Here is a 57,671-nt window from a genome sequence, read left to right as displayed (position 1 = left end):
CGAACAATGATGCGTGATTACTGATCCTGAGGTCGTCAGTACAAAACTTGGTACCTAAACGGGATGGAAGCGGCATCCCCCGATTCTTCATCGGGGATATAGCGAACAGCCCGACAGAACCTAACCGCTGAAATGCTACAGCACCTTTCCAATCCTAAATGCACTTATTCCCTACTTCATTCATTTATTACGATAACATGTTAATTTATGCAACTGCTTTCTTGTTAAGATAAAAACAACATCCTAACTTAGCTGCCGACCAACTTATTTCATCAATAACCATGAGCCATTTTAATGATTTTAATAATGCGCAGGTAGCTAAATTGCCCAATCATTTAAAGCAATTTATTGTTGCACAAAATTACGAAAAATATACACCTATAGACCAGGCCGTATGGCGGTACGTGATGCGCCAGAATTACAGTTATCTTAAAAATGTAGCTTATTACCCTTATATAAAAGGCTTACAACGGGCTGGTTTGAGCATAGAATACATTCCCGACCTGCAAACCATGAATGATAACCTGGGTAAGATTGGTTGGGGCGCCGTAACGGTTGATGGCTTTATTCCGCCTGCAGCTTTTATGGAATATCAGGCCTATCGCGTATTGGTAATTGCTGCCGATATCCGCCAGATTAACCACATCGAATACACCCCTGCGCCAGATATTATACACGAAAGTGCCGGCCATGCACCAATTATAGCAGATACCGATTATAATAATTACTTGAGTTATTTTGGCTCAATTGGTGCAAAAGCTATGTTTTCGGCAAAAGATTTTGAGCTTTACGAGGCCATCAGAAAATTATCGATTCTGAAAGAAGCTGTAGATACTGACGAATTGCAGATTGCCCAGGCAGAAAAGGAACTGCGCTACATCAGTGAGAATATGGGCGAACCTTCTGAAATGGCATTACTTGGTCGTTTACATTGGTGGACAGTAGAATATGGCCTGATCGGCACTTTAGAAAACCCCAAAATTTATGGTGCCGGCTTACTCTCTTCTATTGGCGAAAGTGCAACCTGCATGCAAAAAGATGTAGAGAAACTTTGGTACAACATTGATACCATTAATTATGCCTACGATATTACCAAGCCACAACCGCAGCTTTTTGTAACCGAAACATTTCAAAACCTAATTGATGTTTTAGAAACCTTTGCCAATACTATGGCCTTTAGAAAAGGTGGGGCTGAAAGTATCATGAAAGCCATTGCCTGTAAAAATGTTGCCACCGCTGTTTATAGCTCTGGCTTGCAGGTTAGCGGTATTTTCACTGATATGGGCATTGCTCCAAATGATGAGGTAACTTTCATTAAAACTACAGGACCTTCTGCCCTGGCCTTTAACAATACACAACTGGCTGGACATGACAGAAATTACCATGCAGATGGCTTTTCGTCACCTGTGGGACGCTTAAATGGAGCAGATAAACCATTTGAGGACTACAGTCTATCAGAGTTACAATCTTTAAACATTATCCAAGGCAGGAAAACCGTACTAACGTTTGAAAGCGGTATTAATGTAACCGGTACAGTTAAGGATATAATGATAGCACACGGTAAACTCCTTTTAATTGCCTTTAACGATTGTACAGTTAGCGAAAGTAACGGAAATATACTGTTTAAACCTGAATGGGGTACTTACGACATGGCTGTTGGAGAAAAAATTGTATCTGTTTTTAATGGTGCTGCAGACAAAGATGCTTATGAGGAAATTACTTTAATCAGTAACGAAAAAACGCATCAAATTAGTTATGATGATAAAACTTTAAAACTGCACGGTTTATATCAAAAAGTTAGGGCGATTAGGGAAAGTGGCGAGAACCTGGATCAGCTTGGCGAAATCTTCTTACAACTAAAAACAAACCATAGGCAAGATTGGCTCTGTGCCTTAGAAATTCTGGAGATTATTTATCATAATGAAGTTTATCATCAGCTGGAAAAGGAAATTCAGGTTTATCTCGAAATTAAGGCCGGTAAAGAATTAGATCATACTAAATTGATTAATGATGGCTTACATGTAATTAAAAACCCGGTAAGTCAGCTGCTTGTGGAGGATTGATTTATCACTTTAAATTCGTTAACTTTACGTTATGACAACTATCACAGTACAAGTAGATAACGAACAAAATGCTGCGCTTCTTGAAAAGATGCTTAAGGCATTATCTTTTGTAGAAGACGTTGATATCAAAACCCATCAGCCCAATATGGTTGAGGAGCCCAGGGGATCTTATCAGAAATTAAAAAAAGCAATTGATAATACAGAAGGCAACTTAATGTTTAAGGATATTAAAGATCCATCTAATGGCAAAGTGATTTAAGAGATCAATGGGAACTAAATTAAAATAAAATGATAATTGAAATTAAGCAACCGGTTACTAAAGAAAAAGTTCTTGCGGCAATTCAGAAAGTATCTACAAGTGTTGTAAAAAAGACCTTACGTAAACACTTTGGCAAACTACAAAGAAATCTAGATAGTGTAGATTACCAAAAAGGTTAAGGGATGAGTTCATTTAGTTTTGTTGCTGATACAAATTTTCTTATCGATGTACATCAGGGACTAGAAAAAACTGAATCATTTCTTGATGGTACTGCAATTGTATCTGTTATTTCTGAAATAGAATTATTAGGTTGGCATTTATTATCATATTGCTGCTACTTCAAAGTTTCTTCAAATACCGTTAGTTACATCTGATAAAGGTTTCAAATCAATCCCCGATATTGAATTAATCTTGATTTGAAATCAATTCCCAGATCTTAAGCTTTTTAACCTTACAAAAACTTTTAACATTTTTAATGAACATTATAATTACAGGTGCCAGTAGCGGAATCGGTTTCGAAACGGCTTTAGAGTTTAGCTTACAAAAAGAAAACAAAATTGTTGCCATTGCCCGTTCGGCAGATAAGCTGCGTAAACTCTTGGAAATTGCTAAAGGCATTAATCCCGACTGTACACTTTTACCGGTCGAATTTGACATTGTAAACGATGATTATGCTGCGCTGATCCCTTTTTTAAAAGAACGTTTAGGCACGGTAGACATCCTGATCAACAATGCGGGTGCTTTAATTAACAAGCCGTTTTTAGAAACTACAGAAATTGATCTGGGAGAGATGTTACAAAGCAATGTGATTTCACATTTCAGAATGATACAGCATGTTTTGCCTTTAATGCAAAGCGGAAGTCACATCGTTAATATTGGTAGCATGGGTGGCTTTCAGGGAAGTGTTAAATTCCCCGGACTTTCTGCTTACTCAGCAAGTAAAGCAGCCTTGCACACACTAACAGAATGTTTGGCTTTTGAATTGGCGGAAACGGGAGTTAAAATTAATTGCCTTGCTTTAGGATCGGCACAGACAGAAATGCTGGAAGCAGCTTTTCCGGGATACCAAAGTCCGGTTATGGCTTTCGAAATGGGGAAATATGTAGCCGATTTTGCTAAAACCGGACATAAATTTTTTAATGGAAAAATTTTACCTGTAGCGGTTACTACACCGTAATCTGATATTTTTTAGTAATTTGCACATCGAAAACTAAAAAAAATCTATGGAAACAAATTCTCCTTTTAAAACAGCCGACAGTGGAAAAAATGCTGCCGTTGTGAGTTACATCTTTCTAATTGGCTGGCTGATATCGTACTTTGCCATGTACAAAGACAATAAAACAGCGCTTTCCAGTTATCATTTAAGGCAATCTTTATTGCTTCATCTGGCTATAATCGTGCTAAATGTGGCAGTAACCATATTAGTGATGATTATACCAACTGCAGTATTTGGTTACTTAAGTTATGTGGTTTACATTGCTTACCTTATTTTAATTATTATAGGTGCTATAAGTGCAAATAATAGCGAACTAAAACCGCTTCCATTAATTGGCGACAAGGCTCAAACCATGTTTCCAAGTATTTAATCGAAGCTAAACTATGCTAATTTAAGTCTGGGTAATTACCCGGACTTTTTTGTTTTAACTGGTTTTCAACATTTTAATACACTTTATATATTTTTCATATCTTTGACGCCAACATATGAAGAAAATAATAGTCCCGATTTTGTTTTTCATTTTGTCTGCCACGGCAGGAAAAGCCCAAACAATCTTACCCGCACAATACCAGGAACTGGTAAAAAAATTAGTGGCCAACCTTCCCAAAAATGCCACGATTACAGAAAACAGTTCTGCAACCAATTCTACAACCCTTATCGATTTTGCCAAAAGTATGTTAGGTATCCCCTATCGTTACGCTACAAGCAACCCAAAAGTTGGTTTCGATTGTTCTGGCTTTGTGAGCTATGTATTCAGTAATTTCGGTTTCAAAGTTCCACGTTCTTCGAGAGAATTTAGTTCTGCGGGCAAAGAAACCAGTTTAGAAAATGCAAAAGTGGGCGATGTGTTGATTTTTACAGGTACTAATTCCAGAATAAGAAGGATCGGTCACGTAGGGATTGTTTATTCCATTGATGAAAACGGGATCAAATTTATTCATGCCTCGTCTGGTAAAGCCCACCAGGTAACCATTACCGATCTTAACGGCCATTACAAAGACCGTTTTATGAAAATTGTAAGTATTCTTTAATTACTTTTTATACTTCCACATTCTTGTTTTGCTTTCTGCAAGCCATAACAAGGTAGTTTCCAATCTTTTTAATCTGGTAGCCTCTGTTTTGGCTTCTTCAAGCCACAAAATATAATCTTTTTTATTGGAAGGACTAAAATTCTGGAATACCGCTAACGCTGCGGGATCTTCCTGTAAAGCCTCCATAAAATATTGCGGTACAATAATTTCTTTTTTCTCTGTAGATTTTGGTTTTGAAGGCCGCTTTATATTATCCTCATTTAACTGAATAGCCTGCTGAATGTAAGCGATCAGGATTTCATCTGAAGGCAGGTCGTCAAAAGATTTTATCTTGCCCAATAAACCCATGGATTCAGACCGTTCTTTAAAAATACCGTACTCATCATTTATTAAAGCTCCTTTCCAGAAACCAAAGGCGCAATGATGTTTGAATGAAGCCATGTGACAAACCGTACCTTTATAATCAAAGAACGGCATCCCCCATTTAATTTTTTCTTCAATCCGGGCATCTGCTTTATGTACCAGATTCCTTAAATGATCTAAAATGGGAATAGCAAATTCTACCGAATTGATAATGTATTGATCTACTTGAACAATTGTGTGCATAGCCGAAAAATCACCAAATAATGTTTTCTGTACTCTTTAATTTTATAAGATTAATCTTTGCCTCTTTATTTAAAATATTAATTACTTTTTTAAAGACCCCTATCCTAAAATTGACTTTATACTCCTTTAGCCTATTTTGATCACTTTCGAACAACATAATCAGATCATAACACCTTCTTAAAAAGCCAAAATAGCCTAATCTTCTATCATCAAATGGATCATAAAAACCTCTTGCATAGTCAAAACTTTTAACAATAAACAGATTTATACTAAAATTCCTATTCCAAGGAAAAAAATAATATACTTTCATTTCGAAAGAATTATTTATTTCAACCCTAGCAGCATACCGTGAGAAAAATGTATAAAATATAATGAGGAAAATCGGCAAATAGATTATCAATGCAAAAAAATTAGCCTTGTAAAAAATTGTAAGTAAAATACCTATAATAGGTAGAAAAATAAGCAAATAAATGCTAATAGGGTAATTAGATTTATAAATTATAGGTTGTATGGACGGCTCTTTTGACATAATTTGGAAATTTCATCTATTGTAGACTGAATTATTTTATCTTCGTCAATTATGGAAGGTGATCCTGCGCTTAAAATATCATAATAAATAAAGGCAGTACCTAATAAATCCAATGCTATACCTGATTTCTTCATTACTTTGCCTGAAAATTTTGCTATTTTAGAAATTGCAGTTCCTTTACGGATATAACTTACAGTTCTTAACAATTTATCAGGCCGGTTATTCAGTTTGTTAAGGTATTTAGCCCATTCCATTTTAACACCAATCTCTGCACCGACCGAAAACCCTATAGAACCAAAACTTTTTAAAATAAAAGGTTTAAATTCATCTATTGTATAATTTATACCTGACTTCACCATTTTTAGCAATATTCCAGGTTCATTAGTTTTTGGATTTACCAGGTAAGTAACAATTTCTGCGCCTATCCTATCAGTATGTATATATCTACTTATAACCGAAAAAATAAGTCTTACTTCCCCATCTGGACGTCTTTCTGGTGACCATGATGCAATTTCATTTGTACTTGGAATCTGTCGACGTATTTTCTTATAGATAATAGAAATATACTTTTCCTTTAGTGAAAAACTCTCCATACGACTATAATTTAGTACCAATATAGCAAAATACTAAGTCATATTTAAACTTTTAAACCAAAACAACCTTTAAAGCAAGATTCACATCCCCTGTATGCAGAAATTTCTTCGCCAGTTCATGCAATTCCCTTTCGCGGTTGGTGCTGTCGCCAATAGTAGCATCAAGTATTTCTTTTACTTCCGGATTTGTGCTGATCAAATCAATTTCTTCATCAGTAGGTATTTGCTCAACATTGCCGAGCATACCCAAATCATTTCCTGTTAACACTTTCGAAAAGCGGACTGATTGTGGTAAACGGTCTACACCAATACCCAATTTAGCTAATGGTTTTGCTACTTTAAACAAATTATCGCTGGTAACCCGGCAATACCAATCGCCACCCAAACGTGCAACAAGATCCATTTTATGCTGATCGATCTTACCATTTTCATCTAAAACCGCTTCATTAATATGAATCACTTTTATTTCAGCCAGTACCAGATTTCCGGCACCGTGGTTATCACCTAAAGCAATCACCTCATTCACCACACACTCAAACTGCACTGGCGCTTCTGCAACTCTTGGTGGCCGAACCAAATCCGATTTTAACATCGTAAATCCCGCCTTCTCGAACTCATTTACGCCTTTGGCATATTCAGTACTGGCCAAACTCATCTGCTGCACCATATCGTAGTTTACAATATTAATCACACATTCTTTAACCTGCAGTACATTTTCCAGGCTATGTTTAGTGGTATTATCGCGCACTCTCCTCGATGGCGAAAAAATACAGATCGGTGGATTGGTGCTGAACATATTAAAGAAACTGAAAGGGCTTAAATTTATATTTCCTTCAGAATCAATAGTGGAGGCAAAGCAGATCGGTCGCGGAGCGATAGCATATTGCAGGTAGTTTTGCAGTTCTACCGAGGTTAAATCGGAAGTGTTTAGCGTTAGCACAAGTAGTTAAGTTTACTTTTTGGATGGATTAAACAGAGACTAAACTTTAAAAAATCGTCATCTCGACTGAAGCGCAGTCCCGAACGTTCGGGAGAGAGATCTCTCTAAATAGATTTCTCGACTTCGTTGCACTCCGTTCGAAATGACGAATTTCCAGAAGATTTAATTAAAAAATCAGGAGTTCTTTACTTCTTCAAAGCCAGGATCGAAAAATCCGTATCAGCTTTCATAATGGTATTGGTTAATGCACCTAAGCCCGTTATTTCCATCTCCACTACATCACCAGGCTGCAGCCATTGTACTTTATAATTTGGATCGTTAAGTAAGCCTGTACCGTTTAATTCTAAGAAACAACCTGTACCCACTGTGCCTGAACCGATTACATCACCCGGAAGAATATCTACTCCGTAAGCACAACGTTCTATAATTTCGGCAAAAGTCCAGTCCATATCAGCAGCATTTCCTTTCGAAACTTCGATACCGTTTACTCTGCAGGTCATTTTAAGATCGTAAGCATTCCCGATATGTCCTTCTTTAGGTGCAACTTTGTACTGCAACAATTCATCAGGTGTGACCAGCCATGGACCAATTACGGTAGAAAAATCTTTTCCTTTTGCAGGACCTAAATTCAACAGCATCTCTTCCATCTGCAAAGTACGGGCACTCATATCGTTCATTACCATATAACCTGCAATGTATTCATCAGCTTCGGCAGCTTTAATGTTTCTACCTTTTTTACCAATAACAATGGAAAGCTCCAGTTCGAAATCCAGCTTATCAAAATGATCTGGCATACATTCAATTTCTCCGGTTCCCTGAATAGCATTATGATTAGTGAAATAAAAGATTGGATACTCATCAAATTGAGGGATCATATCTACCTTTCTGTTTCTACGTGCCGCAGCAACATGCTGCCTGAAAGCGTAACCATCACGACAACTGGTAGGATGTGGAACAGGAGCCAAAATTTCGTAAAAAATCTCTTCTTTAGCGGCTAAACTACCCTCTTTTATTTGATCGTCTATCCTTTTTGCTCTTTCCATTAACACTTCGCCACCCTGCAAAAACATACTCATATTATCCGGAAGCAATTTATCGCAACTATTTAAGTTATAAATATGTCCGTCGATAAATATGCCAAGGTGCTCCCTGTCTTCGGTCTTATAAGATACTAGTTTCATATATGATTTGGTTAAATACGCGGTAAAGCTAAGAAATTAGCCCATTCAAAATAAAACTTGAGCGTTATTATTTTAATGCACCAAACTTTTGAAGATGTAATTAAAGATAATTAAAATTTTAACTTTTAAATAAAATACTTACCTTGGTACCATTAAAACCATGATCTTAAAAGCATTACATATTAATCTGGTAAACGACGCTATTGCAGCCCGTCGCTATAAGATGCTATCCAAACTGATCATGGCTCAATATTCTCTATAATTTTCGTTCACCCTTCTTTTTAAATTTAAACGCATCGTCGTTTTAATTGTTAATTCATTAGGATTTTTTCTTTCTAACCATAACACCATTTAATTATGCCTGTTTATCATAAATTGGGGCAGATTCCAGCTAAACGCCACACGGTTTTTCGTAAACCTGATGGAAATCTTTATGCCGAAGAATTGGTATCAACCGAAGGTTTTTCTAGTTTATATTCATTGGTTTATCACTGCCACCCGCCAACCATCGTAAAACATTTAGGTGAGCCTTACAGCGTTGAACCTAAAATAGCACGCGAAAAACATCTGAAACACACCAGTTTAATCGGTTTCAACATTAAACTGGAAGATGATTTTCTAAAAAGTAGAAAAGCCATTCTGGTAAATAGCGACCTACATATTGTTCTGGCTGCGCCAAGAAAATCGATGACCGACTATTTCTACAAAAATAGTCAGGCCGATGAGATGATCTTCGTACATGAAGGCTCTGGAAAGCTGAAAACAGGGTTCGGAGAAATTAAGTTCGCTTATGGCGATTATCTGATTATCCCAAGGGGAACCATTTATCAGATCGAATTTGATACGGAACAAAACAGATTGTTCATTGTAGAAAGTTTTAGTCCTTTAAGGGCGCCAAAAAGATATTTAAATCAATATGGACAGTTGATGGAGCATGCACCTTATTGTGAGCGCGACTTAAGGCTACCAGAAAACCTGCAAACACATGATGAGTATGGTGATTTTAAAGTGCTCATTAAAAAGCAGGGTTTAATTTATCCCTACACCTATGGTACACACCCATTTGATTATGTAGGCTGGGACGGTTATCATTATCCATATGCTTTCTCTATACACGATTTTGAGCCGATAACAGGCCGATTACATCAACCACCTCCGGTTCACCAAACTTTCGAGGGCCACAATTTTGTGGTTTGCTCGTTTGTTCCCCGCAAATACGATTACCACCCTGATTCGATTCCTGCGCCATACAACCACAGCAATGTAGATAGCGACGAGGTACTTTATTATGTAGATGGTGATTTTATGAGCCGCAAAAGCGTGGTTAAAGGACAGATTACCCTGCATCCCGGGGGTATTCCACACGGACCACATCCAGGTACTGTAGAAAAATCGATTGGGAAAGAAAAAACGGACGAGTTGGCGGTAATGATCGATCCTTTTAAGCCTTTAATGCTTACTCAGGATGCATTAGATATTGAGGACGAAAATTACCATAAAAGCTGGCAGGGGGGATAGTTGGGAGTCTTGAGTCTTGAGTCGGAAGTCTTGAGTCGGAAGTCCGGAGACCGGGGTCAGAAGATAAAGTGCAGAAAAATAGTCGGAAGTCTGGAGACCGAGGTCCGAAGATAAAGGGCATAGAAATAGTCAGAAGCCGGGAAGACCGAATTCCGAGGATAAAGTGCAGAAAAAATAAGCGATAAATAATAATCAGCCTTAATAAATATTTTAACAACAAATATATCCTATCCGACTTTGGACCTCCGACTTCGGACTTAAATAACAAACAAATGGAAACACAGACATTCGCAGAAAAAATATCAAAAGCTCCAGATTTTCTGCCTATTAACGGAACAGATTATATCGAATTTTACGTGGGCAACGCCAAGCAGGCTGCTCATTATTATAAAACGGCTTTTGGTTTTCAAAGTTTAGCCTACGCCGGACCAGAAACTGGCGTGCGCGATCGTGCATCTTATGTATTGCAACAGGGTAAGATCAGGCTGATCTTAACTACGGCACTAAAATCTGATCATCCAATATCAGAACATGTTAAAAAACATGGCGACGGGGTAAAAGTATTAGCCCTTTGGGTAGATGATGCTTATAGTGCCTATGAAGAAACTACAAAACGTGGTGCTAAGCCATACATGGAGCCTAAAACCGTAACAGATGAACATGGCGAAGTTAAAATGAGCGGTATTTACACTTATGGCGAAACCGTACACATGTTCATTGAGCGTAAAAATTACAATGGCACTTTTATGCCAGGGTACCGTGTCTGGGAAAGCGATTATCAACCTGCTGATGCCGGCCTTTTATATATTGATCATTGTGTGGGTAATGTGGGCTGGAATCGCATGAACGAAGCCGTACAATGGTATGAAGACGTAATGGGTTTTGTAAATATTCTATCTTTTGATGATAAGCAAATCAACACCGAATATTCGGCTTTAATGAGTAAAGTGATGAGTAATGGTAACGGTTTTTCAAAATTCCCGATCAATGAGCCTGCAGAAGGCAAAAAGAAATCGCAGATTGAAGAGTACCTGGAATATTATGAGGGTGAAGGCGTTCAGCATATTGCTGTAGCCACAAAAGACATTGTTAAAACGGTTAAAGAATTAAAATCACGCGGTGTAGAATTTTTAAGTGCGCCACCAGAAGCGTATTACGATATGATGCCACAACGTGTAGGCAAAATTGATGAAGAAATAGCCTTATTGGAGAGCCTGGGTATTTTAGTTGATTGTGATGAGGAAGGTTATCTTTTACAGATTTTTACCAAGCCAGTTGAAGACCGCCCCACCCTTTTCTTCGAGATTATTCAACGTAAAGGTGCACAAAGCTTTGGCGCAGGTAACTTTAAAGCATTGTTTGAATCGTTAGAGCGCGAACAGGAATTGAGAGGTAATTTATAGTAATTCCGTCATCTCGAGCGGAGTGCAACGTAGTCGAGAGATCTGCTTAGATAGATCTCTCCATTCCGCTTCGCTTCAGTCGAGATGACGTTTTTTATGGAATTCTATGTACTGGTCAAGGGATAGATTTTACGTTACAACACCTCTCCCAAATGCTTATAATTCGATTTTATCGTATCCAAAACTTCACCCATTTTCCCACCAAGCATTAATTTTGCCATCGATTCTGTCATTCCTTTTATTTGTTCCCATTCTATTTTTGGCGGCATTGCTAAAGCATTTGGATTGGTCATGATATTCAACAAGACAGGACCATTTTCATTCAATGCATAACTAATCGCTGTTTCCACTTCTTCAGGTTCGGTTACCGTCATTCCTTTGAATCCCATGGCCTGTGCTACCAATGCAAAATCAGGATTGATCATATCTGTTTCATTGTCAGGCAACCCATCAACTTCCATTTCCAGTTTCACCATACCTAAAGCCCTGTTGTTAAATACAATCAGTTTTACAGGCAGGTTATATTGTTTGATAGTAGCCAAATCGCCTAAGAGCATCGATAGGCCACCATCACCACAGAGCGCAATTACTTGTTGTTCCGGATGTGCCAATGCTGCACCAATAGCCATCGGCATCGCATTCGCCATAGAACCATGGTTAAAAGAGCCCAGCATTTTGCGTTTGCCGGTTCCATCTATAAAACGTGCCCCCCAAACGCAGCACATTCCCGTGTCTACCGTAAAAATCGCATCATCAGCCGCTAAACGGTTAATGGTTTCGGCTACAAATTCCGGTTGGATTTTATTTTCTTCACCCTGATCTTTAACATAAACCTGCTGACTTTCCTTAACTTTCTGATAAAATTCTAATTGAGATTTTAAGAAATCTTCGTCTTTCTTTTCAGTAAGCAGCGGCAATAATGCTTTTATCGAATCGCTGATGCTCCCGCATAAACCCATGGTAAGTTTAGCTCTTCTGCCCAAACGCTCGGGTTTTTCATCAATCTGTACAATTTTGTTCTTAACAGGCATGAAATTTACATAAGGAAAATCGGTCCCCAGTAAAAGTACTACATCAGCCTCGTGCATCGCATGGTAACCCGATGGCTGGCCCAAAAGTCCTGTCATCCCCACTTCATAAGGATTATTGTATTGTATGCCCATTTTCCCTCTGAAAGAAAACCCTACAGGTGCTTTTAATTTAGCTGCTAATTCTACCACTTCATCATGCGCTTCGGAAGCACCGATGCCGCAGTAAATCATAATTTTCTTTTCACCATTAAGCAGGTCTGATAGACCTTTCAACTCCTGTTCAGAAGGGCGGATCACAGGCTTATTGGTGAATAACTGCATAGACGTTACACTTTCCACCGCATTCAGTTGCGCAACATCGCCAGGCAAACCAAAAACGGCAACACCTTTTTTATGAATGGCATGCTGAACAGCCGTTTGAAACATCCTCGGCACCTGCTCGGCAGTGGTGGCTATCTGGTTATAGTAACTACAATCGTCAAATAACTTTATGGTATTTGTTTCCTGAAAAAAGTCCATCCCAAATTCGCCTGTCGGAATGGTTGATGCAATGGCAATTACCGGAACATGGCTACGGTGTGCATCGTAGAGGCCGTTAATCAGGTGCACATGGCCCGGACCACAACTACCCGCACAACAAGCAATCCCGTCAAGTTCTGCTTCGGCTGCCGCTGCAAAAGCACCAACTTCTTCATTACGTACGTGGATCCACTTTATCTTACCATTTCTTCTTACTGCGTCGTTAAAATAATTTAAACTGTCTCCAGTAACGGCATAAACTCTTTTTACGCCGACCTCAACCAGCATTTCAACCAGCTGTTCTGCAACATTTTTACCCATGAAAATATTTTTTAATAATGGATTTGATATAGCTAATAAATAGCAGAAGCTGATGTATTGTTTTAGGCAAAAAGCAAAAAGGACCAATCTGACCTTGAAAAGACTTTATATCAAATGTAACATCAGTATAGCTGTAATAGTTGGATGAAGTTTCTTCACTAAAACTTCATAAATGAAGTGCACCTTTGATATAACAAAACACGAAGCGATTTCAATTTTGTTAAATTCTAAAAACTCATAATTAGTTTTTTAGTTTTCCGGTTACCCTTATCTGATACCTCATGTATTGCAAAATACATGAGGTTTTTTTATTTAAATTTTGCAAAGCAATACACCTGCAATCGCTTTATCTCTAAAAAAGCCATAACTTACAGTTAATATTAACATAGTTAAATTATGCTCACCAAAGTATTAGGAATATTTATAATCGGCTGTTGCGGAGCTTTAAAAATGCCGCTTAAGGAAATAAGCAAAGCGGAAATGCAAACTAAAACCAATTTTGTTCAAAGGCCACAATCATCAAAACCGATGTTAAATGATACCACCAACAGGCGAAACACAGTTTACGTAAAAGATATTAAATATACACGCGATGGCGATTTGGGAACATTTGCCAAAATCACTTTCAAAAACACAACCAAAAGAACAATAACCGATATTTCATTTCTCTTGGATGGTAATGTGCCTAAAGGTTGTAATAAGTCTTACGAAATAAAGCAAAAAATTAACCTTAAACCTAATCAATCACTTACCATGTCCCAGCGTTTAGCCACAGATGATTGTGAGGCTCATGTGATTAAAAACATTCGAATCAGATATACTATAAATGTTAATTTTACGCTCGATTAAAAAGGCCTGCTTTATAAAATATTAAGTTTTTATATGAACAATTGATGCTACCTTACATCTTTTATCTTATTCAGCGCTTTCTTTAAGCATTTGGTAAAGATCTGATGCACCGCCATCGAATTTGGTTCCGTTTACATAAAATGAAGGGGTTCCGTTTACCCCACTCCTAACGCCGCTATCAAAATCATCTTCTATTTTTCGTTTGATCTCTTCTGCAGCACTGTCTTGTTGAAACTGTTCTAAATCTAAACCAATCGTTTCGGCCAATTCGTCAAACAGCTCACCATTTAGCCGGTATTGATTTTCGTAAAGTGCATCGTGCATTTCCCAAAACTTACCTTGTAAACCCGCAGCTTCTGCAGCAATAGCGGCAGGAAAAGCAAATTCATGTGCATTTGCCAAAGGAAAATGGCGGAAAACAAATCTGATCTGATGGCCAAACGTTTCCTCAATTTCTTTCATAATCGGGTAGGCATCTCCGCAATATGGGCACTGATAATCGCCAAATTCAACAATGGCAATACTTGCTGCATCATCTCCTTGAATATGATCCACACTATTTATTTCAGGTTTTAATGTACTCATATCTTTATTTCTTGCTTAATTCTTCCAGTGCATCCAAAATACCATCCGCACCAGGGTTAACGGCTACAGGTGATAAATAACTCCATGCAATTTTACCTTCTTTATCAATAACAAACAGTGCCCTTTTACTTTCGCCAACTTCATCATCATATACACCATAAGCTTTAGATATAGCGCCCTTTGGTTCAAAATCAGCCAGTAGTGGAAAATGTAGTTTTCTATTTTCTTCAAAGGCGAGGTGGCACCAAACGCTATCAACAGAAACACCAAAAATCTGTGCGTCATATTTGTTAAAATATTTTAGCATTTCGTTATAGAGTGCCATCTGGTCGCTGCATACAGGGCTCCAGTCTGCAGGATAAAAAGCCAGGATAACATTTTTGCCTTTAAAATCCTTAAGCTTTATTTTCTGATCGGGTGTAGCATTTAATTCGAAATCTGGTGCAGTATCGCCTTTTTGTAACATAATGGGAAGCTTAAAATTTAAATCATTTATAAAACAGTGTTTAAATCGTCTTGTTTGTAAAAAAATTAACCCAATTTTTGCCTTTTAATTAAATACGACTGGAGGATTGAATGAAAACCCCCGTTCATATCGGCATCAATTAAGTCGATTTTATATTGAGCACATTTTAGCGCAATCTCTTGCCGGTAAGTAGAAACTGCTGTTATATAATTCTCCTTTACCTGATTGGTGTGTACTTTAATGGCTTCTCCGGTTTCCATATCAATAAACTGGTACGGACGGTTTTCAAAATTAAAATCCACCTCTTTTGTTTTATCAACCACATTAAAAACCACTACCTCATGCTTATTGAATTTCAGGTGCTGCAATGCGTCAAAAAACTGATCGGTTTTACCGATATTGGCCTGGGTGTTAAACAGGTCGCTAAAGATAATAACCAAAGAACGCTTATGGATCAGTTCTGCCACCTGGTGCAGCGCCTCGCTTAAATTGGTCTGTGCATTTACCTTAGGTTTCTGCAACAGCTCTTCCAGTTGGGTAAATAAATATTTCTGATGTACCGTTGTCGATTTTGCAGGAGAATTGAACAAGATCTCATCGGTAAATAAACTCAGTCCAAAAGCATCACGTTGTTTCTTTAACAGGTACATTAAAGATACCGCAGCCTGTATAGAGAATACTAATTTGTTATTTTTAGGCTCGGGAAAGTACATGGATGAAGAAACATCTATTACAAACTGACAACGCAAATTGGTTTCTTCTTCAAAACGTTTGCTGTAAAGTTTATCGGTTTTGGCGTATAATTTCCAGTCAATATTTTTAACGTTATCTCCATTATTGTACTGCCGGTGCTCCGCAAACTCAACTGAAAAGCCATGAAACGGACTTTTATGTAGGCCGGTAATAAAGCCCTCTACCACTTGCCGGGCAAGCAATTCTAAATTACCATAACTTGTTTCGTTCTCGTAGTTTACAGCCTGCATATCGTAAAACTAATAAAAGATTTAGACAATACTTGTAAAACTGATCAGGTTTTGATGGCGAAAATATATTTTATTAATGAGCATCATGCTGAGGTGCATTAATATTTTTTAGGTAGTTTGGAAAGCAATTGCAGTACTTATAGGCTCCCGTAGTCCCGCCCCCCTCCTGCCCATCGGCATCTCGCTACGGTCGGGTTTAGGTTGCAAAGATGCTGCTACTATCCGTGGTAAATAAACCCGATGGGAGTGGTAGCTGCCAGCCTCGCGCGGGCACTGCAAACGGACAGCGGGACTAAAAGCCGCCATGAAAAACCGAGCCTACATTTCCTAAAAACAAAAAAAATATTTAAAACATAGAATCTCCAATGTATAGTTTATTATTCACGCTGAATTTATCTAAGTATCTTTTTAACAAGAAAGACCCTGAAATAAATCTGATAGCTAGCTATCGGATCAGGGTGGCGACGACTTTAATGACCATTAAATCCTACCTATGATGTTTCGAAATATAATAAAAAGACCTCGCAGCTTTGTGAAGCTGCGAGGTCTAAATAACCGATTAAAATTAATTACTTCTTTGCTATCTTGTATAAATGTCCGTTATCGGTTACCGAATAAAGTGCTCCGTCTTTTCCTTCTGCCATATCACGGAAACGTTCGCCTTTACCTTCCAGTAATCTTTCCTCGCCAACAATTTTATCATTTTTTATTACCAATCGGATAATATGCGAACCGCCTAAACCGCCTACAAATAAATTGCCTTTCCACTCGGCTATGCTGTTACTGTCATAAAAAGCGATACAACCGGGCGAGATACTTGGGTTCCAATAATAAACCGGTTGTTCCATTCCTTCTTTTTGTTGAATGCCATCACCAACTTTTTTTCCACTGTATTCTGTTCCGTAGGTAATAATCGGCCAGCCATAATTTTTCCCTGGTTTAATGATGTTCACTTCATCACCACCCTTAGGCCCAAATTCCGCCTCCCATAAATCACCGGTTTGTGGATTAATGGCTAAGCCGTCAGGATTACGTAATCCATAAGCATAAATTTCAGGTCGGGCATCGGCTTTACCTGCGAACGGACCATTTGCAACCGCTTTTCCCTCTGGGGTAAGGTGTAAAATTTTTCCCAATGACGAATTTAAGTATTGTGCCTGTATTCTGATATCGTTACCAGAACGTTCACCTGTACTTACAAATAAATTCCCGTTTTTATCGAAAACAATTCTCGATCCGTACTGAAGTTTGCCGGAGTATGCTGGTGTAGCGCGGTAAATAATGGTCTGGTTTTCGATCGAAGTTTCGTTTGCAGCCAATTTACCTTTGGCAATGGCCAATAAAACGCCTTTATCTTGTGGCTCAGCGTAAGCCCAATAAATCATTCTGTTTTTTGCAAAGTTCGGATCTATGGTTACATCCAATAAACCACCCTGACCAGACGGATCTACCTTTGGTAAACCAGTAATCTTTTTGCTTAGTTCCCCGTTGGCTTTTAAAATTACCATGGTACCTTGTTTTTGGGTAATTAAAAACCGGCCATCAGGAAGTACCGAAATTGCCCATGGATTTTCCAATTTCTCATTAATGACCGTAATATCTAATGGGGTTTTGGTTTTTACACCTGCAATCCTGGTCTGCCCGGTAAAAGCTGGCTTATAATCGGCAGATGGCGCATTGGTTTCAACCGGGTTTTGAGCCGATACACTAGCAATATTTGCACAGTTTGTGGCGAGGCCAGCCAATAAAATGGCTAAAGTTTTATTATTAAATAATTGAATAGACATGATGGTTAGTTTTTTAATTAAAGAAACAAAATTATGCTCGCAATAAAAAACCCAAATCCTTCATATGAACTTGGGTTTTAAATATGTTACAAGCCTCTCGGCATTGATCTATCTGCTTTAACTTAAATTAAGCCAATTGCTTGTTTAATTTCTCTGCTAATACCGATTTTGGAACAGCGCCAACTTGTTTGTCAACCACTTCGCCACCTTTAAAGTATAATAAAGCAGGAATATTACGGATACCAAACTGCATTGAAATTTGAGGGTTGTTATCAACGTTTACTTTTCCAACTACCGCTTTACCATCATATTCTTTAGCGATCTCTTCTACAACTGGACCCACCATGCGACAAGGGCCACACCATTCTGCCCAAAAATCTACTAATACGGGTTTATCTGATTTTAATACAAGCTCCTCGAAGTTTGCATCTGTGATTTCTAATGCCATAATTATTTTTTTTATGTTCAAATATATGTATTCAATTGTAATGCCACCAATTCTGTAATGCCAATTTGACATTATTTTGAGGTAGCAGCAGCGTGCAGAGCGTTTGGCGCATAACATACAAAGCCGTAAAATAAAACTTTCTATCCTTTGAACGCCGTGTCCTATGTTTAATTAAGCTTATAATTTACAACATTCATTCCCATTAATTGTTCTAAGAACTTATTGTTTGGGTTTATTTTTAAATTTTTAGAAGGCAAATCGAGCATAATCTGCTTTTCGCTATCAAAAACAGCAAAGTTAAGTTGACAGTTTTGCTGTTCAGAGTTTGCCTTATTGTCTGCTAATATGGCCTCAATTTCTCTCATTAACTGATCGTTAACGCGCTCAATAGGCACCTGAATCGTTAAACTCTTCGCTAATTTATCACGCAGTTCGGACATGAGGTTAATTGCCGTGATTTTAAATTCCCAATCGCCGGCTTTTCCGAAACGCTCGCCTACCCTACCCCTGATCTGCAAGAAATATCCTTCGGTTAAAAATGATTTAAACTTTAAAAAATCTTCACCAAACAAAGCCATTTCGCAGGCATCATCATAATCTTCAAAAACAAACGTTCCGAAAGGTTTACCTGTTTTGGTAATCCGTTGCGATGCCGTTACCACCAGGCCGCCTACGCAAAGCTCGCGGTTTTTCAGTTTTTCGAATTCGGCCAAAACCTCTTCGTTGCTATCGCCCATACGTACCTTATTGATGATACTGAGCTGCCGGACACTATTGGTACAAAATTTATCAAGTTCGAGTTTATAGTTATCCAAAGGGTGACCGGAAAGAAAAATCCCGATTGCATCTTTTTCATATTTCAACCGGTCCATCAAGGCCCACTCTGGTGAAACAGGCAAACTTGGCTCTAAAATAAGATCGGCTTTTGAGCCACCGAAGAGCGAAGCCTGCGACGTACTTTCATTATTCTGGAAATCGTTGGCATATTTAATAATTTTTTCAATGCCATTCATTTTGTCATTTGGACCAATATAAAAATACTGTGCCCTATGTCCACCAAATGCATCGAAAGCACCACTGTACACGAAACTCTCGTACGCTTTTTTATTCACAATACGCGTATTAGAACGCTTGGCAAAATCGTAAACACTGGCATAAGGTCCGTTGGCTGAACGTTCTTCGATAATACTTTCTACGGCCTTCTCACCTACTCCTTTAACTGCCGACATCCCAAAACGGACTTCGCCTTTGGCATTTACCGAGAATTTAAGATCAGATTCGTTTACATCGGGGCCTAATACGGTAACACTCATCTGGCGACACTCTTCCATAAAAAATGCCACCTGCTTAATATCGCTCATGTTATTGGATAGTACCGCAGCCATATATTCAGCCGGATAATGTGCTTTCAAATAAGCCGTTTGATAAGCAATCCATGCGTAACAGGTAGAGTGCGATTTGTTGAAGGCATAGGATGCAAACGCCTCCCAATCCTTCCAGATTTTCTCTAAAACAGTAGCGTCATGGCCTTTTTCCGAAGCTTGTTTCACAAACTTTGGTTTCATTTTATCCAAAACGTCTTTTTGTTTCTTACCCATAGCCTTCCGCAAAACGTCGGCCTCACCTTTGGTAAATCCAGCCAATTTTTGCGATAAAAGCATTACCTGCTCCTGATAAACCGTAATTCCGTAAGTTTCCTTTAAATATTCCTCGCAGGCATCCAGATCGTACTTAATATCTTCCTCTCCATTTTTACGGCGAACGAAACTCGGAATGTACTCCATTGGTCCCGGGCGGTATAAGGCATTCATGGCAATTAAATCGTCGAAAACCGTAGGTTTAAGCTCTTTCATGTATTTCTGCATACCCGGACTCTCGTACTGGAAAATACCAATGGTTTCACCACGCTGGAAAAGCTCATAGGTCATCACATCATCAATCGGGAAATTATCGGGATTGAGGTCGATGCCGTGCCTTTTCTTAACCAGTTTCACGGTATCCTTAATCAGGGTTAAGGTTTTTAACCCCAGGAAGTCCATTTTCAATAAACCGGCGCTTTCTACAACCGAGTTATCAAACTGGGTAACATATAAATCAGAATCTTTGGCTACCGATACGGGAACGAAATTGGTAATATCGCTCGGTGTAATAATCACACCACAGGCGTGGATTCCGGTATTCCGCAACGAGCCTTCTAAAACCTGTGCCTGCTGAATTGTTTCGGCACTCAGATCTTTCAGGCTGCCCAGGTTTTTCAGTTCTACTACCTTTTCATACTCATCAGGGCGTAAAGCATCCTTTAAACTTTTCTCGTCGAGGGTAAAGATTTTAGCCAGCTTCATGTTCGGGATCAGCTTGGCAATTTTATCGGCCTCAAATAATGGCAAGTCCAATACGCGCGCTGTATCGCGGATAGATGATTTAGCGGCCATGGTACCATAAGTAATAATCTGCGCTACCTGGTTGGCGCCATACTTATTAATTACATAATCCATTACACGGCCACGCCCCTCGTCATCAAAATCGATATCGATATCGGGCATGGATACACGATCGGGATTCAGGAAACGCTCAAAAAGGAGATCGTATTTAATCGGGTCGATATTGGTAATCCCCAGGCAATAAGCCACCGCTGAACCTGCAGCTGAACCCCTGCCCGGCCCCACCGATACATCAAGGTTACGTGCCTCGGCAATAAAATCCTGTACAATCAGGAAATAACCCGGATAACCCGTTTTTTCTATCGTTGCCAGCTCGAAATCCAAACGTTCCGTAATATCATCGGTTAGAGTTCCATAGCGGCGTTTCGCACCTTCGTACGTTAAATGCCTTAAAAACTTATTCTCCCCGCGTTTTCCACCATCGGCTTCATCTTCGGCAACCAAAAATTCTTCAGGAATATCGAATTTTGGTAAAAGTACCTCGCGTGCAAGTTTATAAATTTCAATTTTATCAAGAATTTCCTGAATATTTAAAATCGCTTCCGGCAGATCAGCAAAAAGTGCCTTCATTTCATCAGCCGATTTAAAATAGTATTCCTGGTTTGGCAATCCATAACGGTAACCACGGCCACGGCCTATTGGTGTGGCCTGCTTTTCACCATCTTTTACGCAGAGTAAAATATCGTGCGCGTTGGCATCTTTCTTATTTACATAATAAGTATTGTTGGTTGCTACCAGTTTTACGGCATGTTTACGGGCAAAAGCAATTAATGTTTCGTTTACACGGTCTTCATCTTCCTGTTTATGGCGCATCACCTCCAGGTAGAAATCATCACCAAACATTTCCTTCCACCAGATCAATGCTTCTTCTGCCTGGCTTTCGCCCATGTTTAAGATCTTATTGGAAATCTCACCACCCAGGTTACCCGATAAAACAATAATATCTTCTTTATATTGTTCTATAACCTGCCTGTCTATACGGGGCACATAATAGAAACCTTTGGTATAAGCTATCGACGACATTTTGGCGAGGTTATGATAGCCCTTTTTGTTTTTAGCCAGCAATACCATCTGGTAGCCATTGTCTTTTGCAGTACGGTCTAAATGGTTTGCACATACGAAAAACTCTACCCCCACTATGGGTGTCATCACCACCTCGTTAGGGCGTTCGCCGGCTTCTATTGCTGCAGCATTTTTGGCTTCTGCAGCTTTATTATGATTAAGTACATTGTTAACAAAGTGGAAAGCACCCATCATGTTGGCATGATCGGTCATGGCTACCGCGGGCATTTTCTGTGCAGCAGCGGCTTTTACCAGATCAGGAATGCTAATGGTACTCTGTAATACCGAAAACTGCGTGTGGTTGTGTAAGTGTACAAAGGTTGCGGCGGCAAGTTCTTGTTTGTTATCGGCAAGTTCCTGTTTAGAAATACCACCACCTTCGGTTTTTTGATGGCGTTTGCGGATTTCATCAGATGCAGCCTTTAAATTGATGTGTTTTAACCCAATGCCTTCAATTAGGCCATGGTTTACTTCCCTAAATCGAGGGAAATATTCTACATCAACCAGCAGTTCTTCTTTTTTAAAAACCTCTCTCTTAATCAGCTCCAGAAAACAACGCGTAGTTGCCTCCACATCGGCGGTAGCATTGTGGGCTTCATTAAAGGGTTCACCAAATAAATAGGAATGTAATTCGGTTAAGGTTGGTAGCTTAAATTTACCGCCCCTACCTCCGGGCAATTGCAAAAGCTGTGCGGTAACTTCGGTACAGGTATCTAAAACAGGCATTTCGGCCAGGCGGTTGGCTACACCGAAACGGTGGAACTCACAGCCCATAATATTCACATCGAAACCAACATTTTGCCCAACAATAAATTTGGCTTTATTTAAAACTTCGTTAAACTTGGCCAACATTTCGTCGAAACCGATACCTTGTTCCACTGCCAGATCCGTAGAGATCCCATGGATACGTTCGGCATCGTAAGGTATGTTAAAGCCCTCTGGTTTAACCAGATAATCCTGATGTTCAACCAATCTCCCCATCTCATCGTGCAGCTGCCAGGCAATTTGTATACAACGCGGCCAGTTATCCGTATCGGTAATCGGAGCATTGTAATTGCGGGGCAGACCCGTGGTTTCAGTATCAAAAATTAAGTACATATTGTGCAGCAAAGAATTAACCGTTGTAAAACAATAACGGTTCTTCAAAAATAAGGAATTCGAGGGTTGAAGTTGTCAGTAAATTATCAACAAAATGCGATAAACAAAGCTAGAAAATCGTCATCTCGACTGAAGTGCAACGGAATGCCTGCCCGTACAGGCGGGGAGAGATCTATCCAATCAGATTTCTTCTTTTTTTTGGAAATGTTGGGTTCGGTTTTTCATAGCGGTTTCCAGTCCCGCTTTTCGTTTTATTCCGATGAAGGATCGGAATGTTCACTGCAATCGGGTTTATTTATTATGTATAGTAGCATAGTCGGTGCCCCCTAAACCCGACAGCAGCGGCAGCGCCCGATTCTTCATCGGGCCTATAGCGAATGGCGGGACTGCATAAACCCAAACGCTTCCACAATTGCTTTCCATAACAAATTGATAAATCTTTAGCACTTAAAAAACAATGAAAAGATTCTTCGCTGCGCTCAGAATGACAAACACTTCATCATTATACAACGATAAACTGAAAACCGCCAATTGCCGACTTATCAAAAATGCTCCTGGCTCACCAACTCACTTACCTCGTATCCCTTTTGCCTGCACCTTTCTATAATATGCACTAATAAATCGGCTTCCATTTTTGGTTCACGGGCCATAATAAAAAGGTATTTTTCATCAGGATGCCCCACCACTACATAACTGTAATCATCAGCCAGCTCTATAATCCAATAACCGATTTTAAAAGGCCATAAAAACTGGGCTTTCATATCGCCATCAGCTTTTTCTTCGTCAAAAAACAGTTTTGATTTGATCGATTTTTCTTCAGGTTTTCCATCCTTATAATAAGTGGTATATACATCGAAATGATCATTGTCTGCCAAGGTGTAAGTTTCGGTAGTCTGTTTCCAATGTTTATCCATTAGGGTTGGAATAGAATATAAAGAATACCATTTTCCCTCAAAGGCTTTATAATTGATATTTGAAATGGGTTTGTTTTCCATAATTTGTTAGCACAAAATTTGCTGTTTAGTGCCTAATAAGTAAACTCCGATTAAATTATAAAGTTTTGAAATGCATTTTTAAACCTTATATTTATCTCTACCTTCGATAGGTATTTAACGAAAGCGAACCAAAAAACATAATTATATGAAAGTAACGGTTGTTGGCGCAGGCGCAGTTGGTGCCACTTGTGCAGATCATATTGCCCGCAAAGAATTGGCAAACGAACTTGTATTATTGGATATTAAAGAAGGTTTTGCCGAAGGTAAGGCAATCGACATGATGCAAACTGCAACCCTTTTGGGCTTCGATACCAAGATTACAGGGGTAACGAATGACTATAGTAAAACTGCGGATTCTGATGTAGTGGTAATTACTTCGGGGCTACCACGTAAACCCGGAATGACCCGCGAAGAACTAATTGGCATTAATGCAGGGATTGTTAAAGGTGTTGCCGAAAATATTTTAAAATTCTCTCCAGAGGCCATCTTTATTGTGATCAGTAATCCAATGGATACGATGACCTATCTGGCCTTAAAATCGTTGGGTCTACCCAAAAACCGCATTATTGGTATGGGTGGAACGTTAGACAGTTCACGCTTTAAATTCTACTTATCACAAGCGCTAAATTGTAGTCCGAATGATTTGCAAGGATTTGTAATTGGTGGCCATGGCGATACTACCATGATTCCATTGACCCGTTTAGCCACTTACCAAAGTTTACCAGTAAGCAATTTATTAGATAAAGCTACACTCGATCAGGTCGCTTCAGATACCATGGTTGGAGGCGCTACTTTGACAGGTTTAATCGGAACATCGGCATGGTATGCACCAGGTGCTGCAGGTGCGGCATTGGTTGAAGCCATTTTACGCGATGAAAAAAAACTGTTTACCTGCTGTGTTTCGCTGGAAGGCGAATACGGACAGGAAGATATCTGTTTAGGTGTACCGGTAATTATCGGCCGTAATGGCTGGGAAAAAATCATCGATTTTAAACTAACCGAAGATGAACAGGCGGCATTTAACAAAAGCGCTGATGCGGTAAGAAATATGAACAGTGTATTGGCAGAAATGAAGTTGGTTTAACCATCTATCTTTAATGATATCGTCACCCTGAACTTGTTTCAGGGTCTTTTAGTCAAGATAGATTTCTCCTCGCCTGTACCGGCAGTCCTGTCCGCACAAGGGGCATCCTGCATTGCTCCAATCGCGATGAAGATTATTTTCAAAACATTAAAAGAAGATTAGTCATTGAAAATCAGAGATGTAAACAACATACCGGCTGATCCACACAACATCAGTACCTATCATAAAATTCCGATTTTGGATGGTTTAGAGTTGTTAAACGCTAAAAAACATACCCTTGATTTTCCCTTCCACACACACAACAACTTTAATATTACGCTGATCTTAAATCAGACTTTTTATACTAAACTAAACGATAAATTTTTACAGGCACCGATCGGTACAATTTCAATTACCAATCCGAACGAAGTACATGCAACCCCCTGCGACAACAAGCTGGGCAACTCATTTTTTACGTTTTACGTTGCGCCTGATGTGCTCAAAACCTTAAACAAAGGCCATGATGTTTTTTTTGAAGATAAAATAATTTATGATCATGACCTGGTAAACCGCTTTCATTATTTGTCTGAACACTTTAACAATCCAGCACTCGATCTGGAAAAAGAGTTACTACATGTTCTGGAAAAATTGGTTGCCCGTTATGCCTCCAGTATGTATTTCAGTGATCAGAAAACAGTCTTGTTTCAAGATTTTATCAGCGAAAACCTAATGGAAAAATTTTCATTAGCAGACACCGCAAAACGTTTCGGATTGGATAAATATAAATTCCTGCGTTTGTTTAAACACGAAACCGGCTTAACGCCAAACAACTACATCCTTTTACATCGGATAGAAAAATGCAAAAAGCTCCTCGCTAAAGAAACAGATTTAATGGAGGTGGCTATCGAAACCGGCTTTTATGATGTGGCGCACCTATCAAGGCATTTCAAGAGATTTACCGGCGTAACACCATCCGAGTATAAAAGGGCTTAAATCCAGTTGCAATATCGTACAACGGATCAAGGTATTTAAGCTTTAATTTTGCTATCATATCTCACAAAAAATGAAAAAAGACAGCCTTACCATCCTTTTTAGTTTATTTTTCAGCCTCGCAGTACGTGCGCAGGTAAGTCAAAACCTTATTCCAATAAAAATAGATAAAACTACTGCCGATTTAAACATCAAACAGGGCGAAGAAACTTCGTTTAGCTTCCAGTTAAAAAAAGATTTTTACTATTCGATCACTGTTGAGCAAAAAGGAATAGATGTTACGGTAGCATTAAAAAATCATAATGGCAAAACCTTACAGGATGTAGATTCGCCAAATGGCCGGTTCGGCAGCGAAAAAATTGTCTTCTCACCAGATAGTACCGGCTATTTTATCCTTACGGTTAAACCGTTATCGGAAAGCACCAATTCAAAAGAGGGCAATTATTCAGTCGTAGTGCAAAATCCGCCAAAAAAATTAAAACAACTGAGCTACAAAGCCCTCGAACAGGATTTCAATATTCTGAAAAATGCTTTCATGGAAACACACATTGGTTTGTGGTACAATACCTACTCGCAATTCGATAGCCTATGTAATGTGCAAAAAAGCAAGATAAAAGATCAAATGAACGCTTTGGATTTTTATCAGATTGTTGCGCCTGTGGTTACCTATACCAAAGAAGGCCATTGCGCAATCCAGCCATCCGAAGAAACGAGTAATTACATCAGGCAACATGGCAGGTACTTCCCTTTTTTAGTCAAGATTTTGGATAAAAAAGTTTATATCCTAAACGATCTCGACAATTACCCAAGCAAAGGAATGTTGATTTCTAAAATTAATGGAAATAGCATTGAAAGCATTATGAAGAAGCTTTTAACAATTGAACCAGCCGATGGTTACAATACCACAAGCAAATACCGTTGGATAGAAACTGCATTTTCTAAATATTACCTGCGTTTCTTTGAACAACAGCCCAATGTCTTTGATATTGAACTAATTAACCCAAAAACCACTGAAAAGATTAACTATAACGGGATACAAGCTTTAAGTTTTAAGCAATACGGAAAATTCGCATCAAAAGAAACAAAATCTCTCCCAAATTACAACTATAAAGAACCAGCTACGTTGAAGATAGATACATTGAACAGCACGGCAACACTAACCGTTAATACCTTTTCTACCAGCAATTACACCGATGGCAGAAAAGGTTTTAAAGAATTTTTAGCGAAGAGTTTTCAGAACATTACCGATCGTAAAATAAAACATCTGATTATTGATATCAGGAAAAATGAGGGTGGTGCGCAAGCCATGGAAGATCACCTGATGTCGTACCTGGTAGACAAAGAATATCCAAAATATAAATATGCTGAAATTCCATCCTTTACCTATTCGTTTTTGGATTATACAGCCTATCGGGATAAAGAATCGCGCGATGATTTTGAAAAAGAGTTAAAAGAAGAATTTTATCGCAGTAACGATGGGCGTTACCTGGATCTCCCCGGAAAATATAAAAGTGACACCCCTCAAAACAACCATTTTAAAGGCGATTTGCATATCCTCATCAGTGGTTTATCATTTTCAGGAGGTTCTGAATTTGCCGCTTTAGCCAAAAACTATACCAACGCCCGTTTTGTCGGCGAAGAAACAGGTGGAGGCTATTATGGCAATACCAGCGGCTTTTTTATTAATTATACCCTGCCAAATTCTAAATTAACCGGCCGGATCCCACTCATCAAATTTGTTGTTGAAGAAAAACAAAATGGTATTCCTTTTGGTCGCGGTGTAATGCCTGATCATGAAATACAACCCAAAATTGAAGAATATTTAAGCGGCTATGATACAGAAATGGAATACGTAAAAACCATAATCAAAAACAAATAACGAACTCCTGACATGGTTTTAAGGTTAATTAGCCTAATTTAGGCTTCTAAATATTTATGATGAAAGCCATTTCCATTCCCTTAAAACTAATAAACTTACAAGACGATGGCTTCCACCTTTTAGTGGAAGTTGTTGTTTTTAAGGAAAGATATTTTGCCGTATTAGATACCGGTGCATCGCGGAGTGTTTTCGATAAATCATTGATCGAAAAACATGTATCAGAAACGCTTCAGGTAACTGATGAAATTAATGCCGCTACCCTTTTTACCACTACAACCACTATCCAGGCCACTATCCCCCAACTAAAAATCGGCGCCTTGAAAATCAATAATTACGAAACAGTAGCTTTTGATTTGCAATCGGTTAGCGAAACTTACCAACAGTTTGGCCACCCATCTATTATGGGTATTATTGGTGGAGATATCCTAATGCAATACAAAGCAGTTATCAATTACCAGAAAATGATGCTTAGGCTTTATAGATAGATATAATTTTCGTTTATGACGTCGATCATTTTTACTAAATCATTTTAAGTGATATTTGACCAGATGAAAAAGTTAATTGCAATTTTTTGTATTATTTTTTGGGCAGGATTAATGGGCGGAATTAGTTTTTTGGAAGCCCCATTAAAATTTCAGGCACCAGGAATTACCATCCCACTGGGTTTAGGTATAGGGCAATTGGTTTTTCAGGCATTGAATAAAATAGAGATTGTATTGCTCCTGATCATTTTAGCCTGCTCCTTACCGGCACCATTAAAAAACATAAGCAGTATTTTACTTTTCTCGATAACCATTCTATTAATGGCAGATACTTTTTGGTTATTGCCATTACTCGATGAAAGGGCAAAACTGGTTTTGGCTGGCCATGCTCCGATGAAAAGTTATCATCATATTTTGTATATCATTGTCGATACGATCAAATTCCTGTTATTGATTGCATTAGGTTTCTTAAATTTAAAATCACTGTACCATGAAAAAGGATATTCATAATAGGGCAGATATTATCGTTTTAGTGGATGCGTTTTACAAAAATGTTACGCTCAACCCCCAGATTGGCCCCATTTTTACCGATGTTGCCCAGGTAGATTGGGCACACCACCTACCTAAAATGTACGATTTTTGGGAAAGTATTCTTTTCGGAAAAGCCATTTATAAGGGGAACCCCATGCTTACCCATTTTGCGCTTAACGAACAAACGCCATTACAGTACGAGCAATTTGAGATATGGAAAAATCTCTTTTTCCAAAACGTCGACGATTTGTTTACAGGCCCCAATGCAACACTCATTAAACAAAAAGCTCAATCTATTGCCGATTTAATGCATTTTAAAATCAATTCTCCCTCATCGAAGATTAAAATTGTTTAGTTTTAATTGCTTTGAATTCAATTGCTTTCTTTATAAATTTAGTTAACCAAACTAAATTTATGTATGAAATTTTTCAAAATCTTTTTCAGCATTATTGCCGTACTGGCAGTAATTATTATTGGGGGTAGTTTTTTTCTGCCAAAAAGCTATTCTGTGAACCGGACTATAGCCATTCTTGCCCCAGACAGTATCATTTATAAGAACATCGCCGATTATCATGAATTCTACAAGTGGAATGCCTGGTCGAAAATGGATCCAAAAGCCAAAATAACCATTACCGGCACTGTTGCTCAGCCTGGCCACTTGTACCAATGGAGTGGAGAAAAAAGTGGTACCGGACAAATGCTGATCAATAAAGTAGAGGTAAATAAGATGGTTGATATGGAACTAAAGTTCATCAAACCTATGGAAAGCATAGCAGATACCCGTTTCGATATAGAAAAAGACGGAAACGGAAATAAAGTAACCTGGACCATGAGCGGAGAAAGCAAAGGAATAATTAATAAGTGGTTTGGCTTATTTATGGATAAAATGATTGGAAAAGATTTTGAAGATGGATTGAAATCACTGAAAGAGAAATCAGAGAAGGAGATTTAATTGCATTGACGACCATTCTACTGGAGTCTGTCAGTATTAGCTTGGTCGAAGACTTCTGAGTCAAATACTCTTTTTTTAGCCGCAGAAGCATGGAAAAGACGAAGTATTTTTGAAAAAATAGTTGTTCTGCTGATTGAATACCAAGTAAAGGCTTAACTTTATCTGATAGCTATCCGATCGGGATAACGTTCGCCCTGTAAACTTTGCATCATCAGTGCCTTAACTCCGTGATCTTTTGTGGTTAAAAAAAGCAATTAATGTTTGTAGGCTCCTGAAAAGAGCCTTTTCTATTCTTTTGAAGAACCCGGTCAAACAATTATCTCGGCTTTGGGTTAAAAAAGTATTAAAAGTCGCCTAACCATCAATTAATATTTTGTAATTTCCTACTTTTTAGATTACTTGCCGGCAAATGAATTTATTACTTGTAGAAGATGAACCAAGCGTTGTATCTGTAATTTCGAGAGGTTTAGCAGACGAGGGATTTACCGTAAGTATTTCTCCTGATGGTTTAATCGGAAAACAGATGGCCTTAGAAAATCAGTTCGACCTGATTATTCTTGATATCATGCTACCTGGAATAAACGGATTGGAACTCTGCAAAATTATTAAGGAACAAAAGCCAAATACACCTATTATTATGCTTACGGCTTTGGGCACTACCGAAAATGTGGTAAACGGGTTGGATAACGGCGCAGATGATTATTTAATAAAGCCATTTAAATTTGCTGAACTTTTTGCAAGGATCAGAATGCTTTTAAGGCGATACCATGGCGCAGTTTCTCAAGATCAGATTATTTCTATAGGCGACCTGCAGCTAAATTTAAGTGCAAAAACCGTAAAACGAAACCAGCAGGAAATTGTACTGACGGCAACCGAGTATCGGCTATTGGAGTACATGGCCAAAAACAAATCTAAAATTTTATCACGGATAGACATTTTAGAAAACGTTTGGGACATTGATTTTAACCTGGGCACCAATGTGGTTGATGTTTACGTCAACTATCTTCGCAAAAAAATAGATAAAAATGCTGATCAAAAGCTTATCCATACCGCGGTAGGTTTAGGTTACATCTTAAAGGAAAAATAAATGGAGATAGCCAAGAAAATCACTTTACTCTTTGCCATTTTATCGGCAGTTATTATCTCCCTATTAAGTGGTTTTGTCTGGTATTTCTCTAACAAATTCGCCTTCGAAGATTTTTATAAACGTTTAGAAGCCAGGGTTAATATTGCGGCTCAGATTAAACTTTACGAAGACGATAACAATAAGGTTTATGCGAAAATGCGCAACAGATACCTGGAGCGCTTGCCATCTGAAAAAGAGTACATCATTGAAGCAGGCAAACCAACCAATAAATTAGACCGCGAATTACCCGAAAGTTTTTTTAACCGGATACGTGCAGGTTACGTAGCCCGCTATCGTACGGAGAATCACTTTTATGCCGGCAAATTCTTTAAAAATTCGAATGCAGGATATATCGTCATCGTTTCTGCAAATGATCCTGTTGGCTTCCGCGAACTAAAAGACCTGCAAAGAATTTTGGTTATTGGCTTTTTTCTATCTGTAATACTGTCATTTGTGGTGGGGTGGAAATTTTCCAATTACATGTTAATGCCCCTTCGAAATATCATTAAAAGTGTAAAAAGAATAAAAGCTGAAAATTTACATTTAAGGTTAGATGTTAAAAAAGGAAATGATGAAATGTCGCAATTGGCCCAAACCTTTAATAACATGCTCAACCGTTTAGAAACGGCTTTCGAGACGCAGAATAATTTTATCAGCAACGCCTCTCATGAATTGAGAACACCTTTAACCATTATTAGCGGTGAGGTTGAACTGGCCATGAAAGACATAGCGGATACGACCAAACAGGAAAAAGCATTATCAAAAATTAAAGATGAAGCAGATAGATTAGAACATATCTTAACCAGTTTATTGGGTTTGGCACAATCGGGTTTCAATGGAAAAAACCAACCATGGGAGGAAGTCCGGATGGATGAATTGTTATGGGAAATTAAAGATTCAGTAAACCAGGTACATCCCAACAGTAAAATAGAGATCGATTTCAGTAAACTTCCAGATGATGATGAACTGCTTTCGCTGCGCGTAAATAAAAATCTGATAAAACTGGCTATTAGTAACATTGTAAACAATGCCTGCAAATATTCCAACGAGAATTTGGTAAGCATTAGTATAGAAAGTAATGCCAATATGCTTTCCATCTCGGTAACCGATCGCGGTATCGGCATTCCACAAACCGATATCCAACATATATTTGAGCCTTTCTACAGGGCATCGAACACCAATGATTTTAAAGGATATGGGGTTGGTTTGCCACTTTCCCTAAACATTATCCGTTTGCACAGGGGTAGTATTGCTATTAAATCGCAAGAAGGCGTTGGGACAGAAATTAAAGTTTTGTTACCGGTATCAGGTTAATTGTTTAAATCTTTTAAACTGGTTAATTGTAAATTAGCCTTAACAATAGCACAAATCTCAACAACATAACAATTCATCAAGCAGTTTAAATCATACCCTTGGCTTCCGTACAAATGAACTAATGCCTGATGAACTACGCAACTATTCTAAAAAGGAGTGCATTCTAATCTCGTTCTAATCTCGCTCTTATTTCGCTATAATAACATCAGGCTAAACTTGTATAAATAATATTTCATTCATTTAAACAAGATATAAAGATGAAAACAGTATTAATCCCCACAGACTTTAAATTAGAAAGTATTAAAATTATTGATGCGCTTGTTCAACATCAGAAAAATGAAATATTAAATATCATTTTTGTACATGCTTTTAAATTATCTGATTCCATAACTGATATGTTAATGTTGAGTCGCCGCAGCCGCGATTATGAAAATGTTAGCGACGAATTCTACCAGCAAATCAATCAGGCTAAGGCAAAGTATCCTACTCAGATCAATACCATTGGGATCGAATATTTTTATGGGAGTACAGTAGCGGCTTTTAAAAATTTTATCGAAGCTTTTGATGTAACATGTATTGCCTACTTAAAGGGATACAACTTTACACCCATCAACAAATATAGCATTGACCCTAAAGTATTGACAGAACGTGCAGGCTGTGAAGTAATTCTACTAAATACTTTGACCGTTCATACCAATGAAAATTTAATCGACACAAAAATACACGAAACGCAGTTGCAAGAAGCAAATTCTTAATTATCAAATTTTATATTATGCTATTACGAAATAATATTCCGCTCACTTATATATTCGGAAAGATCAAAAAAGAACTTCTGTTTGTTATTGGTTACTCCATAGGTATTGTGATATTGTACGAGAACTTTCATGTTACCCGTATTTCTATTCCTGTTGCAGTACCCGCCCTATTAGGAACAATCATTTCCCTTTTACTGGCATTTCGTTCTAACCAGGCCTATGATAGATGGTGGGAAGCGAGGATTCTTTGGGGTGCTATTGTTAACGATTCGAGAACACTGTCGCGCCAGATTTTATCTTTCGTAGAAAACCCTTATGGATTAGATGAAATTGAAGAATTTAAGGCCAAATTTATTAGACGTCAAATTGCCTGGTGTTATGCCTTGAGCCAGGCATTGCGAGGTTTTAATCCACGAAAAGGCCTGGAAGAATACCTTTCAGCAGAAGAATTCGAGTTCATCAAAAAACGTAAAAATGTAACGGCAACCATCTTAGAGTTGCATGCTATGGATTTAAAAAAGGCATTACTGGAAGGCTGGATCAATAAATACCAGCAGATAGAAATAGACAAAACAATAACGGGCTTATGTAACCATATGGGCGGATCGGAAAGGATTAAAAACACCGTTTTCCCGGTAACCTATAGCAAGTATATTAACATGTCTATCCATTTATTCATTGTATTGTTACCTTTTGGGTTAATCGAATACTTTGGTTACATGGAAATTCCATTGGTGGTTGCCATAGCAGCATTCTTTTTATTGGTAGAGAAAATGGCCGTTCATCTTCAGGATCCTTTTGAGAATAAGCCTACAGATACCCCAACTACAACCATCTGCAGAACTATTGAACGCGATCTTTGCCAGATGTTAGACGATAATAAAATCTACGAGGACAAGCCTCAAACAGAATTGGCGCAAGTGGGATCGTATTACATTTTGTAAGTCCTACAAAGCCTAAAAATAAGTCTCTTTACTGAGATGGTTAGTTAAGCGCAATGGCTTGCTCTTTGGATAAAGTGTGACCATTTGCCATAGTGTATAATATAGAGCCATTCATTTGAATGGCTTTGTTTTTATATAGTCAGATGTTACCATCTAACGTACTATTAACCTGAACTCGATTAAAAATCCAGTTTTAAATGGTCCCTGTAAAATATCTTCAATTCAGAGCCGTCACCTGGAATTTATTTCCGGGTCTTTCATGCTAAAAAGTTGCTGACCACGAAGTAGCTATTAGACCTTTTAACTAATGAAAACTGCTAATAAAATAAATCCGATAGCTTATCGGATCGGCATGACGAATAGAGCGAAATCAATCGACTTTAAAGCACTGTTTTTAACAAATAATTATCGAATTCAGGTTATTAATGTGAAAAATCCGATGTAGTTTAAGCTATAAATTTTATACCACCATCACCTCCAGCCTCAGTTAGAGAAACTAACGCCACAAAGAACAAAACCCTCCCCAAGTTTAACTTGAAGAGGGTTGGTATATTAAAGTTACCTAAAAGAGATTTAGGAGTTAAGCATCAATTTTAGCATATTTCGCATTACGCTCGATAAATTCTCTACGTGGAGCAACTTCATCACCCATTAACATAGAGAAAGTATGATCACATTCTGCTGCACTTTCGATTGTAGCCTGCATTAGGGTACGTGTAGCGGGATTTAATGTGGTATCCCAAAGTTGCTCGGCGTTCATCTCACCCAAACCTTTGTAACGTTGGATGTGTACACTATCTTCTTTACCAGCACCTTTTAAACGTTGTACAGCTGCATCGCGCTGTATGTCATTCCAGCAATATTCGAACTCTTTACCTTTCTTAACCTGATAAAGTGGTGGAGATGCAATATAAACATAACCAGCTTCAATTAAGGCCCTCATATAACGGTAAAAGAAGGTTAAAATCAACGTGGTAATGTGCGACCCATCAATATCAGCATCCGTCATGATCACAATTTTGTGGTAACGGAGTTTGGTTAAATTTAAAGCTTTGTTATCTTCTGGTGTACCAATACTTACCCCAATGGCGGTAAACATATTTTTAATCTCGTCGTTTTCGTAGATCTTATGCTCCATTGCTTTCTCCACGTTCAAAATCTTACCTTTTAAAGGCAAAATAGCTTGAATGTTACGATCACGACCTTGTTTAGCGGTACCACCCGCAGAATCACCTTCAACCAGGAAAATCTCACATCTTTCAGGATCACTATCAGAGCAATCGGCTAGTTTACCAGGTAAACCTGATCCACCCATTACACTTTTACGTTGTACCATCTCACGTGCTTTACGTGCCGCAGCACGGGCAGTGGCCGCTAAGATTACCTTATTGATAATCATTTTGGCTTCTTTTGGGTTTTCTTCAAGATAATTACCTAAAGCCTCTCCTACCGCAACATCAACCGATCCCATTACCTCGCTGTTTCCGAGTTTGGTTTTGGTCTGTCCTTCAAATTGTGGTTCCTGTACTTTTACCGAAACAACTGCGGTTAAACCTTCTCTAAAGTCATCACCGGTAATTTCCATTTTTACGTTCTTTAACAAACCTTCCTTATCGGCATAGTTTTTTAAAGTACGGGTTAATCCCCTACGGAAACCAGCGATGTGCGTACCGCCCTCGTGGGTATTAATGTTATTTACGTAAGAGTGAACATTTTCTGCATAACTGTCATTGTACTGGAAAGCCAGTTCAACAGGAACACCATTTTTAATCCCTTCAATATAAATTGGCTCAGCCAGAATAGAGGTACGTGTATCATCTAAAAAAGCGACAAACTCTTTTAAACCACCTTCTGAATGGAAAGTTTCTGAAAAGAAAGTACCATCTTCCAGTTGCTCACGCTCATCAGTAAGCGTTAATTTAATCCCTTTATTTAAAAAAGATAACTCACGCAAACGGCCGGCTAAAGTATCGTATTTGTATTCGGTAGTTTGGGTAAAAATGGTAGCATCCGGAGTGAATGTTACAATCGTACCGCGTTTATCAGTAGTTCCAACTTCCTTAACATCATACTGCGGAACACCAATTTTATACTCCTGCATCCAGATTTTACCTTCGCGGTGCACTTCTGCTTTTAAATCTGTAGACAAGGCGTTAACGCAACTTACCCCTACACCGTGCAAACCTCCGGATACTTTGTAGGTATCTTTATCAAATTTACCACCTGCGTGTAAAACCGTCATTACGATTTCAAGCGCAGATTTATTTTCTTTTGTATTAATTCCGGTCGGAATACCACGACCATTATCTTCAACCCTGATGGAGTTGCCTTCTAAAATGCGAACATCAATGGTATCTGCATGACCGGCTAAAGCCTCATCAATAGAGTTATCTACAACCTCATAAACCAAGTGGTGCAAACCTTTTACACCAGTATCACCTATATACATTGAAGGACGCTTACGCACCGCTTCTAAACCTTCTAAAACCTGTATATTATCTGCCGAATAATTTGACTTTAAATCCTGTTCTTCGCTCATATTTTAATTAAAAACAATAAGTATCAAAAATACGGAAATTTTGCCACTTAAACTAATATGTGGATAATTTTCGGACTGTTAAGCGATTGAGGCAAAAGCCTCTGCCGTTGGATTAAAAGGGGTTTGAAAAGCAAAATCAGCATTCCAATCCATGTCTCCTCCCGCTTTCCATTATAAGTCCCGCTGAAGAAGCGGAAGCTTTCCATTTCAATCGGGTTTAGGGGGCCAAATTGGTGGTGCAGTTGAATGGATTATCCACAAAACGTTCCCATGGAACGAAGTTTTGACGGGCATGCGTCTCAATAGGACTTTTTTTTCACAATAGCAAAAATCGCCCTGCCAATGAGGCTAGTGATGATGAAAGGGTTTTAATCAGGGATAAGCCAGATCTGCATTGCATCATTTTTATATCTGGTTAAAAAATGATGTTACCTGCGCAAAGGACTTAATTAATAACATGCCACAGTATTTTTTAAAAAATAATACTTGCCTGCCGTCCCGTTAGGGACGACTCATAGGTAGCCAATTGTTTAATTGGCGTTTTCATTCCGTAGGAACGTTTGGTGTTTTAAAATTTGCTATAGCTGCCCTGCAACCCCAAATAGTAGCACATGCTGCGCCACCTAAACCTGATGGAAGCGGACATGCAATAAAGCGGACAGCGGGACAAGCAACCGTTTGAAACACAACCATTGCTTTTCAAATCAATGCCATCCAGATTGAGGGATTGGCGTTAGGCGCTTAGCGATGAGTAAATTAAACGCTTTACGCCCCGCGCCAAACGCAAAACACCCTTCTATAATAATAGGCCTTTCTTTAAATTGCATATCAAAACTAATTTATATAAGTTTGCTAAAATTTATTAAACAAGAATGGAAAGAAGAACCTTTAAAACCTTTGGTTTACTTGCAACGGCAACTTTGATAACTGCTTTCTCTGCATGCCAGAACAAAGACACTAAAACTACTGAAACTAAAAAAACAGAGGGTACTACTGCACCGGTTTCTCCAACTGAGAAAATTGTGTATGTAAACTCCGACTCGTTACTTACAAAATATGAATACTTCAAAGCTCTTAAAGTGAAATTTGAAGGTAAAAGCAAAAGCGCTCAGGCAGACATGCAGGCTAAAGGTCAGGCTTTTCAAAGAGAGGTGGCACAATACCAGCAATCGGCACAAACCTTATCGGCCGATCAACGTAAAAGTACTGAAGAGCGCTTAGCCCGTAAACAACAAGAGTTACAAACTTACCAACAAAATGCTGGTGGTGCTTTACAGAATGAGCAAGCTGCTGAAAATGAAAAACTTTATGATAAAGTAGCGGATTACCTGAAAGGTTATGCGAAAGAAAAAGGTTATAAAATGGTATTAACTTACTCTAAAGGTAACAGTTCTATTTTATTTGCCGACGAAAGTTTAGATGTTACTTCTGAAGTAATTAAAGGCTTAAATGCTGAATATAGTAAAAAATAGACTTATAGATATTTAAATCTGAATGCCCCGACAAAATCGGGGCATTTTTTTTGTGCTCTAATTTCAGACAATCAGGGGAGCTATTAATCCAAATAGAATAAACATGGAAAAACAACACCAGGAGTATATGCAAATGGCCATTAACCTATCGGTACAAAATGTAAGCGAGTGCATTGGCGGGCCATTTGGTGCGGTAATAGTAAAAGATGGTAAACTGATTGCCAAATCGGCTAATAAGGTAACCTCAACCAACGATCCAACGGCACATGCAGAGGTTTCGGCCATCAGACTGGCTTGTACGGAATTAAATACTTTTGATTTAAGCGGCTGTGTAATTTATACCAGTTGCGAACCCTGCCCGATGTGCTTAGGTGCCATTTACTGGGCAAAAATTGACACCATTTATTATGCAAATACCAGAGCCGATGCTGAAGATATTGGTTTCAGTGATAAATTCATATATGAAGAGCTTGATAAGCCAATGGAAAACAGAAGCCTGCCAGTGATTCAGCTGATGCGCGATGAAGCTTTAACAGCCTTTAAATTATGGGAAACATCGCCAATGCGGATAGCGTATTAGATAAGAAAAGGTGCCGGTAATCCAGCACCTTTGGTTGTTAAATTGAGGCGTTTATTTACTCGATTCTTTAGGCGCCAACAAACTGATCATCGAATCTATTTCTTTTACCACACCATCATCAGAACCCGAGAAACCCACGGCTTTAAACCTGATGTTACCCGCTCCATCTATTATAAACTTGGTAGGGATTCCATCAACTTTATAAGCACTTACGACATCAAATTTTGAGGGGTCTTTAGCGTTTTTGGTATCGTAAAGCACGTTAAAATTATATTTCTTCTCGGCAATAAAATCGGTAACCACTTTTTCCCGGTTTTCCTCATTTTGCCAGGTGTTTACAAATAAGAATACCACATTGGGGTTAGCAGAATATTTCGCCATGGCTTTTTGCATCCCCGGAAAAGAAGCTACACAAGGGCCGCACCAGGTTGCCCAGTAATCTAAAATCACTATTTTGCCCTTTAAGCTGGCTAAGCTAACTTTTTCGCCTTTAAGATTAGTTAAAGAAAATGCAGGTGCAGGAATATTGATCATTTTTTTCGTCCACTCTGCTCTTTCTTTTTCTAACGCTACTTTTTCCAGGCTGGCGATATAGGTTTCGTAAGTTCCTTCTTTCTTTAATGAAGTATAAAGCATTTTGAAGATTGTTTTCAAAGAATCAGTAGCTTTCCCTTCTTTTATGATCTTTTCGGCTTCAGCATAGGCTTTATCTTTATTACCCGTTAAATTTAAATACATGATGTACCGTTCGTTTCCATCAGCGTCATTATAGGCTTTAGCTTTTTCCTGATAAGCTAAAGCTTCTTTGTTATTACCCTGATGATGAAGCAATAGTGCATATGTATCAGCATACATGGCGTAAGACCGATCAAGCGATTTTATGTACTCATCTTTTGAAGAAAAATTAGCCGGTACCTCACCATTTTTAGCTTCTTCTATCAGGCTTAGTGATTGTTTTGAAAGTTTTGCAGCTATATCTACATTTTCTTTTTTCTCTGCTGATGACCAGGCGAAAGAATTGTACAAATTTGCCCTGGTTTGTTTATTGGTCACTTTATTGGCATAAAGCTCAAATTTTTCGGTATTTTTCGCCTTTATACTTGCGTTTGCCAAAATACCGTATATTGCATCTAACTTATCTGCATCCGCTTTTTTGTTGGCATCAAATTTAAATTTGGCAATCATGTCTGTAGCTTTCTTTTCCTGTTCCGCTAGATCTTTGGTGCCATAAAGTGCATTCATCCCATCATTCCAGGCATAATTTCCGGTTGGATATTTTTTAAGCACGATGCTTTTAATTGAATCGGCCTCTGTTTTTTTCTTTAACAGCGAATACAGCCCGATAACAGTACTAAAATCTTCTTCTTTAGGCTCTTTTAATTTAGATAAAGCCGAAATGTTCTCGTTGATGAGCTTTGTTCCTTTATCTTTATCTGCTTTATACTCAAGAGAAAGGTACTGTTGCAGGTTTTTCTTTTTCAACGCTGGCTTTAAGGCAAATGCCTGATTATATAATTTGACTGCTTTTTCAGGATCGATGGTAAGCCCGAGATAATAATTCCCTGCCAATCCGTATAAGAAGGCTTCGTTAAGATAGGCCTCTGCAGGTACTTTTCCACCTTTGGTAAATTCCAGAACGTAACCCGCAGGCGCTTCATCTTTCTGATCTCCAACGGAAAAAGTAAGTCCAACCAGAGTAACGCTATCTGGTGTAGAAATTTCACCTTTATAAGTCGCGCCATCTTTTACCAGTTCAATTTTTTTGTTTTTTGGATTAGTTGTCGTAAAAAATGTATAACCGGTACATTCTATATCAGCGAGGTTTTCCAGATTGGTTCCTTTTGGATCGTAGGTAAATTTAACGGTACTTCCTGCCACAGGTTGATTGACAGAAAATTTCACCCCTTGAGCATGAGCCGCTCCAGCAGCCAACAGCAGTAAACAGAATAATTTTAAGGTTTTCATCATGAAGGATTAAGTTTTAATTAGACAAACTAAATATATAGTTTATTTATCGCATTTCATTGTTATTTTATGTTAAATTTTTAAGGAATAATTATTGCAGGATAATGAGCATGACCTACGAACAAAAAATACAGGGAGAACTGGATTTCTGGAAGTTTAAAACTTTACAGAAACCATCTCTTTTAAATAAGGTGACCGATAAAGTTCAGAAGAAAATAAACAGCTACATACCGGATAAGGTTCATGATGCCATAACCGCTGCCATAAAACAAATGGTTAAGGCTGTGTTATTTGGTTCAACATTTACCACTTCGAAACCCGTTACCGATTTAACGATGATGCACCGTGAAGCATTAATTAAGCAAAAGATTGAAAATTATAAAAAAACCGGGGCTGCAGAAGGTGGAATTACAGGTGCCGGTGGTTTTTTAATGAGTCTGGCAGATTTCCCGTTATTACTGGGCATAAAAATGAAAATGCTTTTTGATATAGCCGCCGTTTACGGGTATGATGTGAAAGATTACCGTGAACGTTTATATATTTTACACGTCTTCCAACTGACCTTTTCAAGTAAAGAAGAAAGCCAGAACGTTTTTATTAAAATGCAGGCTTGGGATGATAAAGCACATCAACTACCGACTGATATTGATGAATTTGACTGGCTTACCTTCCAGCAGCAATACCGCGATTATATAGATTTAGCCAAACTTGCCCAGATGCTTCCCTTTGTGGGCGCAGCAGTTGGTGCCATTGCCAATTATAAATTGATCGAAAAACTGGGCAAAACAGCTATGATGAGTTACCGGATGAGGCATACCAGTTTGCAGTACGCAGTTGCCAGTTCACAAGAAACTGAAAACCGTAAACTGAAAACTGGAAACTAACTACTCTTCCTCAAACATTCCACCCAATAAATCATCTGTTTCGCGGCGATCTTTCTTCGTAGGTCGGCCCGTACCTCTATCTCTTTTTAGATTTGGAGAATGAAACATCGATTTAAAAGCATGGGTTTCTTCTACAGGCGTTAAATCTTTGTATTTGGTTAAAGCCGTCGGCGAGTCTGTTCTGTTATACGAAAGCTCTACCACTTCGATAACTTTCTTTTCAATACCTTTTGATACCTGGTAAACATCGCCAACTTTCACTATGGCCGAAGGTTTAATATTCTGTCCCTTAAGCTTTACTCTACCCGCTTTACAGGCATCTGTAGCCAGGCTCCTTGTTTTAAACAGCCTGATTGCCCATAAATATTTATCTATCCGAAGTTTTTCTGTCTCTGCCATAAAGATACAAAAATACGCATTTTGGTTAACTGTTTAAACTGCTTAAGCGGTATGTTGGCTAATTGTATAAACTGGTTAATTGTAGATAGGGCTTTCAACAGTTAACCGATTTAAGCAATTAACCGTTTACCCAGGAACAAAACAATTTATACAATAAACCCTTTAATAAACAAAAATTGATTTATTTTGCGTAAAATTTAAAAACATCATGTATTCAGATTTAAAGAAATTAATTGAAGCCGCTTGGGAAGACAGAACACTTTTACAATATAGCAACTATTGCGAAGCCATTGAAACCGTAATTCAAGGTTTGGATAAAGGCGAAATCCGCGTAGCTGAACCAGTTTTAAACTCTTGGGGCATTAATGAATGGGTAAAAAAGGCAGTAATTTTGTATTTCCCGATCCGCGAGATGAAGGAAATTAAAAGCGGTCCTTTTGTTTACCATGATAAAATGGAATTAAAAACCGATTACAAAACAACTGGTGTTCGTGTAGTACCTATGGCAAGCGCACGTTATGGTTCGTTTTTGGCAAAAGGTGTAATCATGATGCCATCGTACGTAAACATTGGCGCTTATGTTGATGAAGGTACCATGGTTGATACCTGGGCCACTGTTGGCTCTTGTGCACAAATTGGTAAACGCGTTCATTTAAGTGGTGGCGTAGGTATTGGTGGTGTTTTAGAGCCTGTACAAGCTGCTCCGGTTATTATCGAAGATGATGCCTTTTTAGGTTCAAGGGCTATTGTTGTAGAGGGTGTTAAAGTAGAAAGAGAAGCAGTTCTTGGTGCCAATGTAGTTTTAACAGCATCGACAAAAATTATTGATGTTACCGGCCCAACTCCTGTTGAATATAAAGGTATCGTTCCTGCACGTTCGGTTGTCATACCAGGTAGCTATACCAAAACATTCCCTGCTGGTGAATTTCAGGTACCTTGTGCTTTAATTATTGGTAAGCGTAAAGAAAGTACAGATAAGAAAACTTCACTTAACGATGCGTTGAGAGAAAATAATGTAGCCGTTTAAGTTTAAAGTAAAACGGTGAAAGCTGAAAGCAAAATCCAAACTCGAAAAGCCGAAAGTACCGAACTTGAGCAATCAGGCTTTAGTCTTTCGGCTTTAACCTTTTCGCTTATAATCGGATACGATGGCAAGCGTGCTGCCAATAACTTAACCGGACTTGGCAATTACAGCCGCTCTTTAATTGAGCATCTGGCAAATCAGTTTCCTGAACATGAGTATTTGGTTTATGCCCCAAAAGTAAAATCAGCCAAACAAATAGATACTTTTTTTGAAAAAGACAATATCGAACTGAAGCTTCCTAAAAATGGCGCTTTTTTATGGAGAACGTTAAATATCCTTAAAGATTTAACCAACGATGGCTGTCAGATTTTTCATGGCCTGAGTCATGAAATTCCATTAGCCATACAGCATACCAGGATTAAATCAATTGTGACCATACATGATTTGATTTTTCTTCGCTATCCGCAGTATTACAAATTTATCGACCGGAAATTATACGAATGGAAAAGTAAATCTGCTTGCAAACGCGCCAATAAGATTATCGCGATCAGCCAAAAAACTAAAGAAGATATTATCGATTTATATGGAATTAACCCAGAAAAAATTGACGTAATTTACCAGAGCTGTGATGATAGTTTTAAAACACCATCCCCTAAAGAAACTTTAAGCAGGATTAAGGCAACCTATAAACTGCCAGATAAATATATACTGAACGTTGGCACTATTGAAGAACGTAAAAATCTAAAATTGGCTATCCAGGCACTAAAAGAAGTAAACGAAGAATATAAATTGGTCGTGATAGGTAAACAAACTGCCTATTTTACGAGTGTTGAGAAAGAAATAGAAAAGCTTGGCCTTAAAAACAGGATCTTATTCTTAAAAAATATTCCTTTTACCGATTTGCCTGGCATTTACCAAATGGCAAGTGTTTTTGTTTATCCTTCCTTTTACGAGGGCTTTGGCATCCCTATTATTGAAGCTTTATATTCGGGTGTTCCGGTGGTTGCAGCAACAGGCTCTTGCCTGGAGGAAGCTGGTGGTCCTAATAGTCTATACATATCTCCAAATGACGCTACCGGACTAGCAAAAGCTATTAATCAAGTTTTAGGAAGCCCTCAGCTTCAAAAAGAAATGAAGGAAAAAGGGCTGCAATTTGTTCAAAAATTCAATAGTTCTGTAGTTACAAAGCAATTGATGGATTGTTATATAGCACTTTAATACATAATCTTCAGTTAGATCAGTAAGACTTTAATTAAGCTTAATTCCGTTTTATATACATTTTAAATTCCTTTATAGATATTTCAACCTGTAGTCGTCACCCTGAATTCATTTTAGGGTCTTTTCTGCAAAATAAGATGCTGAAATAAATTCGCTAGCTATCGTTCAGCATGACGAATCTATCTAGGAACATTTACAAAACAGATTTTTCACTAATAATGATCAAACTCAAGTTAAGAGAATTAACACCTCGTTAAAAGAAAAAAGGGCTGGAATTATTAAATTCAACAGCCCTCTTCTTGTAAGATTGATCTTATTGCTTATTTGGCGGCAACACCATTTGATGGATATTGTGCCAATATTTCTTTTACACCGGTATGCAAACGTTGTTCTCTTTTATTGAAGTTATCAAGGTTAAAACCTGATCCTTGTCCGTGCCAAAATAAAATCTTTTTGGCAGGATCTAAGAAATCGATGATAATGGTACCGTCAATATACTGGTTCACATAGGTTCCACCACCGCCCCAGAAAGGATTTCCCCAGCCGCCACGCCAGCCCCATCCCCAGCCACCGTAGTAACCTGGACCATATACATCGGTTTTTTCACGTGCAACCACTACCAGGTTAACCAATAAATCAGGTCGATCTGATTTTGTAAAGCCTTTCGTATTCATTTCAGATTCAACCGCAGCCATTAACCTGCGCTTGTCTAAATTATTCAACTTAATCCTTGCGATACCTTTATCGTAAAAATTGTAAGTTTTATAACCGCTTAAATCAACATCTTTATCATAATCTGATGCGGTGCGGAGTGTTGTACATCCTGCTAATGCCAATACCACTGTAAAAAGCATTAATAATTTTTGTGCTGTTCTCATTTTGTGCTTTGTTGTATAAATAACCCGACATAAATATAACGATCTTGCAAACCAAAAAGGAATCATTTAACATTTTTTTACAATCAGATTTTTATCTATAAAACGATTTCTACTTAATTATGTTTTGACGTTATATCACTAAGACTAAATATTTTACAATTGGATTAAATGGGTCAAATCAATAAGTCGGAGGATATTCCGATAAGATCTGTTTAACAGCCAGATTTATCTTGTTTTCTCTATTTGCATAATCGTCAAAATTAAAACCTGACCCTACCCCATGCCACATAATTGCCTTGGTTTCAGGATTCAAAAAATCAATAATGATGGTACCACTTTGATATGGTTTGCTTGTACTGAGGGGGCCAAATTGCGAATCTCTCCATTGGTATGAAGATGAATTTGCATCCCATTGATAACCACCTCCGCTATAACCCCAATCTGCCCTGGTTTTAATATTGCTTAAAACCACTATATTAACTAAAAAATCTGGCTGGTGAGATTTATTAAAGCCTTTTTTGATCAACGCAGTTTCCAGAGAATCTAACATCCTGGGCTTGTCAAGGTTGTTTAATTCCAAATGCTCAATTCCTTTTTTGTAATAAGCAAAGGATTTCAACTTGAAAAAATCGATTCTTTTGTCGTAATCTGATGCGGTAAGCACAGAGATGCAACTGGTAAATGCCATTACAATAGTAAACAGCATACCCCATTTAAGTGTATGTTTCATTTTGATGTTTATTTAATAACCTATTACTAAAATACTAGTTTATTAGGTTAAAACCCATCAATTGAAATAAATAATATGTTACGATCGTGAGATTACTTTGTCAATATTTAGGAGTGTCAGATAGAATATCTGACAGCATAGAAATACACATTAACATTATTTAACTTCCGCTTTATCAATTACCTTTGCAAAATGCTAAAAGATGAGATTAACAAAGCTTTAGAAGTATTAAAATCTGGCGGGGTGATCCTCTATCCTACCGATACCATTTGGGGGATCGGCTGCGATGCCACAAATCCGGAAGCGGTTGATAAAGTACTTAAAATAAAAAATCGTCCGGCAGAAAAGAGCTTAATTGTTTTATTGGATGTAGACAGCAAACTGCAAAGTTATGTTACCGAAATACCCGAAGTGGCTTACGACCTGATCGAATATGCAGAAAACCCGCTGACCATCATTTTTTCAGATGCCAAAAACCTGGCTCAAAATGTAATCAATACCGATGGCAGCGTAGGCATCAGAATTGTTAAACATGATTTTTGTACGCCATTAATCCAGCGTTTTAGAAAACCTATTGTTTCTACCTCAGCAAATTTAAGCGGACAACCTTCGCCAAAATTCTTTGACGACATTGATCCTGAAATCATCAATGCTGTTGATTATGTGGTAGATCTTGAACAGGAAAATCGAACCGGCAAAAAACCGTCAACCATCATGAAACTTTCACCTGGCGGACAGTTTGAATTTATCCGTAGATAATTTTATTACTTTTGTAGTGCTTATTGTCATCCTGAAGCACGAAGGATCTGTTTTTTCACAACTCGCAGATGCTTTTTGATCTCAGCACGATAAAACAACTAACTTCATGCAACAATATCTACAAAACCCTATATTTAAAACCTTATCACAAATTGCCGATAAGAACAAAACCGAAGCGTATGTAATCGGCGGATTTGTGCGCGATTTATTTTTAGATCGCCCTTCAAAAGATATTGATGTGGTTGTTGTGGGCAGCGGAATAGCATATGCTGAAGCTGTTGGCAAAAAACTGAACGCAAAGGTGGCCGTTTTTAAAAATTTCGGAACAGCAAATATCAAATTTCAAGATTTAGAAATTGAGTTTGTAGGCGCCCGAAAAGAATCTTATCGTTCTGATTCGCGTAAACCCATCGTGGAAGACGGTACATTAGCAGACGACCAGCTCCGCCGTGATTTTACCATCAATGCTTTGGCAATCAATTTAAATGACGACCGTTTTGGCGAATTGCTAGATCCTTTTGACGGGGTTAAAGATCTCGAAAATAAGCTGATCCGTACGCCTCTTGATCCGGAAATTACCTTTTCTGATGATCCATTACGCATGATGCGCGCCATCCGTTTTGCTTCACAACTTAATTTTGATATCGATCAGGCTGCGCTAAACGCGATAAAAACACAAAAACAGCGTATCAGTATTGTATCAAAAGAACGGATTACCGATGAGATGAATAAAATTATTCTGTCTAAAAAACCTTCTATTGGCTTTAAATACCTGTTCGATACCGGATTACTACATATCATTTTCCCTCAAATGGCACAGCTTTATGGTGTAGAAATTATTAAAGGAAAAGGCCATAAAGACAATTTCTATCACACGTTGGAAGTATTGGATAACATATGTGCAGATACCGATGATTTATGGCTCCGCTGGGCAGCTATTTTACATGATATTGCCAAACCGGCCACCAAACGCTTTGAAGAAGGCCATGGCTGGACATTCCACGGCCACGAAGACAGAGGAGCACGAATGGTTCCGAAAATATTTGCACAGCTGAAACTTCCTTTAAACGAAAAGATGAAGTACGTGCAAAAATTGGTTCAGCTTCATTTACGCCCAATTGTGCTGGCACAGGAAACCGTTACAGATTCAGCCGTAAGGCGATTACTTTTTGATGCCGGAGAAGAAATTGAAAGCCTGATGTTGCTCTGCAATGCCGATGTAACCACTAAAAACGAATACAAGAAGACCAAATACAGAAACAACTTTGAACTGGTAAAGCAAAAGCTCAAGGATGTTGAAGAACGAGATAAAATCAGAAACTGGCAACCTCCAATTTCTGGTAACGATATTATGGAAACTTTCGGTCTTGATGCAGGTAAAGAAGTTGGTTTAATTAAAAATGCTATTCGTGAGGCCATATTGGAAGGTGAGATCACAAACGATTATCAGGAAGCGTTTAATTTTATGCTCAATCAGGCAAAACAAATGGGATTAAATCCTGTTAATAAATAATTTAATTGCCGTAACAATATGAATATGGTGTCTTTTAGGGCACATCATGTTTGTGGTAATTGTAAATTAACTTTATTTTTACTGTTCCAAAATACAATAATGGCTATTTATAAATTTAGAATTACTTTTGAAGATTTTGATGATGTTGTGAGAGAGATCGACATTAAATCAAACCAAACATTTGAAGATCTGCATAAGGCTATCCACAGATCAACGGGTTATAATGCCGAAAAACCTTCATCTTTTTATGTAAGTACCGATAATTGGTTAAAAGGCGATGAAATTGCTTATTTACCAAACGAACGTAAAAAAGACCGTGTAGTTTTAATGGAGAATTCCAAACTCAGCGGTTTTATTGAAGATCCACATCAAAAGTTTTACTACATCTATAATTTCGATCGCCCTTATGATTTCCATGTAGAGCTGGTAAAAATCATACTAGATGCTGACCCTAATATCGAATATCCATTTTTAGCCAAAAGCACTGGTGAAGCACCAAAAATAATGGAGCAAAATAGTCCACAAGCTGTTGACCCAAGAGGTGCTGCGGCGACTGCCAGCGAATTTGATTTCTTAAATGAAATGAACTTTGTACCTGAAGATACCGACGAATTAGAAGCTATGGGCGAAATGGGCATCAATGAGAAAGAGCGGGACGAAGATGAAGAGAATGAAGAAGACGAATTCGGAGATGAGTTTTCCGATGATGATAACTTCGAAGATGATAGCCATAAAGACGACTATTAATTAGCATTAAAATAATAAATGTAAAAAGCTGCCAAATATTTAAATTTGGCAGCTTTTATTTTATACAAACCTCATGCGCCACCCTAAAACCTTATTATCCATTGTTGGCCCAACTGCGATCGGCAAAACAGCATTGGCTATTCAATTGGCCCAACATTTTAGCACAGAAATTATCTCTGCAGATTCGCGTCAGTTTTTTAGGGAAATGGCAATTGGCACAGCAAAACCCAATGTTGCGGAGCTAGCTGCGGCTAGGCATCATTTTATCAATTCTCATACCGTAACGGAACTGTTCAGCACAGGTGATTTTGAGGTAGAAGGATTAAAAAAACTGGAAGAAATTTTCCAAAACCACGATCTCGCCATCATGGTAGGTGGTTCTGGATTATATGTAAATGCTTTAATAAATGGTTTAGATGAAATGCCTGATATCGATTTATCGATCAGGGAAAAATTGAACAAACAGTTTGAAGAAGAAGGTTTGGCTGCTATCCAAAATCAACTGGCAGAATTAGACCCTGAATATTTTGCAAAGGTAGACCAGCAGAATCCACAAAGAATGATCAGAGGCTTGGAGGTGTATTTATCAACAGGTCAAAAACTTTCATCAATGCTTTCGGCAACCAAAAAGGAAAGACCTTTTAATATCATCAAAATTGGTTTAAATACAGATCGCGCTGTTCTTTATGATCGGATCAATAGAAGGGTGGATCAAATGATGGCAGATGGCTTGGTAGACGAAGTAAAATCACTCATACCATTTAGAAAATACAACGCCTTAAATACGGTGGGTTATAGTGAGCTTTTCGATTACCTGGACGGAAAATTAGCGATTGAGGATGCCGTTGCCGCTATTAAACAAAATACCCGTCGTTTTGCCAAACGTCAGCTGACCTGGTTTAGGAGAGATGAAGAGATTAACTGGTTTGGGCCTGATCAAAGCACAGAAATTATCAACTTTGCAGAGAATAAAATAACCGACAAATAAAAAAGGGGATCATAGAAACTATGCCCCCTTTTTTATAAATCTCAAACTCTTATTTTGTATCAGGAAATTTCACTCCTCTATACTGTGTAACATCAATAGTTGGGATAGTAGAACCATATTTTGCATTAATCGCATCGATAAACACATTGGCAATTACTGCGTTTCCACGGGGCGTTAAATGAATCCCATCTAAAGAGAAGGCACCTCCTGAAATAAATGCAGCATTGATGCCAATACCTTGTACCGTTAAGCCAGTTTTTACCTGATTAAAATAAGCATAGGTATCTGCAATGGCTAAACCTTTACTGGTAGCAATAGACTTAATGCTACTGTTATAACTATTTACATAATCTTTTACCTTGACTACTTCATCTTTATCCAATACCCAATTGTTTGTTATTGGATTTAGTGGGTGCAAACCATAAGGAATGGTACCTTGACCAAATAAACCAGCCGATTGGAATGGCAAACGGATTAAGTCTTCATCAGTAGCTACTCTAACCGCACCAGTACCAGTTTGAATAAATACGGCTTGTGCAGCCGGATTAGCTGCTTTTGCTGCAGCAAGTAACACAGATGGCTTAACCGTATTGAAATATGGAATAGCTGTTACATCAGGGATAGTGGCGACTATACCTTTCTGGCCACCAGCGGTTAAGGCATTTAATAAATTAGCATATAACGAAGAAAAGGTTACTTTATCTGTTAACACTGTAGTTGGATCACCAGCAACGGTTACGGCGCCATTTAAAGCATAACCCAATACATCGTTATTTCCCAACCAGATGGAGAAAAAGGTATGGTTTCTTCCCTGGATATATTGAAAATAATTGGTTTTACCTACTTGCGCATCAGTTAATAAACGCTCAAAAAAAGGATTGGCAGCGCTAAATGTAAGTGTTGGATCGAAAGATAAATCGACACGCATACCTGGGATACCTAAATTTTGGATTTCACCGCTGTACTTATCTAGGTGTTTCGCAGGATCTCTAAAAGCTAATTTATCTATAACGGGAGTTAGAGTTGGTGTACCATTAACCAGTGCTGTTAGCGAAATATAACCAGAGCCATTTGAATGCTCTTCAGTAAAAAATGGAGAAGTAAAAGCTCCTCCCCCTACTGAAGACATCTTCGCTGCAATTAAATTTGGATATGCCGCTTTCTGGCCTTCTAAATATAATCCTCCGTCAGCATAACCTGAGGTTAATGAATTACCGATAGCAATATATTTGCTGAAATTCGCTTGCCCTGCCGAGGTACCTGCAGGTGTTTCAATTTCCGGTTTGCAAGCTGCGGTGAAAAGAATGGCAGCAGCAATGAAACTATTTAATATATATTTTTTCATCTGAAATTCTCCTACCATTTATAAGTTAATGAAATACCTGGTGCATAAACCAAAGTTTTAAAAGTACCATCCAGGCCTGTTTCTATATTCTTTTGCTTACGCGATTTAACATCCTCAAAAAAGAACGATGCATTTACTTCGAAATGGCGGGTAGGTGTATAACCTAAACCAGCACTTAAAATATAACGATCAGCATCTGGTGCTTCGGGCGTTACATAACCGTCCTGTACAGGTGAAAGTGCATAACCCACACCAGCCCTTAAAGCTAATTTTTCTGAAGCCTGGTGATTAATACCTAGTTTGAACGACGAACCATCCCGATAGTTACGGGCAGATTTTGTATCAGCCAGTGCCGGGGTATTGGTAGCATAATCAAATGATAAATCCTGATAAATATGCCATTGTACCCAACTCGCATCAAATGCTAATGTAGTGCTTTGAGATAACGGAATGCCTATACCTAAGCTTGTTGTTGAAGGTAAAGGTAACTCTGCGTTGAAGGTGTTTCCTGCGGGGAATGATGACCTCAATGAATTTGGCACATCAAACTCAGCAGTACCATTATCTAATTTTGTAATTACTTTCGATTTGTGAACAAGTGCAAATGAAATATTGCTCAAGGTTTTAATGTATAAACCTGCATTCCAACCATAACCTTTTCCGGTTCCTTCTAAAGTAGCATGGCCAGAGCGGCCGTCAGGAAAATTAACAGGTAAAGCCCGTTGAAGATTAACATCCCCATGGTTATACACGAAACCAGCACCAATACCAATACGATCGGTAATTTTTATGCTCAAGGTAGGCTGGAAATAAATGGCTTTTAAATTTAATGAGGTTAGTGCATATCTGCCAGACCAGTCATTTCCCCAATCAACTAAACCACCAAATGGAGTATAAACACCTAAACCAAGTTTCCATTTATTTGATTTCGGTCCCCAAACAGCATAAAATTCGAAAGGAGGAGCAATTTTATCCTTCACATTCTCCGTAACATTTGAACCTGTTTGTTTAAAGGCTGATTTAAATAGTAATGGGTTTACTCCTGCTGAAACTGAGTTTTTCTCTAAGAAAGTTACTGCACCTGGATTATAAAATACAGAAGCTTCATCTAAAGCCAGTGCAGAACCCGCACCAGCCATACCAATTTGCTTCTGACCTTGTAAATTAACCTGGAAACCCTGCCCCAAAACCCAAAGTGGGGCAGAAAGTAATGCGCTCAATAAAATTTTTTTCATTTATAAATGGTTATATACAAATATATACTATGCTAACATAGTAAGCAAATATTTGTGTGTAAGAATTTTATATGTTTAAGCCTGTGCAGTCGGTCCGCCAAAACCCATTGGAAAAGGTGGTTCCTCCTGAGTCTTAATGCGCCCGTTTACAGCTTCAAATTTCTGTATGTTATCTTCTAATGCTGATAACAAGCGTTTTGCATGCTCTGGAGTTAAAATAATTCTCGACTTTACCTTTGCTTTAGGAATACCCGGCATTACGCGGATAAAATCCAATACAAATTCTGTATTAGAATGAGTAATGATAGCCAGGTTAGAAAAAATTCCTTCAGCAATTTCTTCTGATAATTCTATATTTAATTGATTTTCGTTTTGTTGTTCTTCCATAATGCTTCAAAAATAAAAAATTCCGCTGCTTAATGGCGGAATTTAGTATATTATATTAGAACTTATTTAAATAACCTATTTAATCATAAAATTTACAATCCCTATTACTGATCCAATAATTGCTAAAAATTGAATTAACGCTACTACATAGATTTTTTTGCATGTTGGATATATCTTCTTTGGTAGCTAAGATCTCTTTCTTGTTATTAACTTCATGCATAACTCTATTACGTTTATTCTTATTTACTGACTGAGTTCAATTATTTTTGTTCTTCCTACCTCGTCACCCTGATCCGATAGCTATCGGATTTATTTCAGGGTCTACTTGATGAAAAGATGCTGACCACAAAGTAGCTACAAGGCCACTAAAAATATTATTTCTACTTGTAAAACAAGTTCAGCAGGACGATCGCGTCAGATATTAGTGCTAAGAATCTGTCATCATAAATTATCCTAATACAACTAAAGTTATAAAATCTATTCCAAACAAAAAACTCCCTCAATATTGAGGGAGTTTTAAAACAAATATTAATAAAATTAAGCTTCTACTTCTTCTTGTTTAGAGGCTAATAATTTATCGTATTCTTCTTGAGAGCCTACAATGATACGCTCGTACCCACGTACACCAGTACCTGAAGGGATTAAGTGACCAACGATCACGTTTTCTTTCAAGCCTAACATATTATCGCGTTTACCTGCGATAGCTGCCTCATTTAATACTTTCGTAGTTTCCTGGAACGAAGCCGCAGAAATGAACGATTTAGTACCTAATGATGCACGTGTAATACCTTGTAAGATAGAACTTGCAGTAGCTGGTCTTGCATCTCTAACCGTAATCTGTTTTAAATCTTTACGTTTCAATTGAGAATTTTCATCTCTTAACCTACGTAATGAAACAATCTGACCAGGTTTTAAATCTGTAGAATCACCTGCATCTTCCACCACTTTCTTATCGTACATTGCATCATTCTCGTCAGCAAAATCCCAACGGTCAACAGCATTGTTTTCTAAGAAAATAGTATCCCCCGGATCTTCGATGTGAACTTTCTGCATCATCTGGTGAACAATCACCTCGAAGTGTTTATCGTTAATTTTCACACCTTGTAAACGGTAAACCTCTTGAATACCATTTACTAGGTATTCCTGAACCGCTGCAGGGCCTTTAATTGATAAGATATCCGCAGGAGAAATTGAACCATCAGATAATGGCATACCAGCTTTCACAAAGTCGTTATCCTGTACAAGGATATGTTTCGACAATGGAACAAGGTATTTTTTAACTTCACCATCTTTAGATTCGATTGTGATCTCACGGTTACCACGTTTAACACCACCTAAAGTTACCACACCATCAATTTCAGTTACTACAGCTGGGTTAGATGGGTTACGTGCTTCAAATAATTCTGTTACACGAGGTAAACCACCTGTAATATCTCGGGTTTTACCAGTTGCACGAGGAATTTTAGCAATAATCTGACCAGTTTGAATGGCTTCACCTTCATCAACTGAAACGTGGGCACCTACTGGAATGTTATAGCCTTTAATGAATTCACCTTTCTTATCAACAATTTGAACTGAAGGGTTTTTAGTTTTATCACGTGTATCGATAATTACTTTTTCACGGTGACCAGTTTGCTCATCTGATTCTTCACGGAAGGTTACACCTTCAATAATGGCATCAAATTGTGCTTTACCGGCAAATTCTGATAGAATAACCGCGTTGTACGGATCCCACGAACAAATCTTATCGCCTTTTGAAAGTTTATCACCTTCTTTTACGAACAAGAATGCACCGTAAGGAATGTTGTTGGTTACGATAACACGTCCGGTTCCTGGCTCAACAATTCTAAACTCACCTGAACGGCCCAATACAACCTGTACGGTACCATCTTCGGTTTGTGTATCTACTGTACGGATATTTTCAAATTCGATAACACCATCAAACTTAGCCACGATGTTCGACTCTGCAGCAATGTTTGATGCAGTACCACCCACGTGGAAAGTACGAAGTGTTAACTGTGTACCCGGCTCACCGATGGATTGTGCTGCAATTACACCAACTGCCTCACCTCTTTGAACGCGTTTACCAGATGCCAAGTTACGGCCATAACATAATGCACAAACACCACGTTTAGATTCGCAAGTTAATACTGAACGGATCTCGATACCCTCTAACGGAGATTCTTCGATCAATTTAGCTACATCTTCGTTAATATCTTCGCCTGCACCTACCAATAATGTGTTATCCAGTGGATTGTACACATCATGTAATGAAGTACGGCCTAAAATCCTGTCGTATAATGGCTCAACGATATCTTCCTGATCTTTTAAAGCGGTAGTATACATACCCCTTAAAGTACCACAATCGTTATCATTAACAATCATATCCTGGGCCACATCATGTAAACGACGGGTTAAGTAACCCGCATCCGCCGTTTTTAACGCCGTATCCGCCAAACCTTTACGCGCACCGTGAGTAGAGATAAAGTACTCTAATACCGATAAACCTTCTTTAAAGTTTGATAAGATCGGGTTTTCGATGATATCACCACCTGAACCTGATTTTTGAGGTTTTGCCATCAAACCACGCATTCCGCAAAGCTGACGAATCTGCTCTTTAGATCCACGTGCACCTGAATCAAGCATCATGTAAACCGAGTTAAACCCTTGGTTATCTGATGATAACTGAGTCATAACAAATGTAGTTAACCTGTTGTTGATACGGGTCCAGATATCGATGATCTGGTTGTAACGTTCGTTGTTGGTAATGAAACCCATGTTATAGTTGTTTCTTACCTCTTCAACTTCCGCTGCAGCCTGTTCTAATAAAGTATGTTTTTCTACCGGAATGTTTACGTCTTGTAAGTTGAACGATAAACCTCCCTGGAATGCCATTTTGAAACCTAATTCTTTGATATCATCTAAGAATTGAGAAGCACGCGCCATACCAGTCATTTTCACTACTTCACCAATAATATCTCTTAAAGATTTTTTGGTTAATAATTCATTGATATAACCAACTTCTTCAGGAACCATTTGGTTGAACAATACTCTACCTACAGTGGTTTCAGTTAATTTATTAACGATAGAACCGTCGGCTTGCTTAACATTTACCCTTACTTTGATAAATGCATGCAAGTCTAATTCTTTCTCGTTATAAGCAATAATAACTTCTTCCGGAGAATAGAAAGCAGAATCCTGTCCTTTAACCACTCTGGTTTCATCAGTTCTACGGCCTTTAGTAATATAATAAAGACCCAAAACCATATCCTGAGAAGGTACAGTAATTGGTGTACCGTTTGCAGGGTTCAAAATATTATGTGCTGCAAGCATCAAAACCTGGGCTTCCAAAATTGCTGCGTTACCTAATGGTAAGTGCACAGCCATCTGGTCACCATCAAAATCGGCGTTGAATGCGGTACAAACTAATGGGTGTAACTGGATTGCTTTTCCTTCAATTAATTTTGGCTGGAAAGCCTGGATACCTAGTCTGTGTAGCGTAGGTGCACGGTTTAATAATACCGGGTGACCTTTTAATACATTTTCTAAAATATCCCAAACTAACGGATCTTTTCTATCAACGATTTTCTTAGCAGATTTAACTGTTTTTACCACACCACGCTCAATCATCTTACGGATAATGAACGGTTTGTAAAGCTCAGCAGCCATATCTTTCGGAATACCGCACTCGTGTAATTTAAGGCTAGGCCCTACAACAATTACCGAACGGGCTGAATAATCCACACGTTTACCCAATAAGTTCTGACGGAAACGACCTTGTTTACCTTTCAGGATATCTGAAAGTGATTTCAAAGCACGGTTACCTTCAGTTTTTACCGCGTTAACTTTACGTGAGTTATCAAATAACGAATCTACAGCTTCCTGTAACATACGTTTCTCGTTACGTAAAATTACCTCTGGTGCTTTAATCTCGATCAAACGTTTTAAACGGTTGTTACGGATAATTACACGACGGTATAAATCATTTAAATCGGAAGTAGCGAAACGGCCACCTTCTAATGGAACCAACGGACGTAATTCTGGTGGAATAACCGGAACAATCTTAACAATCATCCATTCAGGACGATTCTCAATACGGGTATTGGCACCACGGAAAGCTTCAACAACTTGAAGACGTTTTAAAGCCTCATTTTTACGTTGTTGAGAAGTTTCGTTAGCGGCCTGGTGACGTAAATCATAAGATAAAGTATCTAAATCAATACGTTTTAATAAATCTTCTAATGCTTCAGCACCCATTTTGGCGATGAATTTATTAGGATCTTTATCGTCCAAGTATTGGTTTTCTTTAGGTAATTTATCTAAGATATCTAAATATTCTTCTTCAGTTAAGAAGTCCATGTAGTTGATACCTTCCTCGGCCATTAAGCCCGATTGGATCACTACATAACGCTCGTAATAGATAATTAAATCTAATTTTTTAGTAGGTAAACCTAATAAATAACCGATTTTGTTTGGTAATGAACGGAAATACCAGATGTGCGCAACAGGAACCACTAAAGCGATGTGTCCCATACGCTCACGACGTACTTTCTTTTCTGTTACTTCAACACCACAACGATCACAAACAATACCCTTGTAACGGATACGTTTATACTTACCGCAATGACATTCGTAATCTTTTACCGGACCAAAAATACGCTCACAGAACAAACCATCACGCTCAGGTTTGTAAGTACGGTAGTTAATGGTTTCTGGTTTCAACACCTCACCGCTTGAACGTTCCAAAATAATTTCCGGAGACGATAAGCTAATTGTGATGGATGTGAAATTGCTTTTTAATTTATTATCCTTTTTGTAAGACATATCTCTTGTATAAGGTTAAAGGCGGAGGGTGGAAAGGTGGAAGGTCTGGGCATTTAAACCCTCAACCTTCTGCCTTTTTACCCTCTACCTTAGTTAATCTAACGTAATATCTAAACCTAATCCGCGTAACTCATGTACCAATACGTTGAACGATTCTGGTACACCTGGTGTTGGTAGGTTTTCACCTTTAACAATGGCTTCGTAAGTTTTGGCTCTTCCGATTA

General features: G+C 38.3%; 52 protein-coding genes (1 of these 52 only partly in view). 29 read left to right on the top strand and 23 right to left on the bottom strand.

Features of this window, described 5'->3' with window-relative positions; genetic code table 11:
- Positions 1 to 281: 281 nt before the first annotated feature.
- The 6 genes from BLR60_RS18340 (at position 282) to BLR60_RS18315 (ending at position 4,569) form a co-directional block, all read left to right on the top strand.
- The gene (locus tag BLR60_RS18340) at positions 282 to 2,063 is read left to right on the top strand and encodes an aromatic amino acid hydroxylase (protein ID WP_090502463.1); all 1,782 of its coding nucleotides are present in this window, start codon (positions 282 to 284) and stop codon (positions 2,061 to 2,063) included.
- Between the two features lie 31 nt (positions 2,064 to 2,094).
- Entirely contained in the window at positions 2,095 to 2,322 is a 228-nt protein-coding gene (locus BLR60_RS18335; RefSeq protein ID WP_090502460.1) for a hypothetical protein, read from the top strand.
- Between the two features lie 29 nt (positions 2,323 to 2,351).
- On the top strand, positions 2,352 to 2,501 hold the full coding sequence (locus tag BLR60_RS24915) for a hypothetical protein (RefSeq protein WP_167354776.1): 150 nt from the start codon (positions 2,352 to 2,354) through the stop codon (positions 2,499 to 2,501).
- 296 nt (positions 2,502 to 2,797) lie between these two features.
- Positions 2,798 to 3,499, top strand: coding sequence for an SDR family oxidoreductase (locus BLR60_RS18325; RefSeq protein WP_090502456.1), 702 nt, complete (start codon positions 2,798 to 2,800; stop codon positions 3,497 to 3,499).
- A gap of 46 nt (positions 3,500 to 3,545) precedes the next feature.
- Positions 3,546 to 3,908, top strand: a complete 363-nt coding sequence (locus BLR60_RS18320; RefSeq protein WP_090502454.1) for a magnetosome magnetite crystal formation protein family — start codon at positions 3,546 to 3,548, stop codon at positions 3,906 to 3,908.
- Between the two features lie 115 nt (positions 3,909 to 4,023).
- On the top strand, positions 4,024 to 4,569 hold the full coding sequence (locus BLR60_RS18315) for a C40 family peptidase (RefSeq protein ID WP_090502451.1): 546 nt from the start codon (positions 4,024 to 4,026) through the stop codon (positions 4,567 to 4,569).
- On the opposite strand, the gene BLR60_RS18310 is transcribed toward BLR60_RS18315, so the two are convergent.
- From BLR60_RS18310 to BLR60_RS18290, 5 genes are all read right to left on the bottom strand, one after another.
- Positions 4,570 to 5,175: a YdeI/OmpD-associated family protein gene (locus BLR60_RS18310; protein WP_090502449.1), complete on the bottom strand. Its 606-nt coding sequence runs from the start codon at positions 5,173 to 5,175 to the stop codon at positions 4,570 to 4,572.
- Between the two features lie 10 nt (positions 5,176 to 5,185).
- Positions 5,186 to 5,485, bottom strand: a complete 300-nt coding sequence (locus BLR60_RS18305) for a hypothetical protein (RefSeq protein ID WP_143009108.1) — start codon at positions 5,483 to 5,485, stop codon at positions 5,186 to 5,188.
- A 188-nt stretch (positions 5,486 to 5,673) separates the two neighbouring features.
- On the bottom strand, positions 5,674 to 6,297 hold the full coding sequence (locus BLR60_RS18300) for a hypothetical protein (RefSeq protein ID WP_090502445.1): 624 nt from the start codon (positions 6,295 to 6,297) through the stop codon (positions 5,674 to 5,676).
- Positions 6,298 to 6,349: 52 nt separating this feature from the next.
- Positions 6,350 to 7,237 (bottom strand): flavin reductase family protein, encoded by an 888-nt coding sequence (locus BLR60_RS18295; protein ID WP_090502443.1) that lies wholly within the window; start codon positions 7,235 to 7,237, stop codon positions 6,350 to 6,352.
- Positions 7,238 to 7,422: 185 nt separating this feature from the next.
- Positions 7,423 to 8,418, bottom strand: a complete 996-nt coding sequence (locus BLR60_RS18290; protein ID WP_090502441.1) for a fumarylacetoacetate hydrolase family protein — start codon at positions 8,416 to 8,418, stop codon at positions 7,423 to 7,425.
- Between the two features lie 357 nt (positions 8,419 to 8,775).
- On the opposite strand from BLR60_RS18290, the gene BLR60_RS18285 reads away from it, so the two are divergent.
- On the top strand, positions 8,776 to 9,936 hold the full coding sequence (locus BLR60_RS18285; protein WP_090502439.1) for a homogentisate 1,2-dioxygenase: 1,161 nt from the start codon (positions 8,776 to 8,778) through the stop codon (positions 9,934 to 9,936).
- A 272-nt stretch (positions 9,937 to 10,208) separates the two neighbouring features.
- On the top strand, positions 10,209 to 11,339 hold the full coding sequence (gene hppD / locus BLR60_RS18280) for a 4-hydroxyphenylpyruvate dioxygenase (protein WP_090502437.1): 1,131 nt from the start codon (positions 10,209 to 10,211) through the stop codon (positions 11,337 to 11,339).
- 134 nt (positions 11,340 to 11,473) lie between these two features.
- Here the strand turns inward: hppD and BLR60_RS18275 are convergent, their stop codons facing one another.
- Positions 11,474 to 13,210, bottom strand: coding sequence for a thiamine pyrophosphate-dependent enzyme (locus BLR60_RS18275; RefSeq protein ID WP_090502435.1), 1,737 nt, complete (start codon positions 13,208 to 13,210; stop codon positions 11,474 to 11,476).
- A 396-nt stretch (positions 13,211 to 13,606) separates the two neighbouring features.
- Between BLR60_RS18275 and BLR60_RS18270 the strand changes: the two genes are divergently transcribed.
- Positions 13,607 to 14,059, top strand: coding sequence for a hypothetical protein (locus BLR60_RS18270; RefSeq protein ID WP_143009107.1), 453 nt, complete (start codon positions 13,607 to 13,609; stop codon positions 14,057 to 14,059).
- A gap of 66 nt (positions 14,060 to 14,125) precedes the next feature.
- On the opposite strand, the gene BLR60_RS18265 is transcribed toward BLR60_RS18270, so the two are convergent.
- The 7 genes from BLR60_RS18265 to BLR60_RS18235 all read right to left on the bottom strand — a co-directional run bounded on the left by BLR60_RS18265 (position 14,126) and on the right by BLR60_RS18235 (position 23,924).
- Positions 14,126 to 14,644: a DsbA family protein gene (locus BLR60_RS18265; protein ID WP_090502431.1), complete on the bottom strand. Its 519-nt coding sequence runs from the start codon at positions 14,642 to 14,644 to the stop codon at positions 14,126 to 14,128.
- Positions 14,645 to 14,648: 4 nt separating this feature from the next.
- Complete coding sequence (locus BLR60_RS18260) at positions 14,649 to 15,110, bottom strand: redoxin domain-containing protein (RefSeq protein ID WP_090502429.1); 462 nt, start codon at positions 15,108 to 15,110, stop codon at positions 14,649 to 14,651.
- A gap of 65 nt (positions 15,111 to 15,175) precedes the next feature.
- The gene (locus BLR60_RS18255; protein WP_090502427.1) at positions 15,176 to 16,093 is read right to left on the bottom strand and encodes a DUF58 domain-containing protein; all 918 of its coding nucleotides are present in this window, start codon (positions 16,091 to 16,093) and stop codon (positions 15,176 to 15,178) included.
- A 569-nt stretch (positions 16,094 to 16,662) separates the two neighbouring features.
- Entirely contained in the window at positions 16,663 to 17,880 is a 1,218-nt protein-coding gene (locus BLR60_RS18250; RefSeq protein ID WP_167354775.1) for a PQQ-dependent sugar dehydrogenase, read from the bottom strand.
- 127 nt (positions 17,881 to 18,007) lie between these two features.
- Positions 18,008 to 18,328, bottom strand: a complete 321-nt coding sequence (trxA, locus tag BLR60_RS18245; protein WP_039482143.1) for a thioredoxin — start codon at positions 18,326 to 18,328, stop codon at positions 18,008 to 18,010.
- A gap of 167 nt (positions 18,329 to 18,495) precedes the next feature.
- Positions 18,496 to 22,929 carry a DNA polymerase III subunit alpha gene (gene dnaE, locus BLR60_RS18240; RefSeq protein ID WP_090502425.1) on the bottom strand — a complete coding sequence of 1,478 codons (4,434 nt, stop codon included), beginning with the start codon at positions 22,927 to 22,929 and terminating at the stop codon, positions 18,496 to 18,498.
- A 542-nt stretch (positions 22,930 to 23,471) separates the two neighbouring features.
- Entirely contained in the window at positions 23,472 to 23,924 is a 453-nt protein-coding gene (locus BLR60_RS18235; RefSeq protein ID WP_090502423.1) for a lipocalin family protein, read from the bottom strand.
- 145 nt (positions 23,925 to 24,069) lie between these two features.
- On the opposite strand from BLR60_RS18235, the gene mdh reads away from it, so the two are divergent.
- From mdh to BLR60_RS18180, 11 genes are all read left to right on the top strand, one after another.
- The gene (gene mdh, locus BLR60_RS18230; RefSeq protein ID WP_090502421.1) at positions 24,070 to 25,008 is read left to right on the top strand and encodes a malate dehydrogenase; all 939 of its coding nucleotides are present in this window, start codon (positions 24,070 to 24,072) and stop codon (positions 25,006 to 25,008) included.
- Between the two features lie 165 nt (positions 25,009 to 25,173).
- Positions 25,174 to 25,980 (top strand): helix-turn-helix domain-containing protein, encoded by an 807-nt coding sequence (locus tag BLR60_RS18225; RefSeq protein WP_208600673.1) that lies wholly within the window; start codon positions 25,174 to 25,176, stop codon positions 25,978 to 25,980.
- Positions 25,981 to 26,050: 70 nt separating this feature from the next.
- The gene (locus tag BLR60_RS18220) at positions 26,051 to 27,856 is read left to right on the top strand and encodes a S41 family peptidase (RefSeq protein ID WP_090502419.1); all 1,806 of its coding nucleotides are present in this window, start codon (positions 26,051 to 26,053) and stop codon (positions 27,854 to 27,856) included.
- 56 nt (positions 27,857 to 27,912) lie between these two features.
- A complete protein-coding gene (locus BLR60_RS18215) occupies positions 27,913 to 28,341 on the top strand; it encodes an aspartyl protease family protein (RefSeq protein ID WP_244155697.1) in 429 nt (142 codons plus the stop codon).
- A 63-nt stretch (positions 28,342 to 28,404) separates the two neighbouring features.
- Positions 28,405 to 28,848: a hypothetical protein gene (locus tag BLR60_RS18210; RefSeq protein WP_090502417.1), complete on the top strand. Its 444-nt coding sequence runs from the start codon at positions 28,405 to 28,407 to the stop codon at positions 28,846 to 28,848.
- Positions 28,829 to 29,224 (top strand): group III truncated hemoglobin, encoded by a 396-nt coding sequence (locus BLR60_RS18205; RefSeq protein WP_090502415.1) that lies wholly within the window; start codon positions 28,829 to 28,831, stop codon positions 29,222 to 29,224. Before BLR60_RS18210 ends, BLR60_RS18205 begins: the two co-directional genes overlap by 20 nt.
- A 63-nt stretch (positions 29,225 to 29,287) precedes the next feature.
- Complete coding sequence (locus BLR60_RS18200; RefSeq protein WP_090502413.1) at positions 29,288 to 29,821, top strand: SRPBCC family protein; 534 nt, start codon at positions 29,288 to 29,290, stop codon at positions 29,819 to 29,821.
- A 409-nt stretch (positions 29,822 to 30,230) separates the two neighbouring features.
- The gene (locus BLR60_RS18195) at positions 30,231 to 30,908 is read left to right on the top strand and encodes a response regulator transcription factor (RefSeq protein WP_090502412.1); all 678 of its coding nucleotides are present in this window, start codon (positions 30,231 to 30,233) and stop codon (positions 30,906 to 30,908) included.
- Complete coding sequence (locus BLR60_RS18190) at positions 30,909 to 32,261, top strand: sensor histidine kinase (protein ID WP_090502410.1); 1,353 nt, start codon at positions 30,909 to 30,911, stop codon at positions 32,259 to 32,261.
- 257 nt (positions 32,262 to 32,518) lie between these two features.
- Entirely contained in the window at positions 32,519 to 33,016 is a 498-nt protein-coding gene (locus tag BLR60_RS18185; RefSeq protein ID WP_090502408.1) for a hypothetical protein, read from the top strand.
- A gap of 17 nt (positions 33,017 to 33,033) precedes the next feature.
- Positions 33,034 to 33,960, top strand: a complete 927-nt coding sequence (locus tag BLR60_RS18180) for a bestrophin family protein (RefSeq protein ID WP_090502406.1) — start codon at positions 33,034 to 33,036, stop codon at positions 33,958 to 33,960.
- 580 nt (positions 33,961 to 34,540) lie between these two features.
- Here BLR60_RS18180 and gyrB read toward each other — a convergent pair.
- On the bottom strand, positions 34,541 to 36,499 hold the full coding sequence (gene gyrB / locus BLR60_RS18175) for a DNA topoisomerase (ATP-hydrolyzing) subunit B (protein WP_090502404.1): 1,959 nt from the start codon (positions 36,497 to 36,499) through the stop codon (positions 34,541 to 34,543).
- Between the two features lie 872 nt (positions 36,500 to 37,371).
- On the opposite strand from gyrB, the gene BLR60_RS18170 reads away from it, so the two are divergent.
- Together BLR60_RS18170 and BLR60_RS18165 are read left to right on the top strand one after the other, a co-directional pair.
- Entirely contained in the window at positions 37,372 to 37,971 is a 600-nt protein-coding gene (locus tag BLR60_RS18170) for an OmpH/Skp family outer membrane protein (protein ID WP_090502402.1), read from the top strand.
- 103 nt (positions 37,972 to 38,074) lie between these two features.
- Complete coding sequence (locus tag BLR60_RS18165; RefSeq protein ID WP_090502400.1) at positions 38,075 to 38,551, top strand: nucleoside deaminase; 477 nt, start codon at positions 38,075 to 38,077, stop codon at positions 38,549 to 38,551.
- 51 nt (positions 38,552 to 38,602) lie between these two features.
- Here the strand turns inward: BLR60_RS18165 and BLR60_RS18160 are convergent, their stop codons facing one another.
- Positions 38,603 to 40,519, bottom strand: coding sequence for a TlpA family protein disulfide reductase (locus tag BLR60_RS18160; protein ID WP_090502398.1), 1,917 nt, complete (start codon positions 40,517 to 40,519; stop codon positions 38,603 to 38,605).
- 101 nt (positions 40,520 to 40,620) lie between these two features.
- Between BLR60_RS18160 and BLR60_RS18155 the strand changes: the two genes are divergently transcribed.
- The gene (locus tag BLR60_RS18155) at positions 40,621 to 41,400 is read left to right on the top strand and encodes an EcsC family protein (protein WP_244155696.1); all 780 of its coding nucleotides are present in this window, start codon (positions 40,621 to 40,623) and stop codon (positions 41,398 to 41,400) included.
- Here the strand turns inward: BLR60_RS18155 and BLR60_RS18150 are convergent, their stop codons facing one another.
- Entirely contained in the window at positions 41,401 to 41,799 is a 399-nt protein-coding gene (locus tag BLR60_RS18150) for an RNA-binding S4 domain-containing protein (protein WP_090502393.1), read from the bottom strand.
- 208 nt (positions 41,800 to 42,007) lie between these two features.
- Here BLR60_RS18150 and BLR60_RS18145 point away from each other — a divergent pair, with 208 nt between their 5' ends.
- Entirely contained in the window at positions 42,008 to 42,826 is an 819-nt protein-coding gene (locus BLR60_RS18145) for a 2,3,4,5-tetrahydropyridine-2,6-dicarboxylate N-succinyltransferase (protein ID WP_208600672.1), read from the top strand.
- 15 nt (positions 42,827 to 42,841) lie between these two features.
- The gene (locus BLR60_RS18140; protein WP_090502389.1) at positions 42,842 to 44,041 is read left to right on the top strand and encodes a glycosyltransferase family 4 protein; all 1,200 of its coding nucleotides are present in this window, start codon (positions 42,842 to 42,844) and stop codon (positions 44,039 to 44,041) included.
- A 320-nt stretch (positions 44,042 to 44,361) separates the two neighbouring features.
- Here BLR60_RS18140 and BLR60_RS18135 read toward each other — a convergent pair whose 3' ends face one another.
- A complete protein-coding gene (locus tag BLR60_RS18135) occupies positions 44,362 to 44,919 on the bottom strand; it encodes a DUF4136 domain-containing protein (RefSeq protein WP_167354774.1) in 558 nt (185 codons plus the stop codon).
- A 178-nt stretch (positions 44,920 to 45,097) separates the two neighbouring features.
- On the bottom strand, positions 45,098 to 45,649 hold the full coding sequence (locus tag BLR60_RS18130) for a DUF4136 domain-containing protein (protein ID WP_090502384.1): 552 nt from the start codon (positions 45,647 to 45,649) through the stop codon (positions 45,098 to 45,100).
- 192 nt (positions 45,650 to 45,841) lie between these two features.
- Between BLR60_RS18130 and BLR60_RS18125 the strand changes: the two genes are divergently transcribed.
- The 4 genes from BLR60_RS18125 (at position 45,842) to miaA (ending at position 49,656) form a co-directional block, all read left to right on the top strand.
- Complete coding sequence (locus BLR60_RS18125; RefSeq protein ID WP_090502382.1) at positions 45,842 to 46,408, top strand: L-threonylcarbamoyladenylate synthase; 567 nt, start codon at positions 45,842 to 45,844, stop codon at positions 46,406 to 46,408.
- 106 nt (positions 46,409 to 46,514) lie between these two features.
- Positions 46,515 to 47,921, top strand: a complete 1,407-nt coding sequence (locus tag BLR60_RS18120; protein WP_090502379.1) for a CCA tRNA nucleotidyltransferase — start codon at positions 46,515 to 46,517, stop codon at positions 47,919 to 47,921.
- 99 nt (positions 47,922 to 48,020) lie between these two features.
- Positions 48,021 to 48,668 carry an IS1096 element passenger TnpR family protein gene (locus BLR60_RS18115; RefSeq protein WP_090502377.1) on the top strand — a complete coding sequence of 216 codons (648 nt, stop codon included), beginning with the start codon at positions 48,021 to 48,023 and terminating at the stop codon, positions 48,666 to 48,668.
- Between the two features lie 73 nt (positions 48,669 to 48,741).
- The gene (miaA, locus tag BLR60_RS18110; RefSeq protein ID WP_090502375.1) at positions 48,742 to 49,656 is read left to right on the top strand and encodes a tRNA (adenosine(37)-N6)-dimethylallyltransferase MiaA; all 915 of its coding nucleotides are present in this window, start codon (positions 48,742 to 48,744) and stop codon (positions 49,654 to 49,656) included.
- 49 nt (positions 49,657 to 49,705) lie between these two features.
- On the opposite strand, the gene BLR60_RS18105 is transcribed toward miaA, so the two are convergent.
- The 5 genes from BLR60_RS18105 to rpoB form a co-directional block, all read right to left on the bottom strand.
- Entirely contained in the window at positions 49,706 to 51,019 is a 1,314-nt protein-coding gene (locus tag BLR60_RS18105; RefSeq protein WP_244155695.1) for an SGNH/GDSL hydrolase family protein, read from the bottom strand.
- Positions 51,013 to 52,236 carry an OmpP1/FadL family transporter gene (locus BLR60_RS18100; RefSeq protein WP_090502373.1) on the bottom strand — a complete coding sequence of 408 codons (1,224 nt, stop codon included), beginning with the start codon at positions 52,234 to 52,236 and terminating at the stop codon, positions 51,013 to 51,015. The genes BLR60_RS18105 and BLR60_RS18100 overlap by 7 nt, the downstream gene beginning before the upstream one ends.
- A gap of 75 nt (positions 52,237 to 52,311) precedes the next feature.
- On the bottom strand, positions 52,312 to 52,623 hold the full coding sequence (locus BLR60_RS18095; protein ID WP_029279713.1) for a DUF3467 domain-containing protein: 312 nt from the start codon (positions 52,621 to 52,623) through the stop codon (positions 52,312 to 52,314).
- A 537-nt stretch (positions 52,624 to 53,160) separates the two neighbouring features.
- Positions 53,161 to 57,447, bottom strand: coding sequence for a DNA-directed RNA polymerase subunit beta' (rpoC, locus tag BLR60_RS18090; protein WP_090502371.1), 4,287 nt, complete (start codon positions 57,445 to 57,447; stop codon positions 53,161 to 53,163).
- 93 nt (positions 57,448 to 57,540) lie between these two features.
- Positions 57,541 to 57,671 carry the 3' portion of a DNA-directed RNA polymerase subunit beta gene (gene rpoB / locus BLR60_RS18085; protein WP_090502369.1) on the bottom strand. It continues 3,673 nt past the right edge of the window, so 131 of the gene's 3,804 nt are visible here — the last part of the coding sequence; its start codon lies off the right edge, out of view; it ends in the stop codon at positions 57,541 to 57,543.

Source organism: Pedobacter terrae (genome assembly GCF_900100705.1).
Lineage (GTDB): Bacteria > Bacteroidota > Bacteroidia > Sphingobacteriales > Sphingobacteriaceae > Pedobacter > Pedobacter terrae.
This window is presented reverse-complemented; position numbering and strand designations above follow the sequence as displayed.

Excerpts from the sequence above, each read along its gene's own strand:
- BLR60_RS18340 (WP_090502463.1), top strand. The coding sequence starts at position 282 with ATGAGCCATTTTAATGATTTTAATAATGCGCAGGTAGCTAAATTGCCC.
- BLR60_RS18335 (WP_090502460.1), top strand. The coding sequence starts at position 2,095 with ATGACAACTATCACAGTACAAGTAGATAACGAACAAAATGCTGCGCTT.
- BLR60_RS24915 (WP_167354776.1), top strand. The coding sequence starts at position 2,352 with ATGATAATTGAAATTAAGCAACCGGTTACTAAAGAAAAAGTTCTTGCG.
- BLR60_RS18325 (WP_090502456.1), top strand. The coding sequence starts at position 2,798 with ATGAACATTATAATTACAGGTGCCAGTAGCGGAATCGGTTTCGAAACG.
- BLR60_RS18320 (WP_090502454.1), top strand. The coding sequence starts at position 3,546 with ATGGAAACAAATTCTCCTTTTAAAACAGCCGACAGTGGAAAAAATGCT.
- BLR60_RS18315 (WP_090502451.1), top strand. The coding sequence starts at position 4,024 with ATGAAGAAAATAATAGTCCCGATTTTGTTTTTCATTTTGTCTGCCACG.
- BLR60_RS18310 (WP_090502449.1), bottom strand. The coding sequence starts at position 5,175 with ATGCACACAATTGTTCAAGTAGATCAATACATTATCAATTCGGTAGAA.
- BLR60_RS18305 (WP_143009108.1), bottom strand. The coding sequence starts at position 5,485 with ATGAAAGTATATTATTTTTTTCCTTGGAATAGGAATTTTAGTATAAAT.
- BLR60_RS18300 (WP_090502445.1), bottom strand. The coding sequence starts at position 6,297 with ATGGAGAGTTTTTCACTAAAGGAAAAGTATATTTCTATTATCTATAAG.
- BLR60_RS18290 (WP_090502441.1), bottom strand. The coding sequence starts at position 8,418 with ATGAAACTAGTATCTTATAAGACCGAAGACAGGGAGCACCTTGGCATA.
- BLR60_RS18285 (WP_090502439.1), top strand. The coding sequence starts at position 8,776 with ATGCCTGTTTATCATAAATTGGGGCAGATTCCAGCTAAACGCCACACG.
- hppD (WP_090502437.1), top strand. The coding sequence starts at position 10,209 with ATGGAAACACAGACATTCGCAGAAAAAATATCAAAAGCTCCAGATTTT.
- BLR60_RS18275 (WP_090502435.1), bottom strand. The coding sequence starts at position 13,210 with ATGGGTAAAAATGTTGCAGAACAGCTGGTTGAAATGCTGGTTGAGGTC.
- BLR60_RS18270 (WP_143009107.1), top strand. The coding sequence starts at position 13,607 with ATGCTCACCAAAGTATTAGGAATATTTATAATCGGCTGTTGCGGAGCT.
- BLR60_RS18265 (WP_090502431.1), bottom strand. The coding sequence starts at position 14,644 with ATGAGTACATTAAAACCTGAAATAAATAGTGTGGATCATATTCAAGGA.
- BLR60_RS18260 (WP_090502429.1), bottom strand. The coding sequence starts at position 15,110 with ATGTTACAAAAAGGCGATACTGCACCAGATTTCGAATTAAATGCTACA.
- BLR60_RS18255 (WP_090502427.1), bottom strand. The coding sequence starts at position 16,093 with ATGCAGGCTGTAAACTACGAGAACGAAACAAGTTATGGTAATTTAGAA.
- BLR60_RS18250 (WP_167354775.1), bottom strand. The coding sequence starts at position 17,880 with ATGTCTATTCAATTATTTAATAATAAAACTTTAGCCATTTTATTGGCT.
- trxA (WP_039482143.1), bottom strand. The coding sequence starts at position 18,328 with ATGGCATTAGAAATCACAGATGCAAACTTCGAGGAGCTTGTATTAAAA.
- dnaE (WP_090502425.1), bottom strand. The coding sequence starts at position 22,929 with ATGTACTTAATTTTTGATACTGAAACCACGGGTCTGCCCCGCAATTAC.
- BLR60_RS18235 (WP_090502423.1), bottom strand. The coding sequence starts at position 23,924 with ATGGAAAACAAACCCATTTCAAATATCAATTATAAAGCCTTTGAGGGA.
- mdh (WP_090502421.1), top strand. The coding sequence starts at position 24,070 with ATGAAAGTAACGGTTGTTGGCGCAGGCGCAGTTGGTGCCACTTGTGCA.
- BLR60_RS18220 (WP_090502419.1), top strand. The coding sequence starts at position 26,051 with ATGAAAAAAGACAGCCTTACCATCCTTTTTAGTTTATTTTTCAGCCTC.
- BLR60_RS18215 (WP_244155697.1), top strand. The coding sequence starts at position 27,913 with ATGATGAAAGCCATTTCCATTCCCTTAAAACTAATAAACTTACAAGAC.
- BLR60_RS18210 (WP_090502417.1), top strand. The coding sequence starts at position 28,405 with ATGAAAAAGTTAATTGCAATTTTTTGTATTATTTTTTGGGCAGGATTA.
- BLR60_RS18205 (WP_090502415.1), top strand. The coding sequence starts at position 28,829 with ATGAAAAAGGATATTCATAATAGGGCAGATATTATCGTTTTAGTGGAT.
- BLR60_RS18200 (WP_090502413.1), top strand. The coding sequence starts at position 29,288 with ATGAAATTTTTCAAAATCTTTTTCAGCATTATTGCCGTACTGGCAGTA.
- BLR60_RS18195 (WP_090502412.1), top strand. The coding sequence starts at position 30,231 with ATGAATTTATTACTTGTAGAAGATGAACCAAGCGTTGTATCTGTAATT.
- BLR60_RS18190 (WP_090502410.1), top strand. The coding sequence starts at position 30,909 with ATGGAGATAGCCAAGAAAATCACTTTACTCTTTGCCATTTTATCGGCA.
- BLR60_RS18185 (WP_090502408.1), top strand. The coding sequence starts at position 32,519 with ATGAAAACAGTATTAATCCCCACAGACTTTAAATTAGAAAGTATTAAA.
- BLR60_RS18180 (WP_090502406.1), top strand. The coding sequence starts at position 33,034 with ATGCTATTACGAAATAATATTCCGCTCACTTATATATTCGGAAAGATC.
- gyrB (WP_090502404.1), bottom strand. The coding sequence starts at position 36,499 with ATGAGCGAAGAACAGGATTTAAAGTCAAATTATTCGGCAGATAATATA.
- BLR60_RS18170 (WP_090502402.1), top strand. The coding sequence starts at position 37,372 with ATGGAAAGAAGAACCTTTAAAACCTTTGGTTTACTTGCAACGGCAACT.
- BLR60_RS18165 (WP_090502400.1), top strand. The coding sequence starts at position 38,075 with ATGGAAAAACAACACCAGGAGTATATGCAAATGGCCATTAACCTATCG.
- BLR60_RS18160 (WP_090502398.1), bottom strand. The coding sequence starts at position 40,519 with ATGATGAAAACCTTAAAATTATTCTGTTTACTGCTGTTGGCTGCTGGA.
- BLR60_RS18155 (WP_244155696.1), top strand. The coding sequence starts at position 40,621 with ATGAGCATGACCTACGAACAAAAAATACAGGGAGAACTGGATTTCTGG.
- BLR60_RS18150 (WP_090502393.1), bottom strand. The coding sequence starts at position 41,799 with ATGGCAGAGACAGAAAAACTTCGGATAGATAAATATTTATGGGCAATC.
- BLR60_RS18145 (WP_208600672.1), top strand. The coding sequence starts at position 42,008 with ATGTATTCAGATTTAAAGAAATTAATTGAAGCCGCTTGGGAAGACAGA.
- BLR60_RS18135 (WP_167354774.1), bottom strand. The coding sequence starts at position 44,919 with ATGAGAACAGCACAAAAATTATTAATGCTTTTTACAGTGGTATTGGCA.
- BLR60_RS18130 (WP_090502384.1), bottom strand. The coding sequence starts at position 45,649 with ATGAAACATACACTTAAATGGGGTATGCTGTTTACTATTGTAATGGCA.
- BLR60_RS18125 (WP_090502382.1), top strand. The coding sequence starts at position 45,842 with ATGCTAAAAGATGAGATTAACAAAGCTTTAGAAGTATTAAAATCTGGC.
- BLR60_RS18120 (WP_090502379.1), top strand. The coding sequence starts at position 46,515 with ATGCAACAATATCTACAAAACCCTATATTTAAAACCTTATCACAAATT.
- BLR60_RS18115 (WP_090502377.1), top strand. The coding sequence starts at position 48,021 with ATGGCTATTTATAAATTTAGAATTACTTTTGAAGATTTTGATGATGTT.
- miaA (WP_090502375.1), top strand. The coding sequence starts at position 48,742 with ATGCGCCACCCTAAAACCTTATTATCCATTGTTGGCCCAACTGCGATC.
- BLR60_RS18105 (WP_244155695.1), bottom strand. The coding sequence starts at position 51,019 with ATGGTAGGAGAATTTCAGATGAAAAAATATATATTAAATAGTTTCATT.
- BLR60_RS18100 (WP_090502373.1), bottom strand. The coding sequence starts at position 52,236 with ATGAAAAAAATTTTATTGAGCGCATTACTTTCTGCCCCACTTTGGGTT.
- BLR60_RS18095 (WP_029279713.1), bottom strand. The coding sequence starts at position 52,623 with ATGGAAGAACAACAAAACGAAAATCAATTAAATATAGAATTATCAGAA.
- rpoC (WP_090502371.1), bottom strand. The coding sequence starts at position 57,447 with ATGTCTTACAAAAAGGATAATAAATTAAAAAGCAATTTCACATCCATC.